This is a genomic window from Arthrobacter terricola (genome assembly GCF_004354015.1).
GTDB lineage: Bacteria > Actinomycetota > Actinomycetes > Actinomycetales > Micrococcaceae > Arthrobacter > Arthrobacter terricola.
In genome coordinates this window covers 1-55900 of the sequence record NZ_SMRU01000007.1, presented here as the reverse complement: position 1 = coordinate 55900, position 55900 = coordinate 1, and the positions used below count along the sequence as shown (strand labels likewise).

The 55900-nt window shown below is 64.4% G+C and carries 52 protein-coding genes, 1 pseudogene and 3 riboswitches; of the genes and pseudogenes, 24 read left to right on the top strand and 29 right to left on the bottom strand.

Translation table 11 applies throughout. The features are described from left to right. Window positions 1–135: 135 nt before the first annotated feature. Window positions 136–831 (top strand): septum formation family protein, encoded by a 696-nt coding sequence (locus tag E1809_RS07345; RefSeq protein WP_133203575.1) that lies wholly within the window; start codon window positions 136–138, stop codon window positions 829–831. A gap of 41 nt (window positions 832–872) precedes the next feature. On the opposite strand, the gene clpB is transcribed toward E1809_RS07345, so the two are convergent. Beyond that, window positions 873–3542 carry an ATP-dependent chaperone ClpB gene (gene clpB, locus E1809_RS07340; RefSeq protein WP_133203574.1) on the bottom strand — a complete coding sequence of 890 codons (2670 nt, stop codon included), beginning with the start codon at window positions 3540–3542 and terminating at the stop codon, window positions 873–875. Window positions 3543–3789: 247 nt separating this feature from the next. On the opposite strand from clpB, the gene E1809_RS07335 reads away from it, so the two are divergent. The 5 genes from E1809_RS07335 to E1809_RS07315 all read left to right on the top strand — a co-directional run bounded on the left by E1809_RS07335 (window position 3790) and on the right by E1809_RS07315 (window position 8061). After that, window positions 3790–4128: a YciI family protein gene (locus tag E1809_RS07335; protein WP_133203573.1), complete on the top strand. Its 339-nt coding sequence runs from the start codon at window positions 3790–3792 to the stop codon at window positions 4126–4128. Window positions 4129–4235: 107 nt separating this feature from the next. After that, window positions 4236–4703: an SRPBCC family protein gene (locus tag E1809_RS07330; protein WP_133203572.1), complete on the top strand. Its 468-nt coding sequence runs from the start codon at window positions 4236–4238 to the stop codon at window positions 4701–4703. An 18-nt stretch (window positions 4704–4721) separates the two neighbouring features. Further along, on the top strand, window positions 4722–5591 hold the full coding sequence (locus E1809_RS07325) for a DUF4031 domain-containing protein (RefSeq protein WP_133203571.1): 870 nt from the start codon (window positions 4722–4724) through the stop codon (window positions 5589–5591). Further along, entirely contained in the window at window positions 5588–6340 is a 753-nt protein-coding gene (locus E1809_RS07320) for a 2-phosphosulfolactate phosphatase (protein WP_133203570.1), read from the top strand. Before E1809_RS07325 ends, E1809_RS07320 begins: the two co-directional genes overlap by 4 nt. Before the next feature lie 20 nt (window positions 6341–6360). Further along, the gene (locus E1809_RS07315; protein ID WP_133203569.1) at window positions 6361–8061 is read left to right on the top strand and encodes a sialidase family protein; all 1701 of its coding nucleotides are present in this window, start codon (window positions 6361–6363) and stop codon (window positions 8059–8061) included. On the opposite strand, the gene poxB is transcribed toward E1809_RS07315, so the two are convergent. The 6 genes from poxB to E1809_RS07285 all read right to left on the bottom strand — a co-directional run bounded on the left by poxB (window position 8058) and on the right by E1809_RS07285 (window position 12473). Then, on the bottom strand, window positions 8058–9794 hold the full coding sequence (gene poxB / locus E1809_RS07310; protein ID WP_133203568.1) for a ubiquinone-dependent pyruvate dehydrogenase: 1737 nt from the start codon (window positions 9792–9794) through the stop codon (window positions 8058–8060). The two genes, E1809_RS07315 and poxB, sit on opposite strands and share 4 nt — an antisense overlap. A gap of 92 nt (window positions 9795–9886) precedes the next feature. Further along, window positions 9887–10288, bottom strand: coding sequence for a YccF domain-containing protein (locus tag E1809_RS07305; protein WP_133203567.1), 402 nt, complete (start codon window positions 10286–10288; stop codon window positions 9887–9889). A gap of 85 nt (window positions 10289–10373) precedes the next feature. Continuing rightward, complete coding sequence (locus E1809_RS07300) at window positions 10374–10841, bottom strand: hypothetical protein (RefSeq protein WP_235835495.1); 468 nt, start codon at window positions 10839–10841, stop codon at window positions 10374–10376. Window positions 10842–10981: 140 nt separating this feature from the next. Further along, entirely contained in the window at window positions 10982–11440 is a 459-nt protein-coding gene (locus E1809_RS07295; RefSeq protein ID WP_133203565.1) for an SRPBCC family protein, read from the bottom strand. Beyond that, the gene (locus E1809_RS07290) at window positions 11437–11787 is read right to left on the bottom strand and encodes an ArsR/SmtB family transcription factor (RefSeq protein ID WP_133203564.1); all 351 of its coding nucleotides are present in this window, start codon (window positions 11785–11787) and stop codon (window positions 11437–11439) included. The genes E1809_RS07295 and E1809_RS07290 overlap by 4 nt, the downstream gene beginning before the upstream one ends. An 89-nt stretch (window positions 11788–11876) precedes the next feature. Beyond that, window positions 11877–12473, bottom strand: a complete 597-nt coding sequence (locus tag E1809_RS07285; protein WP_133203563.1) for a phosphoribosylanthranilate isomerase — start codon at window positions 12471–12473, stop codon at window positions 11877–11879. Between the two features lie 132 nt (window positions 12474–12605). Between E1809_RS07285 and E1809_RS07280 the strand changes: the two genes are divergently transcribed. From E1809_RS07280 to E1809_RS07255, 6 genes are all read left to right on the top strand, one after another. Further along, window positions 12606–13262 (top strand): HutD/Ves family protein, encoded by a 657-nt coding sequence (locus E1809_RS07280; RefSeq protein WP_133203562.1) that lies wholly within the window; start codon window positions 12606–12608, stop codon window positions 13260–13262. Window positions 13263–13554: 292 nt separating this feature from the next. After that, window positions 13555–13618, top strand: a riboswitch (guanidine-III (ykkC-III) riboswitch). A gap of 10 nt (window positions 13619–13628) precedes the next feature. Then, window positions 13629–13943 carry a DMT family transporter gene (locus E1809_RS07275; protein ID WP_133203561.1) on the top strand — a complete coding sequence of 105 codons (315 nt, stop codon included), beginning with the start codon at window positions 13629–13631 and terminating at the stop codon, window positions 13941–13943. Window positions 13944–13945: 2 nt separating this feature from the next. After that, window positions 13946–14311: a DMT family transporter gene (locus E1809_RS07270; protein WP_133203560.1), complete on the top strand. Its 366-nt coding sequence runs from the start codon at window positions 13946–13948 to the stop codon at window positions 14309–14311. 64 nt (window positions 14312–14375) lie between these two features. Then, a complete protein-coding gene (locus E1809_RS07265; protein ID WP_205754124.1) occupies window positions 14376–14744 on the top strand; it encodes a hypothetical protein in 369 nt (122 codons plus the stop codon). A gap of 87 nt (window positions 14745–14831) precedes the next feature. Next, on the top strand, window positions 14832–15851 hold the full coding sequence (locus tag E1809_RS07260; protein ID WP_133203559.1) for an aldo/keto reductase: 1020 nt from the start codon (window positions 14832–14834) through the stop codon (window positions 15849–15851). Between the two features lie 36 nt (window positions 15852–15887). Then, on the top strand, window positions 15888–16538 hold the full coding sequence (locus E1809_RS07255; RefSeq protein WP_133203558.1) for an MBL fold metallo-hydrolase: 651 nt from the start codon (window positions 15888–15890) through the stop codon (window positions 16536–16538). A 262-nt stretch (window positions 16539–16800) separates the two neighbouring features. Here the strand turns inward: E1809_RS07255 and E1809_RS07250 are convergent, their stop codons facing one another. Next, window positions 16801–18528: a DEAD/DEAH box helicase gene (locus tag E1809_RS07250; protein WP_133203557.1), complete on the bottom strand. Its 1728-nt coding sequence runs from the start codon at window positions 18526–18528 to the stop codon at window positions 16801–16803. A 326-nt stretch (window positions 18529–18854) separates the two neighbouring features. On the opposite strand from E1809_RS07250, the gene E1809_RS07245 reads away from it, so the two are divergent. Next, complete coding sequence (locus tag E1809_RS07245) at window positions 18855–19595, top strand: class I SAM-dependent methyltransferase (protein WP_133203556.1); 741 nt, start codon at window positions 18855–18857, stop codon at window positions 19593–19595. Window position 19596: 1 nt separating this feature from the next. Here E1809_RS07245 and E1809_RS07240 read toward each other — a convergent pair whose 3' ends face one another. After that, window positions 19597–21009, bottom strand: coding sequence for an MFS transporter (locus E1809_RS07240; RefSeq protein ID WP_133203555.1), 1413 nt, complete (start codon window positions 21007–21009; stop codon window positions 19597–19599). A 32-nt stretch (window positions 21010–21041) separates the two neighbouring features. Beyond that, on the bottom strand, window positions 21042–21917 hold the full coding sequence (locus E1809_RS07235) for a phosphotransferase (RefSeq protein WP_133203554.1): 876 nt from the start codon (window positions 21915–21917) through the stop codon (window positions 21042–21044). Between the two features lie 628 nt (window positions 21918–22545). On the opposite strand from E1809_RS07235, the gene E1809_RS27365 reads away from it, so the two are divergent. Continuing rightward, window positions 22546–24591, top strand: coding sequence for a DUF222 domain-containing protein (locus tag E1809_RS27365; RefSeq protein WP_235835494.1), 2046 nt, complete (start codon window positions 22546–22548; stop codon window positions 24589–24591). 257 nt (window positions 24592–24848) lie between these two features. On the opposite strand, the gene E1809_RS07220 is transcribed toward E1809_RS27365, so the two are convergent. Both E1809_RS07220 and E1809_RS07215 read right to left on the bottom strand, forming a co-directional pair. After that, window positions 24849–25487 carry a hypothetical protein gene (locus tag E1809_RS07220; protein WP_133203553.1) on the bottom strand — a complete coding sequence of 213 codons (639 nt, stop codon included), beginning with the start codon at window positions 25485–25487 and terminating at the stop codon, window positions 24849–24851. A 138-nt stretch (window positions 25488–25625) separates the two neighbouring features. After that, a complete protein-coding gene (locus E1809_RS07215) occupies window positions 25626–26681 on the bottom strand; it encodes an Lrp/AsnC family transcriptional regulator (protein ID WP_133203552.1) in 1056 nt (351 codons plus the stop codon). 143 nt (window positions 26682–26824) lie between these two features. On the opposite strand from E1809_RS07215, the gene E1809_RS07210 reads away from it, so the two are divergent. Continuing rightward, window positions 26825–28048, top strand: a complete 1224-nt coding sequence (locus E1809_RS07210; RefSeq protein ID WP_133203551.1) for a M20 metallopeptidase family protein — start codon at window positions 26825–26827, stop codon at window positions 28046–28048. A gap of 28 nt (window positions 28049–28076) precedes the next feature. Further along, window positions 28077–29369, top strand: coding sequence for an MFS transporter (locus tag E1809_RS07205; RefSeq protein WP_133203550.1), 1293 nt, complete (start codon window positions 28077–28079; stop codon window positions 29367–29369). 279 nt (window positions 29370–29648) lie between these two features. Here E1809_RS07205 and E1809_RS07200 read toward each other — a convergent pair whose 3' ends face one another. The 6 genes from E1809_RS07200 to E1809_RS07175 all read right to left on the bottom strand — a co-directional run bounded on the left by E1809_RS07200 (window position 29649) and on the right by E1809_RS07175 (window position 34982). Further along, complete coding sequence (locus tag E1809_RS07200; RefSeq protein WP_133203689.1) at window positions 29649–30332, bottom strand: TetR/AcrR family transcriptional regulator C-terminal domain-containing protein; 684 nt, start codon at window positions 30330–30332, stop codon at window positions 29649–29651. Between the two features lie 230 nt (window positions 30333–30562). Continuing rightward, on the bottom strand, window positions 30563–30955 hold the full coding sequence (locus tag E1809_RS07195) for a RidA family protein (protein ID WP_235835493.1): 393 nt from the start codon (window positions 30953–30955) through the stop codon (window positions 30563–30565). Between the two features lie 52 nt (window positions 30956–31007). Next, window positions 31008–31772, bottom strand: coding sequence for an amino acid ABC transporter ATP-binding protein (locus E1809_RS07190; protein ID WP_285895664.1), 765 nt, complete (start codon window positions 31770–31772; stop codon window positions 31008–31010). Beyond that, window positions 31772–32716 carry an amino acid ABC transporter permease gene (locus E1809_RS07185; protein ID WP_133203548.1) on the bottom strand — a complete coding sequence of 315 codons (945 nt, stop codon included), beginning with the start codon at window positions 32714–32716 and terminating at the stop codon, window positions 31772–31774. The genes E1809_RS07190 and E1809_RS07185 overlap by 1 nt, the downstream gene beginning before the upstream one ends. A 29-nt stretch (window positions 32717–32745) precedes the next feature. Further along, window positions 32746–33684, bottom strand: a complete 939-nt coding sequence (locus E1809_RS07180) for an ABC transporter substrate-binding protein (RefSeq protein ID WP_133203547.1) — start codon at window positions 33682–33684, stop codon at window positions 32746–32748. Beyond that, complete coding sequence (locus E1809_RS07175; protein ID WP_133203546.1) at window positions 33684–34982, bottom strand: alpha-hydroxy acid oxidase; 1299 nt, start codon at window positions 34980–34982, stop codon at window positions 33684–33686. Before E1809_RS07175 ends, E1809_RS07180 begins: the two co-directional genes overlap by 1 nt. A gap of 128 nt (window positions 34983–35110) precedes the next feature. Between E1809_RS07175 and E1809_RS07170 the strand changes: the two genes are divergently transcribed. Continuing rightward, window positions 35111–36796: a PucR family transcriptional regulator gene (locus E1809_RS07170; protein ID WP_235835492.1), complete on the top strand. Its 1686-nt coding sequence runs from the start codon at window positions 35111–35113 to the stop codon at window positions 36794–36796. Window positions 36797–36824: 28 nt separating this feature from the next. Here the strand turns inward: E1809_RS07170 and E1809_RS26600 are convergent, their stop codons facing one another. From E1809_RS26600 to E1809_RS07145, 6 genes are read right to left on the bottom strand one after another with little or no spacing between them, the layout of a single operon-like run. After that, a complete protein-coding gene (locus tag E1809_RS26600) occupies window positions 36825–37076 on the bottom strand; it encodes a hypothetical protein (RefSeq protein WP_165962241.1) in 252 nt (83 codons plus the stop codon). Window position 37077: 1 nt separating this feature from the next. Then, the gene (locus E1809_RS07165) at window positions 37078–38601 is read right to left on the bottom strand and encodes a carboxyl transferase domain-containing protein (protein WP_133203545.1); all 1524 of its coding nucleotides are present in this window, start codon (window positions 38599–38601) and stop codon (window positions 37078–37080) included. Beyond that, window positions 38598–39827 (bottom strand): CaiB/BaiF CoA transferase family protein, encoded by a 1230-nt coding sequence (locus tag E1809_RS07160; protein ID WP_133203544.1) that lies wholly within the window; start codon window positions 39825–39827, stop codon window positions 38598–38600. Before E1809_RS07160 ends, E1809_RS07165 begins: the two co-directional genes overlap by 4 nt. Next, window positions 39824–41284: a sodium:solute symporter family transporter gene (locus tag E1809_RS07155; RefSeq protein WP_133203543.1), complete on the bottom strand. Its 1461-nt coding sequence runs from the start codon at window positions 41282–41284 to the stop codon at window positions 39824–39826. The genes E1809_RS07160 and E1809_RS07155 overlap by 4 nt, the downstream gene beginning before the upstream one ends. After that, window positions 41284–41565 carry a hypothetical protein gene (locus E1809_RS07150; RefSeq protein ID WP_133203542.1) on the bottom strand — a complete coding sequence of 94 codons (282 nt, stop codon included), beginning with the start codon at window positions 41563–41565 and terminating at the stop codon, window positions 41284–41286. The genes E1809_RS07155 and E1809_RS07150 overlap by 1 nt, the downstream gene beginning before the upstream one ends. After that, window positions 41562–42986: an amidase gene (locus E1809_RS07145; protein WP_133203541.1), complete on the bottom strand. Its 1425-nt coding sequence runs from the start codon at window positions 42984–42986 to the stop codon at window positions 41562–41564. The genes E1809_RS07150 and E1809_RS07145 overlap by 4 nt, the downstream gene beginning before the upstream one ends. Before the next feature lie 282 nt (window positions 42987–43268). Here E1809_RS07145 and E1809_RS07140 point away from each other — a divergent pair, with 282 nt between their 5' ends. Further along, entirely contained in the window at window positions 43269–44042 is a 774-nt protein-coding gene (locus E1809_RS07140; protein ID WP_133203540.1) for a FadR/GntR family transcriptional regulator, read from the top strand. Next, window positions 44039–44743, top strand: coding sequence for a cache domain-containing protein (locus E1809_RS07135; RefSeq protein WP_133203539.1), 705 nt, complete (start codon window positions 44039–44041; stop codon window positions 44741–44743). The genes E1809_RS07140 and E1809_RS07135 overlap by 4 nt, the downstream gene beginning before the upstream one ends. 123 nt (window positions 44744–44866) lie before the next feature. Here E1809_RS07135 and E1809_RS07130 read toward each other — a convergent pair whose 3' ends face one another. From E1809_RS07130 to E1809_RS07115, 4 genes are all read right to left on the bottom strand, one after another. After that, complete coding sequence (locus tag E1809_RS07130; protein WP_133203538.1) at window positions 44867–46516, bottom strand: amino acid permease; 1650 nt, start codon at window positions 46514–46516, stop codon at window positions 44867–44869. A 47-nt stretch (window positions 46517–46563) separates the two neighbouring features. Next, window positions 46564–47331: an SDR family NAD(P)-dependent oxidoreductase gene (locus E1809_RS07125; RefSeq protein WP_165962239.1), complete on the bottom strand. Its 768-nt coding sequence runs from the start codon at window positions 47329–47331 to the stop codon at window positions 46564–46566. A 187-nt stretch (window positions 47332–47518) separates the two neighbouring features. After that, window positions 47519–48490: an Lrp/AsnC family transcriptional regulator gene (locus E1809_RS07120; RefSeq protein ID WP_133203536.1), complete on the bottom strand. Its 972-nt coding sequence runs from the start codon at window positions 48488–48490 to the stop codon at window positions 47519–47521. Window positions 48491–48543: 53 nt separating this feature from the next. Next, window positions 48544–49725, bottom strand: coding sequence for an MFS transporter (locus E1809_RS07115; protein WP_235835506.1), 1182 nt, complete (start codon window positions 49723–49725; stop codon window positions 48544–48546). 276 nt (window positions 49726–50001) lie between these two features. On the opposite strand from E1809_RS07115, the gene E1809_RS07110 reads away from it, so the two are divergent. Next, entirely contained in the window at window positions 50002–50841 is an 840-nt protein-coding gene (locus tag E1809_RS07110; RefSeq protein ID WP_133203534.1) for a hypothetical protein, read from the top strand. Between the two features lie 90 nt (window positions 50842–50931). Then, a complete protein-coding gene (gene trmB / locus E1809_RS07105; RefSeq protein WP_133203533.1) occupies window positions 50932–51867 on the top strand; it encodes a tRNA (guanosine(46)-N7)-methyltransferase TrmB in 936 nt (311 codons plus the stop codon). Window positions 51868–51892: 25 nt separating this feature from the next. Here the strand turns inward: trmB and E1809_RS07100 are convergent, their stop codons facing one another. Next, the gene (locus E1809_RS07100; RefSeq protein WP_133203532.1) at window positions 51893–52780 is read right to left on the bottom strand and encodes a helix-turn-helix transcriptional regulator; all 888 of its coding nucleotides are present in this window, start codon (window positions 52778–52780) and stop codon (window positions 51893–51895) included. Between the two features lie 143 nt (window positions 52781–52923). On the opposite strand from E1809_RS07100, the gene E1809_RS07095 reads away from it, so the two are divergent. The 3 genes and pseudogenes from E1809_RS07095 to E1809_RS07085 form a co-directional block, all read left to right on the top strand. Beyond that, window positions 52924–53907 carry an aldo/keto reductase gene (locus E1809_RS07095; RefSeq protein ID WP_133203531.1) on the top strand — a complete coding sequence of 328 codons (984 nt, stop codon included), beginning with the start codon at window positions 52924–52926 and terminating at the stop codon, window positions 53905–53907. 195 nt (window positions 53908–54102) lie between these two features. Further along, entirely contained in the window at window positions 54103–55269 is a 1167-nt protein-coding gene (locus E1809_RS07090) for an MFS transporter (protein ID WP_235835491.1), read from the top strand. Window positions 55270–55347: 78 nt separating this feature from the next. Then, window positions 55348–55445: riboswitch (glycine riboswitch) on the top strand. Window position 55446: 1 nt separating this feature from the next. Further along, window positions 55447–55552: riboswitch (glycine riboswitch) on the top strand. Between the two features lie 49 nt (window positions 55553–55601). Beyond that, window positions 55602–55900, top strand: a pseudogene (locus E1809_RS07085) (lipoyl synthase); the annotation flags it as partial.

Sequence of the window (55900 nt, the reverse complement as noted above, 5' to 3'; positions counted from 1 at the left end):
GCTTTCTCGAGCATCTGCGTGCCACATGACTCATCGAAAGCAGCGTCACGAGTCGCGGATGGCGGCATCCTCATGAAAATCTTGGGTAGAGTCGCCTAATATTTGGGCAAAACGCACGAAAGGGCACATTCAGACATGGGCCAGGACAACACCCTTCCGGGCAACCACGGTGCCGGTGGCGATCAGTCGTCGCTTGGACCCGCAGCAGGGATCGGGGATTCCCGGACGCCGGTCACCTACCCGGACGATGTTGCGCCCGACGAATCCCTTGCGGACGGTGGCAGGTCCCGCCGCAGGGCCTTGCCTGTGCGCAGCACGTTGGACCTGATTACCCGGCAGAGGCTCATCATCGGCGGCATCGTATTCGGCGTGCTGGTCCTGATTGGCATCCTGATCTGGATCCTCCTGGGCATCCTCGCCAACTACCCCGCCGCCGAGTCCACCCCTGCGCCCCTGGCCTCGGCCAGCCGCGGCCCCCTTCCGGCGGACATACAGGCGAGGGACTACCAACAAGGTGACTGTTTCTCCGACTTCGACTCCAACGCCAGCCAGGGCCGGGTAGTTGAATGCAACACACCCCATTCCGCCCAACTGGGCGCCGTTTACCGGTACAACGCCGACGACTCCTTCCCCGGATCCGACGCCTTGAAGGAAAAGGGCCGCGAGGTCTGCCGCAACCTCGTGCTTAACGAAGCATCCACGAATTACAAACTTCTCCAGCAGAATGTGTACCCGAGTTCCACCAGTTGGGATAAGGGCGATCGCCGGGTGGACTGCTTCATCGTCGTGGACTCAGGTAACACGCTCAAGGAGTCGGTACTGCAGCAGTAGCGGCCTCCCGGCGACCGCCGCTGGGGCTTAGCTTCCTGGGCTTACTCCTTCCGGCGTACGACCAGCCCCGCTCCGGCAGGGGCTCCGCCGTCGGGACCCACCAGGGCTTCCAGGCCTTCAATGGTGAGTTCATCGACGTCGGCGGCTGTGTCCACCAGCACGGTGTCCCCATCGCTGATGTGCCCGGCGAGGATTTCCTTGGCCAAGCGGTCGCCGATTTCGCGCTGGACCAGCCTGCGCAGCGGGCGGGCACCATATGCGGGATCGTAGCCGGACATCGCGAGCCAGGCACGGGCGCCGTCGCTGACTTCGAGGCTAAGCCTGCGGTCGTGCAAGCGCTTGGTCAGCTCGGCCACATGCAGCTCGACGATCCTGGCGAGTTCATCCACGCTGAGCGGGTCGAACAGGACAATCTCGTCGAGCCTGTTGAGGAACTCCGGCTTGAAGGAAGAATTGACCACCGCCATGACGGCATTTCGTTTCGCGGCGGCATCCAGCGTCGGATCAACCAGGAATTGGCTGCCGTGGTTCGAGGTCAGGACCAGGATGGTGTTCCGGAAGTCCACGGTGCGGCCCTGGCCGTCGGTGAGGCGGCCGTCGTCGAGCACCTGCAGGAGGATGTCGAACACCTCAGGGTGCGCCTTCTCCACTTCGTCCAGAAGTACCACCGAGTACGGACGGCGACGCACCGCTTCCGTAAGCTGCCCTCCTTCCTCGTAGCCGACGTATCCGGGAGGAGCCCCGACAAGCCTCGCCACGGAGTGCTTCTCCCCGTATTCGGACATGTCAATCCGCACCATGGCGCGTTCGTCGTCGAAGAGGAAATCGGCGAGGGCTTTCGCCAGTTCCGTCTTTCCGACGCCGGTTGGGCCAAGAAACAGGAACGATCCCGTGGGTCGGTTGGGGTCGCTGATCCCGGCACGGGCACGGCGGACGGCATCGGAAACTGCCGACACCGCCTTGGATTGGCCGATGAGCCGCTTGCCGAGCTCTTCTTCCATATGCAGCAGCTTCTGGGATTCACCCTGCAGCATGCGGCCGGCCGGAATGCCGGTCCAGGCCGAGATGACTTCAGCGATATCGTCCGCCGTGACTTCTTCCGCGACCATGGGGGCCGGTTTGGCTTCACCGCGCGCTTCCCGCGCGGATTCTTCCTCGGCTGCCGCGCTGAGCTCGCGTTCCAAGGCGGGCAGCTCGCCGTAGAGGATGCGCGAAGCGGCTTCGAGATCGCCTTCGCGCTGGTACTTTTCGGCGGCCGAGCGCAACTCGTCAATCTTCGCTTTGAGGTCGCCGACCCGGTTGAGCCCGGCCTTTTCGGCTTCCCAACGGGCGTTCAGCGCAGCGAGGGTTTCCTTTTTGTCCGCTTTGTCTGCCCGGAGAGCCGCGAGGCGCTCTACCGAGGCGGCGTCGGTCTCGCGGGCAAGGGCCAACTCCTCCATGGTGAGCCGGTCCACCGCGCGCCGGAGCTGGTCGATTTCCTCGGGAGCGGAATCGATTTCCATGCGCAGCCTGGATGCGGCCTCGTCGACGAGGTCGATCGCCTTGTCCGGCAACTGGCGGCCGGAGATGTAGCGGTTGGAGAGGGTGGCGGCAGCCACCAAGGCGGAGTCCGCGATGGCTACCTTGTGATGGGCCTCGTAACGCTCCTTGAGCCCGCGGAGGATGCCGATGGTGTCCTCGACGCTCGGTTCGCCCACATAGACCTGCTGGAAACGGCGTTCCAGGGCGGGGTCCTTCTCAATGTTCTCGCGGTACTCGTCCAGCGTGGTGGCACCGATGAGGCGCAGTTCGCCACGGGCCAACATCGGCTTCAGCATGTTGCCGGCGTCCATGGCGCTCTCACCGGTGGCACCGGCGCCAACCACGGTGTGCAGCTCGTCGATGAAGGTGACGATCTGGCCGTTGGAGTTCTTGATCTCCTCCAGCACGGCTTTGAGGCGTTCCTCGAATTCACCGCGGTATTTGGCGCCGGCCACCATGGAGGCGAGGTCCAGGGCGATCAGGGTCTTGCCCCGAAGACTCTCCGGAACGTCACCGGCCACCATGCGCTGGGCGAGGCCCTCGACGACGGCAGTCTTGCCGACTCCCGGCTCACCAATCAGCACGGGATTGTTCTTGGTCCGGCGGCTCAAGACCTGGACCACGCGCCGGATTTCACTGTCCCGGCCAATCACGGGGTCAAGCTTGCCGGAACGTGCCACGGCGGTGAGGTCGGTACCGAACTTCTCCAAGGCCTGGAAAGTGTTCTCCGGGTCCTGCGAGGTGACTTTCCGATCACCGCGGACACCCGGCAAGGCGGCGAGGAGTGCCTCATGGGAGGCGCCGGCGTCGCGCAGGAGTTTTCCCACAGCGTCGCTTCCGGCCGACAAGCCCAAGAGGAGGTGCTCGGTGGAAACGAAGGAGTCGCCGAGTTTCTCGGCCTCGTTCTGCGCGGCCTGGATAGCCTGCATGGAGGGGCGGGAAAGCTGTGCTTGCTGGACCGAACTGCCTGACGACGACGGCAAGGCCTTGATTGCCGAACTGGCTTGGACGCTCACGGCATCCGGGTCCGCGCCCGTAGCGCGCAAAAGCGCGACGGCGACCCCTTCGCGCTGGTCCATGAGCGCCTTGAGGAGGTGGGCGGGTTCGAGCTGGGGGTTTCCCGCGGTGGAGGCGTTCATGGCCGCCGCGGAAAGTGCCTCCTGGCTCTTGGTGGTGAATTTGACGTCCATGGAAGAGCTCCCTTCGGGAAGAAAACCGCATTTTCAAAGTTGAGTCTACTACGCTCAACTTTGACTCATAGCCTCTCCCGCTCAATGTTTGCCGACGGCGAAACTGCTGTCCATAGCATGGGCTGCGTATGTGGAAAACGCTATGTGGACAACCCGCTCGCCCTTTGCGGACATTGATCCTAGGATCGGTTCTGACCGGGCGGAGATCCGTTCGGCAACAAGGGAGTATGAGGGAAAAGGACGCGCAATGAAGAAGTTCGTTATTCTCTACAAGGCACCGCAATCGGCCGAATCGATGATGGACAGCAATTCACCCGAGGCCGCAGCGGAAGGAATGAAGCTTTGGATGGACTGGGCGGCGAAGGCCGGCGACGGGCTTGTCGACCTCGGCACACCCTTGGGCGGCGGTAAGGTCGTCGGGAACTCCGGGGTCTCCGATGCCGAAACGGGCGTCGGCGGATACTCGGTCCTCCAAGCCGAAGACATGGACGGCGCGTTGAAGCTCCTCGAGGGCCACCCGCACTTCCTCATGTCGCCTGAAGCAACCATCCACGTGTACGAAGCCTTCGATATCCCCGGCATGTAGCGCCGTCGAACACGGGTCCGGGCGGCGTGAAGCAACCCGGCAAAGCCGACGGGATGCGCCACGCAACCCGGGCCCACGATCGCCACAAACCGCCGTACCATATCCCCATGGCACCCTTCACAGTCACTCGCAACGCCCTGATCCCGGCCGCCCCTTCGGACATCTTCCCGCTCGTCAACGACTTCCACGAGTGGACCAAATGGTCGCCTTGGGAGGCGGTCGACCCCACGATGAACCGGAGCTACTCAGGAAACCAGTCCGGCGTCGGGGCAAAGTACGCCTGGCACGGAAACAACAAAGCCGGTAGCGGCAACATGGAAATCGTCGGTTCGGACCAGCCCGGCAAGATCAACATCCGCCTTGAATTCACCAAACCGATGAAGGCGGTCAACCCCACCGAATTCACGTTCGTCCCCGAAGGCTCCGGGACCCGCGTCACGTGGACCATGACGGGCGAGAACAAGGGCATCGGCAAGCTCTTCGCGCTCTTCATGAACATGGACAAGATGGTGGGCGGCGACTTCGAAAAGGGCTTGAACTCACTCTCCACCGCCGCGACGCAAAAGAACTCCTAGCCCCGGAGGGCGCAGGCCATGGCAATATTCGTCGATCCGCCGCTGTGGCCCGCGCACGGGACAGTGTTCTCGCATCTGGTCTCGGACACCTCGCTCGAGGAACTGCACGCCTTTGCCAGAACGGCGGAGGTTCCCGAGCGCGCATTCGACGGCGACCATTACGACGTGCCGGAACGCCGCTACCAGGATCTGGTGGCGGCGGGAGCGATTCCCGTGGAAGCCCGAGTTTTGGTCCGAAAGTTGATTGCGAGCGGCCTGCGGATCCCCGCGCGCGAGCGCAGCAAGGCCCTCACGGTACCGCTCCTGGAGCGCTGGAATTCGACGCTCCCGGGTCAGGAGGAACTCGGGCTGGAGCTGCTTGAACGGTGGGGCGAAGAACACCGGAAGTATCACAGCAGGACGCATTTGCTGGCGGTCCTCGAGGCTTTGGACAGTCTCACGCACCCCGCGTTGCCTGCCCGTTCCGTCGTCCTGGCAGCGTGGTTCCATGATGCTGTCTATGAGGGAATTGCCGGCCAGGATGAAGAGGCGTCCGCGAGGTTGGCCGAGGATCGGCTCGCCCTTGCGGGGCTTCCGGCGCCGGTTATTGATGAAGTGGCCCGGCTGGTCAGGCTGACGGCCACGCACCGGCCCGGGCCAGGCGACCACGCGGGCGCTCTCTTGTGCGACGCGGACCTTTCCGTCCTCGGCACCGATTCCGTGTCCTACGCGAGGTACCTCGCTGCTGTCCGTGAAGACTACGCCCACGTCAGCGACGCCGACTTCGCGGCCGGCCGGGCCGCCGTCGTACACCAATTGCTCTCCTTGGATCCGCTCTTCCATAGCGACAGGGCCCAAACCATGTGGCTGGAAGCCGCGCGTCGGAACCTGGCGGCCGAGTTGACATGACCACGGCGGGCACGGTCTACCGGCAGCTTCCCTTCACCGTCAGGTTCGAGTGGGGGCTCGACGGTGCCCGGGCGATCACGTCCGGCGCGGACCTTGCAGTGGTGGTCGACGTTTTCTCCTTCACAACGTGCGTGAGTGTCGCGGTCGATCGCGGCGCCGTGGTGTTGCCCTATCAGTGGAAGGACGCGGGCGCGGAGGATTTCGCGATCCGGCATGGCGCCCGGCTCGCCCGGCCGCGCGGAACAGGCGGGTTGAGCCTTTCGCCGTCGAGCCTGCGGGCGGCGGCAACCTTGACCCGCGTGGTCCTGCCCTCACCAAACGGCTCCGAAATTGCGGCCGAACTCGCCCAGGACGTGCCGCTCGTTGCCGCGGTTTCGCTCCGAAACGCGGCGGCCACTGTTGACTGGGTCCTCGCTGCGCTGCCCGCGGACGCGGTGATCGCAATAGTCGCGGCTGGGGAAAAATGGCTGGACGGCTCGTTGCGGCCGGCTGTGGAGGACCAGATTGGCGCTGGAGCGTTCATTGCCGGACTTTCGGCGGCCGGGAGGGATATTTTCTCGCCCGAAGCACTCATGGCGGCAGCAGCTTTCAATGCCGCCGAACCTCACCTTGCGGAGGTGTTGCGGGAGTGTTCAAGCGGCCGGGAGTTGATCAGCGCCGGTTACGCCGACGACGTCGAGATCGCCGCGGACCTCGACGCCGGCTCCGCTGTCGCCCTGTTGCGGGACGGTGCGTTCCGGGAACCGTAGCGCACCCTACTATAGGAGGTGTGACCTCCTATCTCCATGCTGCGGATGCCGCTGCCCTCGCCACACTCCCCCACGCCCGACCCGCCGTCGAGCACGTCCTCGCGGTCCGGGGGCGCGGCGGCTACCGGCAATACCGGATCCCGGCGCTGACCGTCACTACAGCGGGAACCGTCCTCGCCGCCTATGACGGCCGCCCGAACCTGGACGACCTTCCCAACACAATCGACCTCCTGCTCCGTCGCAGCACCGACAGCGGGCACACATGGGAAGAACAGCGCGTAGTGCGCACCGGAACCGGGCTCGACGGGTACGGTGATCCCAGCCTCCTGGTGGACACCGTGACCGGTCGGATTTTCATGTTTCACGCGGCGGGGACGCATGCCGGCTTCTTCGAAGCGGTCCCGGGGCTGGAGCCGGAAGACGACGTGCAGCATTGCGACCTCAGCTTTTCCGACAACGACGGCGTCACTTGGCAGCACCGTCGGCTCACCGGTCAGCTCAAGCAGGGTCCGGAAACCGGCATCACCGGGATTTTCGCCGCCGCGGGCCAGGGCATCCAGATCCACGCGGGCCCGTTCACTGGGCGCCTGGTGCAACAATTCGTAGTTCTCGTGGACGGGGAAATCAAGGCGGCCTCAGCCTTCAGCGATGACCACGGCGAATCTTGGCGGCTCGGTTCGTTGATCGGCAAAGGCCCGGATGGCGTCGGGCCTAACGAAAACAAGGTGGTCTGCCTTCAAGACGGGCGCCTCCTGCTGCATTCACGCGCGACGCCCCGACGCCTGGCCGCGATATCAGCGGACGGAGGAGGGACGTGGAGTCCGTTGGAGCGTGTGGAGGACCTTCCCGACCCCAGCGACAATGGATCGCTTACGCGGTTCGACGGACTTCCGAACGTGACATCATTCACGAGCAGCGCTACCGATGCTTGGCTGCTCGCGAGCAACAATCACGACACTTCCTTGCGCCGCAACACGGTCCTCAGCCTGTCCGCGGACAACGGAGCAACCTGGCCAGCCAAGCTCGTCCTGTGCGAAGGAAGCTCGGCTTACTCGACGGCGACCCGCCTCCCCGACGGCAACATCGGGGTGCTCTATGAACGTCAGGCGTACCGCGAGATCGTCTTCGCCTCCGTGCCGACGGAGCAATTGACGGAGCAACTTCGATTGCCCCGGGGCACTGCCGCAAGTGCCGCCGTCAGCTCCGACGCCCTTGAGTTTCACATGGAATTGCGCTCGATCACACCCGGCCGGCCGTCCGAATGGCGGAACGCCGGCGAATTCCATGTCCTTTCTCCGGACAACGACGGCGAATGGGATGTCCAAACCTGGAAGGAAGTCGGCCAAGGCTACTCCGTCGAGCAAGTACAGGTCCTCGGCACCCGCGAGGCCCAGGACCTCAACTACGGACCCATCATTCCGGGATACAAGGCCGGGGACATCCTCGCCTTCACCGGCCGGGCCCGCAACGTCGGCACCCGGCCGATTGCCGCCGTCGTACTCCTTGGACCGCACGCCAACGCGGACAGCTTTCCGCCGACGGATCTCGCGCCGGGCGCGGAAGCCCTCTACTTCACGCCGGTGTACACGTTGACGGAAGAAGATCTCGGCCGGGACGCGCTCGAACTCGCGTTCGTGGTGGAGTACGACGGCGGCAGCCGGACCGCCGAACGCCGGTTCCGTTTCGATCTGCGCACCGGCGCTGTGGATACTACCGCTTAGAAAATCTGCCGGATGTTGGTCTTGGCGAGGTCGATCAGTTGGTCGCCGCGGCCGGAAAGGACCGTTCGGATCGCGTAGAGCGTGAAGCCCTTCACTTGCTCGGCGCTGATTGCCGGCGGAATGGACAATTCCTGGCGCGCCGTCCGGACGTCGATGAGCACAGGTCCGTCAAAGGCGAACGCCTCTGCCAATCCCTCCTTCAATCCCGAGGAATTGTCCACACGAATTCCTCGGATCCCCATGGATTCGGCAACTCTGGCGAAATCCGGATTCTCCAATTCGGTGCCGAAATTGACGAATCCCGCCGCCTTCATTTCGAGCTCCACGAAATTCAAGGAGGAATTGTTGAAGACCACCACTTTGACGGGAAGCTTGTTCTGCACCAGCGTGATCAACTCGCCGAGGAGCATGGCCAATCCACCGTCGCCGGCGAGGGCGACCACCTGGCGCCCCGGGTACGCGGCCGCGGCGCCAATGCTGTGCGACAACGCGTTCGCCATGGTTCCGTGGTTGAACGAGCCGAGAAGCCGACGCCTGCCATTTATTGTGAGATAGCGGGCGGCCCAGACTGTAGGGGACCCGACGTCGCACGTGAAAACAGCGTCCGGAGCGGCCAATTCGTCCACGAGCCTGGCCACGAATTGCGGGTGGATCGGCTGGCCATCCTTCGCCGGGGAGGCCAAATCATCGAGTTTCGCGCGCGACTTCGCGTAATGCTTGAGCGACGACGACAAGTGCGAACGCTTCGTCTTCCGCGAAATCAAAGGCAAGAGCGCCGCAGCAGTGTCCTTGACCGTCCCGACGAGCCCAAGATCGACCCGGGCTCGCCTGCCCAATTGCTCGCCCCGGATGTCCACCTGGATGATTTTCGCGTTCTCCGGATAAAACTGCTGATACGGAAAATCAGTGCCCAACATGAGCAAGGCGTCACAACTCTCCATTGCCCGGTATCCGGAGCTGAAACCCAAAAGGCCGGTCATGCCGACGTCGAACGGGTTATCGTACTCCATGAATTCCTTGCCGCGCATCGCATGGACGATCGGCGCCCCGAGCGCTTCGGCGAGGGCCATGACTTCCGAATGCGCCCCCGCGGTGCCGGCGCCCGCCAGGATGGTGACCTTTTCGGCGTCGTTGAGGATTCCGGCAGCTTCAGCGAGTTCGCGGGGATTGGGGCGGATCTCCGGCTTGGCGGCCCGGATCACCGCGGTGCGGTTGCTCTCCGCCTCTGCGAGGGCAACATCACCAGGAATGACGACGACGGCGACGCCCCGCTTTTCGACGGCGGTCCGCATGGCGATTTCCAAGACCCGCGGCATCTGGGAAGGGTGCGCCACGTGCTCCACGTAGACGCTGCACTCCCGGAACAGTTCCTGCGGGTGGGTCTCCTGGAAATACTGGCTGCCGATTTCCGCGCTGGGGATATGGGCGGCGATGGCCAGGACCGGAACCCTGGACTTGTTGGCATCGTAGAGCCCGTTGATGAGGTGCAGGTTTCCGGGGCCACACGATCCCGCGCAAACGGCCAGCTCATCCGTGAGGCCTGCCTCGGCCGCTGCCGCCAAAGCCGCGGCTTCCTCGTGCCGGACTTGGACCCATCGGATGCTTTGGTCCTCCCTCAGCGCATCCGTGAATCCGTTCAGGGAGTCCCCGGGTATCCCGTAAACGCGTTGGACGTTGTTGGCTTTGAGCGTGGCGACGATGTTCTTGGCGACGGTATTCCTGGCGGCGGACATGAACTGATCCTTTCGAGGGAGGCAGTGCAGACACGGCCTACGCTACTCCGGTCTCGCCGCCCTCCGCGCACTCGCCGCCCGCCGCCGCCCGCCTAACGGTACGTGCTGACGAACGGACGGTTGCTTGGCACGATCTGCTTGCCCAGCGGCATAAGCGATACCGGGATCAGCTTGAGGTTCGCAATCGCCAGCGGGATTCCGACAATCGTGACCGCCATGGCAAAGGCCGTGGCCACATGGCCCACCGCGATCCAGATACCGGCAACCACCAGCCAAATGACATTGCCCACGAGCGGGAAGAGGCCCGCGCCACCGGGCTTCTCGATGATGGTGCGACCGAACGGCCACAGCGTGTAGGAGGCGATCCGGAACGACGCGATACCCCAGGGAATGGTGACGATCAGCAAGCAGCAAACAATGCCGGCCATGAAATAGCCCAGGGCCAGGACGAAGCCACCAAAGACGAGCCAGATAATGTTGAGCAGCGTTTTCATGTCTTCAATTCTGCCCTGCAAGGCCCCGTCAAGGTCTAGGGGTTCGCCCTGAGCGGCCCCTGATCTTGGCCTCCCATGCCGCACCTTACTTGCAGTTGATGCTCAACCAAGCCGTGATAGGCGCCATCGCTTTTTCGAACTTTCCGCTCGAATAAATCGTTTGGTCGCTCAAACCGGCAATCGCAGTGTCTTTGAATGCGGTGAAGTCAGCCTTCAGGGAGTCGGGGACCTTGTCTGCCGTGGCAGCGAGCTCGGCCTTGTCCTGCTCCAGCTCGCTGGTCTTGCCCTGCGCTGCGGACATCGGCAAGAGGGAAGCCCCGGTCGCTTCCTGGGAAATGGTGGAGCACATTTCCGCGGCGGTCGCGAAGCCGCCGAATGGGCCCGACGACGGGCTGGGGCTTGAGTCCGCCGATGCCGACGCGCTCGAGGCGGATGGCGACGGCGTGCCGGCCGACGCCGCGCCGGCCTGGCTGGAGCAGCCGGCTAGCGTCGCAACGGCGAGGAGGGCAACTGTCAGGTTTCGGATATGGCCGCTAAGAGCAAAGGTTTTCACAGGTCGCATTCTGCTTGGTCGATTGCCACCGGGACCGTTCAGTGTCCGGAGGCTCTGGCATTCTGTCCCCGGCGTGGGAGTCTAGCCCGAATGGCAGCCGACCTTCCAAGTTGACTTCCGGCGATACTTCGGCGTTGCCCTTATTCCTGAACCAGGATGCCGTCCAGTTTGGTGAAGGAGGTACCCCATCCTTCACGGGTCATTTCCACCCATTCCTCGGAGTCGAAGGGACCCTGGGTGATGTGGAGTCGGGTCCGGCCGCCCAAGTCCTCGAATTCGAGGCGCATTTCAAGCAAAAGGATTACGCCGTCGTCGGGCTCTGCTTTTTGGGTTGCGACCAACAGCGCAGGCGGATCGTAGGCCGTGATAACGGCATCTATTGGCGATTCTTTTGTCACGCCATCTTCGTCCCAGGTCATGACGAGCTGCCACGCGCCACCAACCCTCGGGTCAACGACAATCCGGTCGCGCGGCGAATCGACGCCGACCGGGCCGAACCAGGCGGCAAGTTGATCGGGGTCCGTGAAAGCCTTGAAGACGAGCTCGCGAGGGGCGTCGAAGTCCCGGGTCATGCTGAGGATGTGCTGTTCGGTATTCATTGCTTGGCTCCTGGATCTTCTGGATCGTTCTGGATCTTGCGCAGGTGGGCATCGAGGCGGATGAAGCTTGCATCCCAAAAGCGCTTGTATTTTTCCATCCACTCCGTGGCTTCACGCAGTGGGCCCGCCTCCAATTTCGAGGACCTCCATTGCGCGTTCCGGCTTCGGCTGATCAGCCCTGCGTTTTCCAGGACTTTGAGGTGCCGTGAGATGGCGGGGAGGCTGATGTCGAACGGTTCGGCCAGCTCGTTGACGGTGGCTTCGCCCTCCGAAAGCCGGGCCAGGATGGCCCTTCTGGTGGGGTCGGCAAGCGCCGAAAATATGAGGCTGAGTCGGTCCGCGGGCATCGTTGATACTTTCGTATTTAACAGTTCAGCTAATTAACTGATGTGTTAAATATGCAGCGCCCGACGGCGACTGTCAAGTGTTCGGGGAGTCAGGCCTTTGCGGCTTCGACGAAGGACCGGACGAGGTTGAGGTCCTTCACTCCACGGGACGACTCCACGCCGCTGGACACATCGACACCCCAGGCTTGAGCCTCGGCAGTGGCCGTTCCGACGTTCGACGGGGTCAATCCGCCCGCGAGCAGCCAGCGGCGCGCGCCGAGCCCAAGGTTCCGGACCGAAGAATAGTCCCACGACTCTCCGGAACCGGGTACGGCGGCGTCGATGAGGAGCAGTTCCTCACCCCAGTCCTCGAACTCTTCGGGAGCCGAGCCCATGGTGACGGCCCTGATCAGCCGCATCCCGGCGTCGTGCACGGTTTTTACGTCCTCACGTGTACGGCGACCGTGAAGTTGAATCCACTCGAGACCGGCGTCGCGGGCGGTGGCGATCGCCTCGGCGGCAGGTTCGTGACGGAAGACCCCGACGGCGGAAACGCCTTCCGGGACACCCTTCAGCAGGTGCGTGGCTTGCTCGGCGGACACCTCGCGCGGGCTCTTGGTCAGCACGAAACCCACGGCGTCGGCACCGGACTCGACGGCGGCCTGCACGGATTCGGGCGTGCTCAAGCCACACACTTTGACGAACATTCCGCGCCTCCAATTTTCTACCTCTTATGACGTTAGCAAGGCCCTCGGGGATTGTTGAACCGGGCCAAGTTTGCGCTGTTGTTACGTGGCCGCTTCGCGGACCGACGGCGGGCTCGGGCTAGGCTGGAGCGCATGGAGATCATCCGCTTTGCCCAGATCAGACCTGAACCGTGGCGCAACGGCGGCGGTGTGACGCGCGAGCTTGCCAGCCACCCGAAAGCTGCCTCATCCCAAGATGGCGCGTGGGATTGGCGGGTCAGCATCGCGGATGTAGCCAAGGCCGGCGATTTCTCGACATTTCCGGGCATGGAGCGCGTCCTGACCGTGATCGACGGCGAGTTGATGCTGCTCACCGTGGATGGCGAAGAGCACCCGCTTGAAAAGTACCGTCCGTTCCGGTTTTCGGGTGAGGCCGACTCCGCGAGCACCCTCCCGACCGGGGACATCCGGGACCTCAACGTGATCGCCCGCACGGGAGCATTCAAGGGATACACGTCCATCGTCGAACTCTCCAAGAAGCGCGCGCATCCGGTGTTCGAGGGACAGTTGGCAGTACTTTTGGAAGGCAAGGCATCGGTCGCTCCTGGCGCCGCGGCCGAAGAAGAGCCTTCTGATTCGGTTGATCCGGCTGACTCGGTTGATCCGGCTGCTTCGTCGACGCCCGAGGTGCCAGTGGAGCTCGACCGGTATGACGCCGTCGTAGGCTCCGATACCCGCAGCCCCGAAATCCTGGGCCGCGGGTTCCTCGCCGTCATCTCCATCGATCGCGTGGAGCATGCGCATTCTTAAGTCCGCTCACTGAGCATGTCCCCTGGTCCCAACACTGGGCATGCTCACTCCTTGATCCCAACACTGAGCATGCTCACTCCTTGGTCCCAACACTGAGCATGCTCAGCTCACGGCGCGAGGGATGGACATAACGCCAATATGCGCGTTCGCTGACCTCAGGACTGGACATGTGCCCCTCCGAGGCCAACCCCGCCACCGGACATGCGCACCCCGCGTGTCGACCACTGAGCATGTCCATTGGTGAGTTTCGGCACCAAGCTGGCCTCCCGGCGTCGGGCTTGCTAACCTCGAAACAAGGCCCGAAACGGGCCTCCGGACGACGGATCAGTACCCGGCACGCGACAAGACTGGCCAAAGGATCTTGTCATGTCGTGGTTAGTCCTCATCTTTTCCGGCGCGCTTGAGGCCGTGTGGGCCGCAGCGCTCCACCGCTCCAAAGGCTTCCGCAAGCCGATTCCCTCAGTCGTATTTGTCGTCAGTTTGCTCGCGAGCACCGGAGGATTGGCCTTCGCGATGCGATCGATCCCCACAGGCACGGCGTACGCAGTGTGGGTCGGCGTCGGAGTCGTACTGACGGCTGCTTACGCGATGATCACCAAGGTCGAGCGCCCGACGGCGGCCCGTCTCCTGCTGCTCGCTGGCATCGGCGCGTGCGTGGTCGGCTTGAAGGTGGTGGCGTAGCGATGGCCGGCAAGTTTGCATGGGTCATTTTGTTGGCATCGGCCGTACTTGAGGCCGTGTGGGCCACCGCCCTTGGCCTGTCTGCCGGATTCAGCCAACTCATCCCCACCATAGTATTCGCCGTCGCTGCGAGCCTCAGCATGGTCGGCCTCGGAATGGCCGTGAAGCGCATCCCCCTCGGCACGGCCTACGCCGTCTGGGTGGGGATCGGAGCGGCCCTGACCGTGGGCTGGGCAATGGCCACCGGCGTCGAACCTGCCAGCCCCCTCAAGCTGCTGTTCATTGCCGGGATCGTCGGCTGCGCGGCAGGTTTGAAGGCGCTTCCGGCGGAGGCGCGGGATGAAGTGGCCGAACCGGCTGAGCGCTAAGGCCAAGGGAAGCACATGACATCCGCCGGGAATTCGCTGACGGTGGCGGGTGTAGGGTGGCCTCGTGCGCGCTGCCAAGCGGATGATGCGGATCAGCTGGGTCTGCCTTGCGATCGTCAGCCTGGCCATCCTTGTTTTTGGTGTCGTGGTCGCTGCCGTTCCTAGTGGCGGGGACATGGGGCTGTATCGTGCGGATGGCCTGGCTTCGATCGGGCTTGGCTTCTTCGGCGCCATGATCGTCTTGGTTCCGTATCAGCGGAGGGAACTATGGGCATGGTTCGCGCTCTGGTTCTACCCCGTGTTCTGGGCGGTCCACCTCTTAGGAAACCTACCGCCGGGCACCGACCACATCCACCAGGTCATATTCATCGCACTTTCGTTGATCGGCCTCTTGCTGCCCGCGCGCATGTTCTTCCCTGCCGAACCGCACTAGCGGAGCCCGGCCAGAGAAACGCACGGAATACTCCCCCAACCCACACAGTTGCCAGCAAGTAACCACCATTCGGCGAAGGAGTATCCCATGGCCCCGGAATCCACCAAGGTGCAGCTCGGCGACAACTTCCAAGTGAGTCCCCTGGGTTTTGGCGGAATGGCGTTGACCGCCGTCTATGGCGAGGCGGATCCCGCGGAGTCCCTCAAAACGCTCCATCACGCCGTCGACGCGGGCGTCAGTTTCATTGACACCGCGGACGTCTACGGGGCCGGCGGGAACGAAGAGCTGGTCGGGAAGCTACTGAAGGAACGCCGCGACGAGGTTCAGCTGGCCACAAAGTTCGGAATCGTTGGCAATCCGCGGGACGGCTACACGGATGTCCGGGGAGACGCCGCATATGTGGCCCAGGCGGCGGAAGCGAGCCTCCGCCGCCTGGGTACCGACGTCATCGACCTCTATTACATGCACCGCCGTGACCTCCGCGTTCCGATTGTGGAAACCGTGGAGGCCATGGCGGAGCTTGTCCGTGCCGGGAAGGTCCGGCATCTCGGGCTGTCCGAGGTGACAGCCGAAGAGTTGAGGGAAGCCAACGCGGTCCACCCGATCTCCGCCGTGCAGAGCGAGTGGTCCATTTGGAGCCGGGACGTTGAGCGCAACGTCGTCCCTGCCGCGGCTGAACTCGGCGTTGGCTTCGTGCCATACTCGCCGCTGGGCCGCGGGTTCCTGACCGGCACCGTCAGCGCCGAGCAACTCGGCGATCACGACTTCCGGCACCGGATTCCCCGATTCGCCGACGGAGCCCTCGACGCGAACCAGGCAGTTGTTGCCGCGGTGCGCTCCGTCGCCGCGGAGCTGTCCGAAAACACCGGGCAGCTTGCAACTCCTGCCCAGGTGGCCTTGGCGTGGCTTTTCGCCCAGGGCCGCAGGCTCCAGCTCAGCGTCGTCCCCATTCCCGGCACCCGCAAAGCGCACCGGATCGACGAGAACCTGGGCGCGCTATCGCTCGAGTTGAGTGCCGCCCAACTGGACGTGCTCGACGGCGCTGCGGACGCCGTCGTCGGCTCACGGTCCGCGGACCCCACCTGGGTTTCGCAGGGCCGAGAGTAGCCGCAATGCCGCCTGCGGCTTCCGTAGAGTGGACCAATGGACTCACTCATTCATTCACTGCGCGACGTCACCATCCGGCGCATCTCGGTCAGCGAGATGAACAACAACGTGTATCTGCTGACCGCGAAAGCAAGCGGCGCACAGCTCCTGATCGACGCGGCGGACGACCTTCCAGCCATCCAGGCGATGCTGGCAGAGTCGGCCTCTGATGCCTCGGCTACCCCGAAGCTAGCCTTGATCGCCACGACGCATCAGCATTGGGACCACGTGCGAGCGCTTCCCGGCTTGGTGGAAGCGACGAGGGTGAAGACTGCCGCCGGTGTGGACGACGCCGAAGAGCTGCCCGTTCCGGTCGACGTCCCACTGAGTCATGGCGACGTGGGAACCTTTGACGGTTTCGACATCACAGCAGTTCACCTGCGCGGGCACACACCGGGGTCAATCGCATACGTGTACCAAGACCCGGAAGGCCCCGCGCACATCTTCAGCGGTGACTCTCTGTTTCCCGGAGGCGTCGGCAACACCCAGGGCGATCCCGCGCGATTCACCTCGTTGTTGAACGACGTGACCGAGCGACTGTTCAATGTCTACCCGGACGAGACCTTAGTACACCCCGGCCACGGCGATCCGACAACCCTCGGCGCAGAGCGGCCACACCTTGCGGAATGGCGCGAACGCGGCTGGTAATTACGTACCCGCTGTACGGAGCATGCTCATTCTTTGACTCTACGAATGGACATGCTCCGTAAAGGCGATACGTTCACCACCGAGCATGTTCCTCGCGCAAGCCAAGGAATGGACATATACGGAATATGTCCACTCCACACGGCCTACGCTGAGCATGCTCCTTGGGATCGGGAAAAACGCTGGGTCGGGGAAGAAGGCGCATGCTCACCGAAGCGAGCGATATCGCCCGGAATCCCCGAAACCCCGCTCCCCCGGGAAACCCCTAGCGACCTCGGCGTTCGTTCGATGCCGGAGCCGACGCACGGCGTGAACCGCTGCGTACCGGACGGCCAGAGCCCGAGCCGTACGAACCGCCAGAAGTGCCGCCGGTGTTGGAGGACCATACGGCTTTGTTTCCACCGCGGGTCGAGGTCACGGAATCCGTCCTGGGCGCCGACGTCGAGCGGTTGCCCGCGGAAGCCCGCTGGCCCGTGGCCGGACGTCCGCCTTGCCCCTGCGCCGCTTGGCCACGGCCACCCTGGCCGCGCGAGCCGGGAACGTCGTTCCGGTGCGCGGAACCCGAGGTGCCGCGACCACGCGAGTTGCGGGCGACGTCGTCGTTCGCTGCGGCGCGGCGCTCGGCACGGTTGATGTCGGTCCGGACCGGCTCGGCCGAAACCTTGCCCCGCCCGCCGCGACCACCACGGCCACCTGCGGTCGGCGATGCCTGGCCGGAACGACGCGTCCGCTTACGCTGCGCATTCGCGCCAGTGGACGTGCCGCCGCCCTGCTGCGGAGCCTTCGCCGCAAGCAGCGCTGCCCGGGTGCGGGGGTCGACCTTGTCGGCAACTTCGCCTACCAATTCGGCAACCAGCGGCGAATTTGCGGTGACGCGCTCGAACGTGACGTCGACGCCGGCGGCCTTCATGAGCTTCTTGACGTCGGACTGCTGGTCCGGAAGCGTCAACGTCACTACGGTGCCGTCGGACCCTGCTCGCGCAGTACGGCCCGATCGGTGCAGGTACGCCTTGTGCTCCGTGGGCGGGTCGACGTGGATGACGAGTTCGACGTCGTCGACGTGCACACCGCGGGCGGCGACGTCGGTAGCCACCAGGACGCGGACCTCACCGCTGGAGAACTCGGCGAGGTTGCGGTCTCGGGCGTTCTGCGACAGGTTGCCGTGCAGGTCGACGGCGGGGATCCCGCAATCCGTGAGGGTTTTGGCCAGCTTGCGGGCGTGGTGCTTGGTCCGCATGAAGAGGACGCGGCGGCCGGCGCCGGAAGCCAATTCGACGATCAGTTGCTTCTTGACGGTTTGGTCGTTGACCACCAGGACGTGGTGTTCCATGGTGGTGACAGCGGCCTGGGGGTCGTCCACGGAGTGCGTCAGCGGGTTGGAGAGGTAACGGTTGACCAGCTTGTCAACACCGTTGTCCAACGTCGCAGAGAAGAGCAGACGCTGGCCCTTCGCGGGGGTCATGTCCATGAGCTTCTTGACGACGGGCAGGAAGCCAAGATCCGCCATATGGTCGGCCTCGTCCAGCACCGTCACTTCAACGGCTTCAAGAGTCAGGATGCGCTGGCGGATCAGGTCTTCGAGGCGCCCCGGGCAAGCGATGACGATGTCGACGCCGGCACGCAGCGCCTTTTCCTGGCGTGCCTGGGAGATGCCGCCGTAGATGACGGTGGTGTTCAAGCCCATGGCCTTGGCGAGCGGCTCAACCGTGGCGTTGATCTGCGTTGCGAGTTCGCGGGTGGGAGCGAGGACCAGGCCCATCGGACGGCCGGGCTTGCGGAAGTATTCGGCCTCGCGTTCTGCGAGGCGCGCGACCAACGGGATCGCGAAGGCGATGGTCTTGCCCGAGCCCGTGCGGCCGCGGCCCAGGACGTCGCGGCCCGCGAGCGTATCCGGCAGGGTCTTGACCTGGATGGGAAAGGCTTCTTCGATGCCGGAAGCGGCAAGGGATTCGACAATGGCTTTGGGCGTGCCAAGGGCAGCAAAAGTAGTCATGTACTTCAAGGGTCTTTCTGGCGGTGTCCAGCGGACATCTTCCCTCGACGCCGGTTGGGCCAAGGGTTTCGCCGAGGAAAAGTCAGTGATCGACCGGGTAGGCAGCGAGCCTTGGCCGGGACCATAAAAACGCGTTCATCGACGCAGGATGTGCCTCTCACATGAAAAAAGCCCACTTACCTAAAACTAAGCGGGCATCACTGCACATCAAGTAACTCGATTCTAGCATCCTCCCGCAGCCCACCCGGACGGGCAGGGCGCTGACCTGTCCCCCACATGTCAACTCCCACGTTGCCTGCCCCGGTTCGGCAAGGCACTCTGGAGGCATGACGCATCATCACGACGGCGACCCATCCCTTTCGCACGGCGCTCACCTTTCGTACGGCTCCCGCCACGAGCACGGCGCCCACCATGTGACGGGCGGCGCTGATACGGACGAAGCCAGCGACCCCGCGCAGTTCTGGGACGGGGTGTATCAGGAAAAGGAGAAGAGGTGGAGCGGGAATCCCAACGCACAACTGATCGCGGAAGCCACCGAATTGGCGCCTGGCACAGCCCTCGACCTCGGCTGCGGTGAAGGCGCGGATGCCATCTGGCTCGCACAGCATGGCTGGACGGTCACCGCGGTGGACGTATCCGCCGTCGCGCTTGAACGGGCCGCCGTGCACGGCACGGAGGCAGGAACTTCGAATATCTCGTGGCAACAGCGCGATCTTGCCTTGTGGCGCCCGGAGGAGCAGTTCGACCTCGTCTCGTCCCACTTCCTTCACTCGCCGATGTTCTCGTGGCGCGATGCCCTCTCGTCGGCCGCCGGTGCTGTCGCCGAACATGGCACCCTGTTGGTGGTCGGGCATCATCCGGCTGGACTGGCTCCGTGGAACGCCCACAAGGACATGCAGGACAAGTTCTTCACCCCTGAGGACGCCGTTGATGCACTTACCGCCGGTCCGGGCAGATGGAGAATCAACGTTGCCGATTCGCGGGAGCGGCTGGTGACCGGGCCGGAAGGCCAGCAGGCCGCCGTCGTCGACAGCGTGCTGCGCGCCACGCGGACTTCAGCCGACTAACTCAAGCCCGGACGTCGTCGGCTTCGTCAGCGGGACGCGCACCGGCGATCCGGACGACTTCGGTCCGCTTGCGGCCGGCGACCCGCGGAGCGACCAGTAGCCCGACGACGGCGATCCCCGCGGTCAGCGCGAATACGCCCGCGAAGGAGGCTCCCGCCGTCGTGAGGGCGCTGAAGACGAGTCCCGTCAGGGCGAGCGAAAGCGCGCCTCCCAGGGAATCCGTGATGGACATGGCCGAGCTGTTGAAGCCTTGGTCCTCGGGGCCCGAAAGTGCCAGCGTCATGACGCTGAGCCTCGGATACATCACTCCCATGCCGGCGCCTGCGAACAGCCAGCCCAGGATCGCGACCCCGACCGGCCACGAGAAAACGGTCGTCACGAGAACCAGCGCAATAGCGCCGAGCACCGAGAGGGCTCCGATCCGAACAGCTCCGGCGTGACCTAGCCTGGACCCCAGCCTCCCTTGGACGGCCGACGCTCCGGCCCACGCAAGCGCGGATCCCGTCAATGCGAGTCCGGCAAACGCGGGCGTGAAGGCGTAGTGGTCAGTGAGCAGGTACGGCACGTAGACTTCGGCGCCGAAGAACGACGCCGACGCGAACCCGCGCATGAGAATGACGCTCGGGAGGCCGCGGCGTGCACGGAGAGTCCCTCGCGGAACCAAGGGGCGGACGGCCACCAACGCGAGGACAAGTGCGACGGCGGCAGTCGCCCAACCGACCCCCGGCACCTGGCCGGAGAGGTTCAGTCCGAGGACAGCGAAAGCCGCGAGGGCGGCCCAGGCGAGGCGGCCGAACGCCCAGGGAACATCGGCGTCGGACGCGGTTGCCGGCAGGGACCGCATCGCGGGCAGGATCATCGCCAAGGCCGGAATGACAAGGCCTACGACGCCGAGGAACACCCAGTGCCAGCTGAGGACCTGGGCGACGACGCCCGCTGCAAAGGGGCCGATCATCGACGGAACCACCCAAGCCGCTGAAAACGCGGCGAATACCTGCGCGTGGAGCCTGCCCGGATAGACGCGGGCGATGACCACGTAGAGCGCAACGGTCATGGCTCCCCCGCCGAGCCCCTGCACGAGCCGGCCGGAAACCAGGACGGGCATGGAAACCGCTGTGCCGGCGATGATCAGCCCCGCCGCGAACAGGGCGACGGAAGCATACAACGGCGCCGACGGACCACGTCGGTCCGCCCAGTTTCCGGCACCGACCATTCCGATCACGCCCGTAGCCAGCGGCCCGGCGAACGCAAGTGCGTAGAGACCGGCTCCGTTCAACTCACGGCTGACGAGCGGCATGATGGTGGTGACCGCCATCGACTCGAAGGCGGCCAGGAAGACCAGCGCGCAGGAACCGACCGTCGCCAAAAGGTAGGGGCGATGGAAGATGCCTGCTGATGGATCGTCGCTCGTCATCATCCCAGCCTAGAAGGCCAAACGAGTTTGGGTCAGTGGTTAGGGTCGGGCTTCTGGTCGCGCGTGCGGTCCGGGTCCAATAGCGCCCGTTCCAGCGCCGCGCTGTTTTCCCGCAGCCACTCTTGCCGACGCATGATTTTGTCGCCGACTCCTTCGGCCCACATGCGGGCCCAGCCGCCCCCGTCCTGCTCGGCGCGGGCCTTCATTCGTGCCCAACTCCGGCCCGCGGCGCCGACCGCGAAGGCCGGGAGACGCCGTCGTCGTTCGTCATCCAGTCCGTAGCTGTCTGCGAGCAACCTGAGGCGGCGGAAGCGGTCGGTTGTTTCCCAGCCGGGCCACAAGTCGGCGTCGGCCATGAGCGGGCACCAATGCATCGCCGTGTTCGCGAACTCCGCAAGCACCGTGGTTGGCCTGGCGAGGTCGAAATCAACGAGCCCAACGGCGAGCCCATCGCGGACCACCACGTTTTGCGGGGTGACATCCATGTGCGAAACGAGCTCGGGAGGATCGGGGTCCGGAGCAACACGTGACTCGGGAAAGGGGAACTCGGCAGCCCAGTAACTTAGCGAGGCATCGGTCAGGCGCCGCAACAGGCGCCCCAGAGAAGTGAGCAGGACCTCTGAACGGACCCAGGACTCCGGGATTTGGGCTGCGCATGTGCCGTCGATGAACGTCAGGACATCGCGCCCTTGCGAGTCACGGCCCAGGAACCGAGGCGAACCGTCAAATCCTTGGCTATCGAGATGGTCGAGGTAGGCGGCGACGGCGAAAGACCGCGGGTGGGCAGGCCGCCGGACCGTTGAGCCAATGCGGACCATGCCTTCAGTGACATCCCCAGTAGGAAGTTCAATCACGACGGCGTTGCTGTCCTCCGCGTCGAAGTGGCGGCAATCGGGCCGGGTCACCATGGTTACAATGCTAGCTGAGCGTCGGGTTGGTGGAGGCGGCGGTTTAGCGGACGCAGCTTCTGGCGGGCGCGGTTTCTGGCGGGCCCGCCCTCGGGGGCTCGCGCGGCGCACGTCGACGACGCCGGCCGCGATCCCGTCGCTTGAAGCGCCGGGATGTCTGACGAGAACTGCCGCGGGTGGGGACTGTCCTTTAATGCCGGGGTCTTCCAGGAGGTTTGGTTATGAATTGGACCGAGAGGGAACAGCCTTGCGAACGCGGCAGCTTCGGACCTGTGCGTTATCTGGTGGTTCCAGTGACTCAGGTCGGCGACGCCGGGCGCGATTCCGTCGCTTGATGCGCCGGAATGTAAAACAGGAACTGCCGCGGTGGTGCGGGTCCTCTTATTGTCGGGGTCTTCTGAATTGCTTTGAGCGCGGACGCGGACTGGGAGGGAACGGGTTTGCGGACACGGCAGCTTGCGGCCGGCGCGTATCCGGGTGGTGGCTCGAACAGCTCAGGTCGACGATGCTGGCCGTGATCCCGTCGCTTGATGGGCCGGAATGTAAAACAAGAGCCGGTTTTTCAAACAAGAACCGCCGAGGACTGGGCGGGGCTTATTTTGTCGGGGGTCCGTGGAAGGCTTTGGGTATGGACGGGATTGGGGGATCGGTTTTGCGGACGCGGCAGCTTCGGGCGGACATGCCTTCGGGCGATGGTCCGCGTGATGCTGCCGTTCGTGGCGCCGGGTCGCCAATCGCCGCTCTTCCCGGGACTGATCCCCGTCCTGCTCCTGGTGCAGATCCGTTCGCCTTGATCGAGGAAGCGATCGCGGCGGTGGTTGCGTTCCGTCCCGGCACCCACGCCGATTTGACCGATACCACCACAATCCCCGCCACCACCGCCGGTGCCCCCGAAATCACCGCCGCCACCGACTCAAGCGCGGGGGCGGGTGGGGAGTTGATTGCTCAGTTGCGCCTGTTGGAGGATTTGAAATCCGCGATCGCCGGGGCGCAGGCCAGGATCACTGTCGCGTTCGACACCGCCCGGCGCCGCGCCCACGCGAACCTGGGTGTTCCTGCCGCGGAACAGGGCAAAGGCGTCGCCGCGCAGGTCGCGCTGGCGAGGCGGGAATCCCCGGCCAAAGGCGCCCGCCTCCTGGGTCTCGCCAGGGCGTTGGTGGTGGAGATGCCCCGGACCCTGGCCGCCCTGGAGACCGGACAACTCAACGAATGGCGCGCGACGCTGCTGGTGAAGGAAACCGCCTGCCTCACTGCCGTGGACCGGGCCGGTGTCGACGCCGAACTGGCCCCCGACACCGGAACCCTCAACGGTGCCGGAGACAAAGCGGTCATCGCCGCGGCCCGGGCGGCCGCATACCGACGTGACCCGGGCTCGGTCACCCGCCGCGCCGCCCGCGCCGTGACCGAGAGGCACGTCAGCCTGCGCCCGGCCCCGGACACCATGACGTATTTGACAGCGCTGCTGCCCGTCGCCCAGGGCGTGGCCGTGCACGCCGCCCTGTCCCGCCACGCAGACACCCTCCGCTCGTCCGCGGGCGGGGAGGCCCGTTCCCGCGGACAGGTCATGGCCGACACCCTGGTCGAACGCACCACCGGGACCCGGGCGGGGATCACCGGCATCGACCTCCAACTCGTCATGACCGACCGCACCCTCCTGCAAGGCCACAGCGAACCGGCAAGGATCCCCGGCTACGGCATCGTCCCCGCCACTTGGGCCAGAACCCTCCTCACCACCAACCCCGGACCCACCGAACACCACCCCGAAACCGGACACAACGGCGGCGACAGGCAAGAATCCGGAGACGGAACGCACCGGGACGGGCAGAAACCTGGGCCCGAAGCCGAGCAGGCCGGGCCGGGTGGTCGATCCAGACGGGCGGGTCGAACCGGGACCCGAAAAGACGGACCGAAGCATGGATCCGGGCAAGACGGCCAGCAACCCGGGATCGAAGTCGGCCAGGCCGGGCCGGGCGGTCGATCCAGACGGGACGGGCAGAAACCCGGTGCCGGACGAAGAAGTCGGACCGGAACCGGGAAAGACGGTCAGGACCGAGGGAGCAGACGCAGCCACCGGGCAGGTCAAGAACACAGAACCGGTCAGCAACGCGACCAGGGGGCCGTGCACTCCGCGGTCGTCGGTGCGCGGCGCCCCGGGCCGGAGGATTCCCCATCAGACGAGACGGCTTTCAAAGTCTGGTTGCGGCGGCTGTTCACCGCGCCCGGCAGCGGGGAACTCGCCGCCGCCGATTCGAAGGCCAGGCTCTTCCCGCCCGGGCTGAGGCGCCTCATCCAGGTCCGGGACAACACCTGCCGCACCCCCTACTGCGACGCGCCCATCAGGCACCTGGACCACATCCTCGCCTGGCACCTGGGCGGAACCACCAACCAAAACAACGGGGCAGGACTGTGCGAAGCCTGCAACCACACCAAAGAACTCCCCGGCTGGTCAACCCGCACCCACAAACCACAACCCGGCCGCCGGCATGCCTTCGAACTCGTTACCCCCACTGGGCACAGCTACGAATCAACAGCCCCGCCCCTGCCCGGCACGCCCCCCACCCCGGACCCGGACGTCCAAATCTCACCCTTCGAAACCGCCGCCCCCTACAACTGGGACGACTGGAACCACCAACACAACCCAAACCACCAACCACAACTACGCAAACCCGCCTAAAAAGAACAAGCCCCTAGCCAACGGCCCGGCGAGCGCAAGTGCGCAGAAACCGGCTCCGTTCAACTCGCGGCTGACGAGAGGCATGATGGTCAGCGAGCAGGAACCGGCCGTGGCCAGGGGCTAACAGCTAAGGGCTATGGAAGACTCCTGCTGCTGTGTCGTCGCCCGTCGTCATCCCAACCTTGGAAGGCCGGACGAGTTCGGACTACACCCGGGAGCAGATTCGCCCGACCCATCGGACGCGACGTGACCGCTTGCTACTGCCAGGCCGTGGCGAACCAGGCGATGGCTGCGACGTACCCAACGAGGGTCAGGGAGGCGAAGCGGGCCGGAGTCCCGAGCGGGTTACGGCGGGTAAATCCGAAGGCGGAGTTCGCGTTAAACAGATGCAGGAGGAGTCCCCCGCCGAGGAGTCCGGCGTACATGCCCGGACTGGCGATCAGGAGGACACGGGCAGCGAAAAACAGGTACTCGAGGACGAACGCCGTCTTCGGCAGATCCCACAACCCGGCACCGAGCTTGCGGTCGTGCCCGCCCGGCCCAAGTAGTGGCAGGTCCGCGCGATGCACCACGAGGTCGAGAATCCAGTGCGAGACCGCGCCAAGCCAGAACACAAGCCCGGCGATCCAGCTCTGATAAACGATGGCGAAGATGGCGGCCGGGACCAACGCGAGCAGGTTCGACAGCACGAGCGAGTGCGAGACCGGGTAGGAATCAAAGCGCACGGCTCGTTGAAGAGGATCATCACGGTCCACCGTGACCTGTTCGCGGCCGGCCATCACCAGGATTGGCCAGGCGAGGTCCGGCCACGCAACTCCGACGGCTGCCGCTGGAATCGGAGCGCCCGGGATCGCGCCAACGAGCACGGCCGCGGCGGCGTAATGACCGATATACATGGCCCCAACTCTGTCGTCATCGCAGTAGCGGACATTTGTGGCAGCAGTGAACGGAGGGGGAACATCCTGCGCACAAATGATGTGCACCGGACGTCTCCCGGGCCGCACGGATTACGTACCGATAAAGCGGCAGGCGGGTCACGCCGTCGTCGGCACCTCTATCGCGGGGAACAACTCACCGGCGGCGGTGGGCACGACGGCGCCGGTCGCCGTCGAGTCCTGGTTCAGCATCCAGCCGACCCGCTTGGCCGTGTTCAGCATGACGACGCTTTCGACGAGTTCGATCCTTGGGATGCGCTGTTGGATGGCGAGCTCCATTTCCATGACTTCGGCCAGCGTGCGCAACCACATGATGATGACGAAGTTGGTGCTCCCGGTGGTGGACGCGGTGAACCGGACGTTCCGGACGGCCCGTAGCTCGGCAGCAGCGGCCTCGTGCTGCCCTGCCGGAACGTTCGCGAACCACTGACAGGTAATTGGATAGCCGGAGAATTGCTGGGCTATCTCGCAGCGGAAGGACAGCATTCGACTGGCGAGGACTCGTCCAAGCTGCCGCTGCACCGTGGCGGGATGCCGGCCGAGGGCCCGGGCGATCTCCGCGGCGGAAGCCCTTCCGTCCCGGGCGAGGAACGGAAACAACGCCATGTGGCTCTCCGGCAGGGGCGTGACAATCGCGTCGGGCGAAGACGGATTCGCTGCTTCGGGCCCCGCGAGCGCGCGCAATGCCTGCTGCTCCGCACGGCTCAGGACGTTCAGCCGCCAGGCGTAGCCGCTCGTATGGATGCGGGTGCACAGCGAAGTCCGGTACTTCGTCAGCCCGCGGATTTCCTTGAGCCTCGGGAGGAGCCGGTTGCTGAACTCGCCGAGGTCCTGCGTAATGACCGTCAACATGAGGTCCCGGTTGCTGGCGGCCTCCTCAACCGTGATGACTTCCGGGATGGCAGCAAGCGCGGCCGTGACTTCGGGCCTGAGGTGCATTTCGCAGTCGACATCGATAAGGGCGAGGCACGCGTTCTTTGGGTCGCCCATGAGGTGCGCAGTGGTCCAAGCCGCCCCCGATTCGCGCAGCCTGTCCCAGCGGGACGCCAAGGTGGTGGGGTGGACGTCCAGGACGTCAGCGGCGTCCGACCAGCTGATCCGGGGTGAGATCTGCAGGGCGTTGATGAGCCGGAGATCCTCTTCACTGAGTTCCATCAGCAGACTCCCTTCAAAGCGTGCACGAATCCTGTTAATCATGGCATCTTTGAGAATTTTTCGAGGGCTTTCAAGAACTGTGAGGCCAGTCACTCCACAATAGCTATAGCTACTTACCAACCGTTCGGGAAACAGGAGAACACATGTCGATCGCCGCAGACGCCAAAGAAATGCAGGGGGAAATCGCCCGGTTCCGCCACGAGCTCCACCAGGAGCCTGAAATCGGCCTGGACCTCCCGCGCACCCAGGAAAAGGTGCTCAAGGCGCTCGACGGCCTCCCGTACGAAATCACCCTCGGTGAGAGCACGACGTCGGTCACTGCGGTCCTGCGGGGCGGCGCGGCTCACGCTTCGGCTGAGAAACCGGTGGTCCTGTTGCGTGCCGACATGGATGGCCTCCCCGTCCAGGAGCGCACCGGCGTCGAGTTCTCGTCAAAGATCGACGGCGCCATGCACGCTTGCGGCCACGACCTCCACACGTCGATGCTCGCCGGGGCAGCGACCCTCCTGGCTGAGCGCCGCCACCTACTGGCCGGTGACGTGGTGCTGATGTTCCAGCCGGGCGAAGAAGGATTCGACGGAGCGGGCCACATGATCCGCGAAGGCGTGCTCGACGCCGCGGGCCGCCGCGTGGACGCCGCCTACGGAATGCACGTGTTTTCCTCCCTGGAACCGCATGGCCAGTTCTGCACAAAGTCGGGCGTCATGATGAGCGCGTCGGACGGCCTGTTTGTTACCGTCCTGGGCGCCGGTGGACACGGCTCGGCTCCCCACGCGGCAAAGGATCCGGTCACGGCGGCAGCCGAAATGGTGACGGCCCTGCAGGTCATGGTCACGCGGCAGTTCAACATGTTCGATCCCGTAGTCCTGACGGTGGGCCTGCTTCAGGCCGGGACGAAGCGCAACGTCATTCCCGAATCCGCCCGCTTCGAGGCCACCATCCGCACGTTCTCTGAATCTTCCCGCGAGAAGATGATGACTGCCATCCCGCAACTCCTCAAAGGCATCGCCTCGGCCCACGGCGTCGAAGTGGACGTCGACTACCGCGGCGAATACCCGCTGACGATCACCGACGTAGACGAGACGAACACCGCCGAAAACGTCATCGCAGGCATGTTCGGCGATTCCCGGCTCTCGCGCTGGGCCACGCCGATGAGCGGCTCGGAGGATTTCTCCCGGGTCCTGGCCGAAGTACCCGGAACCTTCGTAGGCCTTAGCGCCGTCCCGAAGGGCGTGGACCACGCCACCTCGCCGTTCAACCACTCCCCTTACGCAACTTTCGACGACGGCGTACTGTCCGACGGCGCGGCGCTCTACGCCGAGCTCGCGACCTCCCGCATCGCAGCCCTCGCCGGCGCAAGCAACTAACCACCACCCCAGCCATTTGGAGCACGACATGACCGCTACCGTAGGCACCGCAGCCACCGCCCGGGTCCACAAGTCCCATCTCAGGACCCTCATTGGCACGGGCATCGGCAACGCCGTCGAATGGTACGACTGGGCGATCTACGCCACCTTCGCGCCGTTCATCGCGAGCGCCCTGTTCAGCACCGCGGACCCCACATCGGCGGTCCTCTCCACCTTGGCGATCTTCGCCGTCGGATTCGTCGCCCGGCCGTTCGGCGGATTCGTCTTCGGCTGGATCGGAGACAGGATCGGCCGGAAGACGTCCATGACGTTCGCCGTCGGCCTCGGCGCCTTCGGCAGCCTGTTGATCGGCATCGCGCCGACATTCCAGGCCGTCGGCGCCTTGGCTTCCGTGACGCTCCTGGTTGCGCGCCTCATCCAGGGCCTCGCCCACGGTGGCGAGCTGCCGTCGTCGCAAACGTACTTGTCCGAAATGGCACCGAAGGAAAAGCGCGGATTCTGGGCCACGCTCATCTACACCTCGGGTACCGCCGGCATCCTCGTCGGAACCCTGCTCGGCGCAATCCTGACGGGTGTTTTGAGCAAGGCGGACATGAATGCCTGGGGTTGGCGGATTCCCTTCCTGATCGGTGGCGCGCTCGGCGTGTATGCCCTGATCATGCGGGCCAAGATGAAGGAAACGGAGGCGTTCGAGTCCGAAGCTCCGAAGGAAAAGCGGACCCCGATGTGGCCGCAAATCGTCAAATACCGCAAGCAGGCGTTGCAAGTGGTCGGCCTGACGGTGGGCCTCACGGTTGTCTATTATATTTGGGGCGTCGTAGCCCCGAGCTACGCTGCGACCGCGCTCAAGATGGACCGTGGAGCCGCGCTGTGGGCCGGAGTCATCGGCAACGTCGCGTTCATCGCTTCGCTGCCGTTCTGGGGAAAGCTCTCGGACCGCATCGGCCGCAAGCCCGTGCTGATCGTCAGCTCGGCCGGAGCCGCTTTGCTGCACTTCCCCATGACGTGGCTCCTCAAGGATTCCCCGTGGCAGTTGGCCGTCAGCATGTCGGTCATGTTGTTCTTCATCGCCGGCAGCGCCTCGATTGTCCCTGCCGTGTACGCCGAGTTGTTCCCCACCAAGATCCGGACTGTGGGCGTCGGCGTCCCCTACTCTATCTGCGTCGCCGTCTTCGGCGGTACGGCCCCGTACCTGCAGACGTGGCTCGGCAGCATCAACCAGGCGAACATGTTCAATGTCTACGCCATCGTGCTTCTTGTGATCGGTATAGCGTTCGCCGTCACGATCCCGGAGACCAAAGGCAAGGACCTTACCCAGTAACCAGCTTTCCGGCCGCGGGAGTGCCGTCATGAGGTGGTCATGACGGCACTCCCGCGGCTTTCCTTGCCCGGCGCCGGCGGGTAGGCCTGGTCTATTTCGCGACGATCAAGGCTTTGGGTGGCGGCTTTGTTCCACACAAACGTCACCCAACATTTAGACAGTAACCTTACTATTTCGGGGAGTAAACCCCTTGCCTATGCGGTGCGGCGCGGGGTGAGTGGTGAGGGCCGAGTTCGACGGCGGTGCGGAACGCGGCCAACGTGATTGGTCCTGCCGGCCTCAGGTGTACGCCTCCGAAGTGGTCTCGAGTTGTTGGCCGAGCCCGGCGAGGAGGATGGTGATTCCCTGATCGAGTTCGTGTTCGCCGTCGTACTCCAGAAGCTCGGGAGCGAGCCGGCGCAAGTGCGGGAATTCGCGCAAGGGCAAGCGCTGGAGCCCGAGCTGGAGCAATGCCTCGTTTTCCTCCGGATCCACGATCAGTTCCTGGAGTTCATTAAGGATGTGTCCGTAGAGGAAGCCGTAAAAAGCCCGATAGACGTGCAAGGCATCCCCGGGAGCAAACCCTGCGCGGATCAAGATTCCAAGGATTTGCTCGAGCGGCCGGAGCGTTCCCGCCGGACGCAAGCCCAAGGGGGTGGAGAGCGGTCCGGTGACGAGCAGTGGAACGACGTTCGGGTGCCGCAAGCACACACGGCGCATTTCGTGGGCCATCCGGCGCAATTGAATCTGCCAATGGGCATCGTCCGTAAAGATCTCCACCTCGTCCAAGACCAGTTCGGCAACTCCCGCCAGCAGCTCCTTCCGGTTTGCCGCGTGCCGGTACACCGCCATTGGATCGCGCCCCAAGGCTTGCCCGAGCCGACGCATACTCAGGGCATCCAATCCATGTTCGTCCACCAACTCGAGCGCCGCGCCCAGGACTGTCCGGCGATTGAGCCGCCCGCTCCCCTCCTGCGCTTGCATTCCCGCATTCACGATGACTGCCTCCTGCTTGACCGTCCCATGCTTTGTGACCCCTGTAGGTCTACAATGTAGACAAGAACAGAAATCTACGAGTTACGTCTACAGTGCAGTCCTCTCTGGGACGCACCGCACCAAACGCCAGAACAGCTCTTCGGCTTGTATCTCAGCTGGTGCAGACTAAACCACCAGGCGCCGGCCTCCGAAGCCGAGTTCCGGGAGGCCATGAAGCATCACCGAATCAACCCCTCCGGGATAACAGCGACCACGTCGATCTCGACGAGGAAGTCTCCCAGGAAAGATCCCACAGTAGTGCGTGCCGGAAACGGCGCAACAACGAATTCTTCGTAGATGGCATTGAAACCCGGGAAATCCCGGCCGGGGTGGTGAAGGTGCACAGTCGCCTTCACCACGTGCCCGAAGTCCAGCTGATGCGCGGCAAGGACTTCGCTGACGTTTCGCATTGCCTGGACGGTTTGTTCTTCGATGGTGGTTCCGACCCTTTCTCCCGTGATCGGATCATGGGGCGTCTGGCCTGCCGTGTACAGGAATCCGTTGGCGGCGATGGCCTGGGAGTAGGGACCGGCCGGACCCGGAGCGAGGCTGGTGGTGATTTGACGGCGCAAGTGCGTGCCTTTCTTTGAGTTCGGGTTCTTCGAGTTCGTGTGTTGGGTGCGGCTAGAGAACTTTTGAGAGGAATGCCTTCGTACGTTCGTGTTGCGGGTTATCCAGCACTTCCTCCGACGGACCGCATTCCACCACGACGCCGCCATCCATGAACACCACCTGGTCAGCCACCTGCCGGGCGAAACCGAGTTCGTGCGTGACAACAACCATGGTCATGCCTGCCTGGGCCAGCGATTTCATGACATCCAGGACCTCCCCCACCAACTCGGGATCAAGCGCGGATGTTGGTTCATCGAAGAGCATCAGCTTGGGCTTCATTGCCAATGCCCTGGCGATCGCGATCCTTTGCTGCTGCCCGCCGGACAGTTCCTGCGGGTAGGAGCCGCCGCGATTACCCAGGCCCACCCGGTCCAGCAGGACTTGGGCTTCGGCCACCACTTCCTTGCGCGGCCGGCCCAGGACATGCACAGGAGCCTCTATGACGTTCTCAAGGACGGTCATGTGGGGAAAGAGGTTGAATCGCTGAAACACCATGCCCGCATTGAGCCGTGAGCGTGCTGTCTGGCGTTCCTTCATTTCATGCAGCCTGCCGTTGCGCTCCGTGTAGCCCACCATGTGTTCGTCTACGTAGAGCCGGCCTGCGTCGACCTTCTCAAGATGATTGATGCAGCGCAGGAATGTGGTCTTGCCGGAACCGGACGGACCGATCAAGCAGGTCACCGATCCTTGCTCCACCCTGAGGTCGATGCCTTTCAGTATCTCGGTTGCGCCGAAGTTCTTCCGTACTCCCCGGGCTTCCACCATGGCATTGGTCATCATGCACTCCTTGTCTTAGCTGGGCGGCGCCCCTGCGTCTTTGCTGGGCGGCGCAGTCGTGGCGCCGAGTCAAAGCCGCGGCCGTAACGGCGTTCAAGTTTGTTTTGGAAGAAGCTCAGGACGGTGGTCATGAGCAGGTACCAGAGGCTGGCGACGATGAGCAGCGGGATGGTCTGGTAATTGTTCGAATAGATGATCTGTGCCGAATACAACAGGTCCGAAATCGCCAGGACGCTCACCAAGGACGTGCCTTTCAGCATGGAAATGACCTGGTTTCCAGTAGGGGGCAGAACCACGCGCATTGCCTGGGGCAGGATCACCCGGTTCATGAGCTTGCCACCGCTCATCCCAAGGGCGCGGGCGGCGTCGTATTGGCCCTTGTCCACGGAACCGATGCCTCCGCGGATGATTTCGGCCATATAGGCAGCTTCATTCAGGGACAGCCCCAACAACGCTGCCCCCAGCGGAGTGATCAGGACATTCGCGGACCCCAGGACCAAGGACGGACCGCCGAACGGAAGCCCCAACGCGACCACCGGGTACAGGGCGGCAATGTTGTACCAAAAAATCAACTGGACCAGCAGCGGTGTTCCCCGGAAGAACCAGATGTAGCTGCGACTGATCGTACTCAGGATCGGGTTCGCCGAAAGCCGCATGATCGCAAGCACGGTACCCAATGCAATGCCCACCGTCATGGAAACCACCGTGAGCACGATGGTCAGCCCCATCCCGGCAAGGATCTGCGGGGCAAACACGTAGGACACCACAACGTCCCAGCGGTAGCGTTCATTGACGGCCACGTCCCAGGCAGCACTGGCCGCGGCCGCTATCAGGATCACGGCAAGGGCCAACCGGACGGGGTGCTTGAGTGGCACCACTGGTATGGAGTCTTCGGCCGTCGCCGCACGCTCCTGGACGTGCGGAATGGAGTATTGCTTTTGCATGGTTGTCACCTTCTGAGTCGGCGCATTCATTACTGTGCGAAATCGACGCGCGCGTCAGTGATAGCGCTGGATTCAAGGCCGTATTTGGCGAGAACTTTGGTGTAGGAATCGCTCTTGATCACTGCATCCAGCGCAGCAGAGACGGACTTCACCAGGCCGGATTCCTTCGGCACGCCGACGCTGACCGGCGCGAACTCATACGTTCTGGCGACCTCGATCTGCGGGTTTTGCGTGGCGGCGTAATTCAGGATGGGCGAATCGGCCAGTACGGTGTCCAGGCGTCCGCTGGTAAGTGCCGAGATAGCCTGGCGCGTGTCCTGAAATTCGCTCCGCTGAATGGATTCCTTCCCGGCCGCCGCACATTCCTTGTCGTACGCCGGCACATTCACGGTCAACTGGTATGAACCGGTGAGCAGTCCCACTTTCTTGCCGCACAAAGCATGCTCGTCCTTGATTCCACCGGGATTTCCCTTGGGGACGGCAATCGCATTGCCTATTTGCATGTAGTCGACGAAATCCAGGACTTCCATGCGTTTGGTGGTCGGCGTCATGGACGAGACCGTCATGTCGTAACGGTTGGCCGCGAGCCCGGGAATGATGGAGTCGAAATTGGCCACATGGATCTCCACCTTGAGACCCAGCGCCTCACCGATGAGGCGGGCCACGTCCGGATTCGTCCCGGTCATATCCTGCGTGCCTTCGCGGTAGAACTGCGTTGGCGGTTCGTTGGTGGGGATGGCCACGCGCAGCACCTTGGAAGCCTTGACGGACGCCGGCAAAAGTTCGACGGCGGCAGGATCGACTTGCAGCGCGGGAACCCCGGTTATTGCGCCTGTAGTGTCGGCGGCACCTTGCGTTGCCACTCCGTCGGTGGGGCTGCAAGCAGTGACGGTCAGCAACAGCGCCGCTGCAGCCACGACCGCAGGCACACCAATCCTGGAATGGCGGTTCAATGGTGGGTTCTTCATCAGAAAGTCCTCATTTCTGCAAGGCTCGGGTAGGTTTCCGGGTTCCCGGCAAAGCGGAAGCCGGCGAACGCTTCGCTCCGATGCCGGACCAGGTGGCGGCCTACGCTCCGAAGTTCCTCGACGGTGCTCACGCCGAGCAGCATCATGGTGCGGGTCATTTCGGCTTCGAACATCTTCAGGACGTGCGCTACGCCTGCCTCTCCGGCGGCAGCGAGTCCGTAGAGGTAGGGGCGGCCGATCGAGCATGCATTGGCGCCCAGCGCCAACGCCTTGACGACGTCGGAACCGCGGCGGATGCCGCCGTCGACGATGATTTCCATGCGGCCGGCCACCCGCTCAACGACGTCCTGCAGGACATCCAGAGGAGCAGCCATATGGTCAAGCTGGCGGCCGCCGTGGTTGCTGACCTGAATGGCGTCAATCTCCAGGGAGGCTGCCATCGCCGCGTCGTTCGGATTGACCACCCCTTTCAGGACGATCGGACCGGCCCATCGTTCCCGCAACTCCCGGATGTCGTCCCAATCGGTGGGTTCGTAGGAGCCGGCGAGCAGGGTGCGCCACATATCGGGGGAGCTGGCAAGGGGGCCTTCGGGAATTTCGGCGTCCAAGTTGGGGAAGGCAATGGCGTCGTTGGCCAGGAAGCCCAAGGCCCAGGCCGGGTGGAGCATCCCTTCCACCACCGTTTTCGGCTTGATGGACGGTGGCGCCGTGAATCCGTTCCTGTAGTCACGTTCGCGGTGGCCGATGGCGCGGCAGTCAACGTTGACCAGCAAAGCCTCGTAGCCTGCGTTGGAAACCCGGTCCAGGACCGCCTGAAGCAGCCCTTTGTCCGGCGTCGGCTCGAGGTTGAACCAGCGGCGAAGTGCCGGAGCGGCCGCGCTGACGTCTTCCATAGTGGTGGTGCTGAGGTGCGCCAAACCATAAGGGACACCTGCGGCAAGGGCCGCATGGGCAACGGCGCGTTCACCCTTCGGGTGGAACAGCCTGGTGCCTCCGGTAGGCGAGAGTGTCAGTGGCATCGATACCGGGCCGCCCAGCAACGTGGACCGTAGATTCAGGTTGTCCACCGATCCCCATTTGGGCAGGAACGACCAATCCTCGAAGGAGGAACGGTTCCGACGCAGCGAAACTTCGTCCTCTCCCCCACCTTCGATGTATTCGAAAATGCTCTTCGGAAGTCGCTTGGCCGCGAGTTTCCGCATGTCTTCTACGCTGTAGCAGCTCCGCCCCAGCCGCTCCGCCACCGATCGGGCCGGGCCCTGCACGGAGGCGAGCGCCCGGATGTCCTTGAATTTCATATGCTGTCCTCTTCGTTCCTTCGGGAGAGCCCCGTTCAACTTCGCTCCCAATCGTGACGCAGATCTCTCCTGTGCTACATGTAGGAACTTCCATAACTTCGAGGAATGCACTGTGATAAATTCCAAACGTGGAAGCCCAGCAGGATACCCAACCCGGCCCTAAGGCGGCCGTCAGCCTGTCCGATTGCATCCAGCTCATGCAGGCCGGACTCGTGCACGCCAATCCGACGCCGGAGAACCTAGGCCATCCCGTTTCAGACGTGCTCATGTACGATCCCTTGGACAGTTGGTCCAACGTGGATGACCGCATCATCCTGGCGGTGGCGTGCGCCTATGGCTCACCGGATTTCGACCAGCTCCTGCATCGGGCGGCAAACAGCAACGCGGCCGCCGTGGTCCTGAAGGCCCGCGGTACCCGCATGGAGCAACTGCGGATTGAAGCCGCACGCCACAGCCTCTCGATCCTGGTGGCGCCGGAAGATGCCGACTGGACCCGCTTGGCGACGCTGGCACGCGCCTCGGTGATGGGCGCCGCCGTCGACTCCGTCTCAGGGGTACGCCTGGGCGACCTCTACGCCTTTGCGAACGCTGCGGCTTCCATCACCGACGGGGCAGCCAGCATCGTAGATCCGCTTGGCCGCATTGTCGGCTATTCCACCTTGCCGGGCCAGCCCATCGACGAGCTTCGCCGCGTTACCACCCTCACCTTGCAGGAAATCATCCAGCCGGCATTCGACGAGGACTTCAAGCGCGTCTACTCAGCGCCGGGATCGGTGCTGGTGGCCGCGGAGGGCGAAGGAATGGGCCGACTGGCGCTTGCGGTGAGGGCCGGTGGCGAGCTTTTGGGATCTATCTGGATCATCGACCCCGGAGAGGGAAAGCGCGAAGCAGCCTTGGAGGCGCTGGACCGGATGGCTCCCCTGGCCGGCCTGCACATGCTCCATGCCCGCTCAGCTTCCGACTTCGGGGAACGGCGCAACGCAGACTTGGTCCGTACCCTCCTGGACGACGCGGAGCACGCGGCTTTCGCAGCCGCGCAGTTAGGGCTCGACGCCGCGAACGGACTCGCTGTGGCCGCGTTTTCGATCATCCAGCCTGAGGCCACAAGCGTTGAGTCCGTCCGGGAAATCCATAGGCTCCTGCAATTGGTGACGACCGTCTGCAACGTGCAGTACACCACGAGCCGCAGCGCCCTGATCGGTTCCATCGTCTACGCCTTGCTGCCCAGCCAAGGACCGGCGGCGCGCACGGTCCACGGAAGGATCATCCACGAGATCCAGGCATACTCCCACACGATTACCCCCTACCCGCTCATCGCAGCCGCAGGGGGAATCGCACCCCGCATCGAGGACCTTTCCCGCTCCCGGTCGGAGGCAATCCAAACGCTCCATCACCTCGCAGGCCTTCAGGCCAGTGGAAGGGATGCCCCCAAAGCCGCCCTCTTCGAGGAATACCGGATTCCCCTGAACCTGTTGAAGGTGGGGGAATTCATCGAGGACAGCGAGCTCGCGGGAACCGATGACATCTCCCGCATCGCAGCTCACGACGCCATGCACCAGACCGACTATTTGGATACCCTCCGCGCCTACCTGGCTTCCAACGGAACCATCTCAGCCATGGCCACCCAACTCCATGTTCACAACAACACCGTTCGCTACCGGGTTTCGCGCCTCATGGAGGAATTCAAGCTCGACCTGACAGACCCCCACAAACGGCTTTGGCTCTGGCTGCGGCTAACCACCATGGACCTTGGCGCTACTAAACCCGCAGAGCCCGGTCCCGCCCTGATTGGAAGAATTCACGATGTAAACTAAGCTACCAAGTAAGTAGGCTTACCGTTTTTCATATATCGGCAATTTCGCGCTCCATCCGGGAATTCGTTCGGGTGAACGCAAAGAAAAGGTGGTCGTTGTGATCGGGTTTATTGTCCTCCTTCTTATTGTTTGGGCCGTTTTGGCGATACTTGGATTCGTCATCAAAGGTCTTGTCTGGCTCGCGGTTCTCGGCATAATCCTTTTCATCGTCACCGGCATTCTTGGATGGATCCGACGCGGAGCCGCCAGCAGGTAGCCCACCCCGGCCAAACTCAGCCAACCTAGGCGAGTTGCTCGACGATCCGTTTCGCGACGGCTTCCGCGATCCTCGGCCCGAGGCCGGGACCTTCAGCAACCACGTCGTCCACGGCACCGTCGTCGAACAGGGCGGACGCCACAATCCGTTGGCGTCCGCCCAACTCGGCTGCCAAAGACGTATCGCCATTCACGATCAGGCTGGCGCCCTCCGGCGGCAATGGTGCGAGCCACGCGTGCTCGGCAGCTACTGTACGGCGGGCCGCGGCGAGCGCGAGCGCACCGCCGCCGGTGCCTTCGCCGAGGAGGACGGCAACGCTCGGCACAGTAAGGCCAAGCATCGCCGCGATGCAGTCCGCGATCCCGCCAGCAATCGCCGACTCCTCTGCCTCAACAGACAGCTCTGCCCCTGGAGTATCAACCACCGTCACGAGCGGCAATCGCAGTTCCTCCGCTAGCCGCATTCCGCGACGGGCCTGTGCGAGCGCCGCAGCGTCGAGGACACTCCCGGCGCGTTGCGCCGCGCGGTCCTGGCCGACAACGACCACCGGCCTGCCCTCTAGTTGAGCGAGTACGACGGCGGTACTCGCCGAAAGTGCCCCGCGTCCCGTGCCGTTCAGGCGCACCAAACGTCCGAACCCGCCGTCGAGCAGTTCCCGCAAGCCCGGCCGCCCGGCGTCGCGCGTCCGCTGGACCGAATCCCACGCCGAATCCCAAGGGGGCATGCGCGCTGTTGCTGCCCCACCACTGGACATGTGCCTTACTGCTGTCCCACCACTGGACATGTCCCCTGAAACCGGCTCGGAAGGCGCATGCTCCATCGACGCGGGGAGGGAGGAACATGCGCCCTCCCACGAACCGGAAAGAATCCCAAGCACCTCAGCCGCAAGCTGCCTAAATCCAACAATGTCCAGCACGGCGTCGACCGTTCCGTGGGCCAGCAGGTTCTCACTACGCTGCACGCCTTCCGGAAACTCCTGCCCGGTCAGCCCCGCGTAGACCTTGGGGCCGAGGAAGCCGATGAGGCCGCTTGGCTCGGCGGCGGTCACGTGCCCCAATGACCCCCAGGAGGCGAAGACGCCGCCCGTCGTCGGGTGCCGCAAGTACACAAGGTACGGCAGGCCGAGCCGCTTGTAGGCCGTCAGCGCCTCGGTGATCCGCACCATCTGGAGGAAGGCCAGGGTGCCTTCCTGCATGCGTGTACCGCCTGAGGCCGGAGCCGCGATGAGTGGAATCCGGCGCCGGCCCGCTTCCTCGATGGCCGCGACGATCCTGTTCGCTGCGGCACGGCCAATCGAGCCGCCCATGAAAGAGAATTCACTCACGATGACGGCTACGGGATGCCGGTTCAGCCGCCCTTCGCCCGTGAGGACTGACTCGTCGGCACCGCTGCGTTGCCGGGCCTTGGCCAGGTCGGCGAGGTAGGAAGCATCGGCACCCAGCGGATCCGGAACAGGACGGTCCCACGAGCGGAAACTGCCGGGATCGAGGAGCTGCTCGAAAAGTTCGACTCCCCTAAGCCGCCTGGCCGACTCGACGAGCGCGGTCATGAGGCAGCCCCGGACGAGCCGGCATCAAACGAACCCGATCCCGCTGGCACGAGCGCGTCGTCGAGCCATGCCCGGACGGCGTCATCGTGCTCTCCGAGGCGTGGCGGAGCGGAATGCTCGAGCTTCGTGGTTTCGGTGCCGCCGGCTTCGAAGAAGCGCAACGGGGATCCCGGGACTTCGATCGGCCCCAGCGTCGGGTGCTGGATTTCGACGGCGAGATGCTGGCTGCGGGTCTGTTCCCACGCGAAGACCTCGTCGAGCGAGCGGACCCGGCCCGCCGGCACGCGAGCCGATTCGAGCCGCGCAAGGAGTTCTTCCGAACCCGAATCGGAAAAAGCTGCCTCGATGACTCCGATCAGTTCGGCCCGGTGCGCCACCCTGGACTGGTTGTCTTGCCAACGTTCGTCGTCGAGGGGCAGTCCGAATTCGGCGGCGAAGCGGCGCCACAGCCCTTCGGACCCCACGGCGATCTGCACTGCCCCGCCCGCACACCGGAACAATCCGTACGGCGCGATCGAAGGATGATGGTTGCCCTGGGCTTGCGGGACCTCCCCGCCCACGGTCCACCGCGTCCCTTGGAATGCCATCACGCTGACAATCGAGGACAACAAGGACGTGCGGACCACTTGGCCGCGGCCCGTCCGTTCCCTTTCGAGCAGCGCGGCCAGCACGCCGTAAGCTCCGTGGATTCCTGCCAGGACATCACCGATCGGCACGCCGACGCGTTGGGGATCGTCGGGTCCCGAGCCAGTGAGAGACATCAGTCCGGCCTCCCCTTGCGCGATCTGGTCATACCCCGCGCGGTGTCCTTCCGGGCCATCGTGGCCGAATCCGCTGATGGAGAGGACCACCAGGCGCGGATTCAATTCCGCGAGGCTGACGGGGTCGAAACCCAGCCGGTCCAAGGTTCCGGGGCGGAAATTCTCCACGAGCACATCGGCCCGGCGCAGGAGTTCCCGGAGGACGGCTTTGCCTTCGGGATCCTTGAGATCCAGCCGGATGGATTCCTTGTTGCGGTTGCACGAGAGGAAATAGGTCGATTCACGCCCTTCAGGGGTGTCGATGAACGGTGGCCCCCAACCGCGGGTGTCGTCGCCGCCGTCGGGATTTTCCACCTTGATGACCCGGGCGCCGAGGTCGCCAAGCATCATGCCGGCGTGCGGGCCCGCGAGTGCCCTCGAGAGGTCGATGACCAGTTTGCCGCTGAGCGGTCCTTCGTTTTTCATGCGCCGGCACCTACTGCCGCTTGTCCCGCAAGGGGCGCGTCGACGTCGTCCGCTTGCGTCCCTGCCCCGGCCGGATGGCGACGACGGCGGACAAGTTCCGCGATTGCGAGTACCGCGAGGTTCGGGGCGAGGGAGATCAGGCCCGAATCCACGCCGCCCGTGGGGATGTTGCCGAAGGTAATCACGGCGACGCAGAGGGTTCCGACGACGATGCCCAGGTTCACGGGCACGGCACCGATGCGCACTTTGCGTCCGATCGCGATGGCCACCGCGGGAGCCATTTGGGTGAGGCCGCCGTAGGTGAGCAGGAGCAACGCACCGATATCGGACTTCGCGAGTCCGAAGGCCAAGGCCAGTCCGACGGCGACAGCCACCACTACATGGTTGATCCGGAAGCGGAGCTTGGGGTTCTTGACGGAAAGGAGGTTGTTGGAGACGAGGGAGGAGATGCCCATGGCGATCGCGCCGGCCGGAACCATTGCGGCAGCGGCGCCACCGATGGCGATGACCGCGATCAACGGTTCAGGCAGGGTGTGCTGCGCGACCCCCAGCAGGACGAAGTTTCCCTTGGTCTTGGGGTCAAGGACCAGGGTGCCCGCGATTCCGGCGGTGATCGGGATGAGGAGCAGGAACTGGTAGACGGACAGCCATTTGACGTTGTCGCGCAATACCGCTCCGCTCTTCGCGGCAAGGACCGGCGGCCACAAGTGCGGGAAGGTATTGAGTCCCGCGCCGATGCTGGTCACGATGACGGAGGTCACCCAGAACGTCGCGTCGAAGCCGGGGCGGCTGATGGTGAGGTAGCTTGGCGCTGTATCCATGATCTTGGCGAAGATGTCCGGAATGCCGCCGATGCCTGCAATGACGCCGGCCAACACGATGACGAGGGCTGCCAGCATGGCGAAGTCCTTGAAGACAGCCACCTTGGCGAGCCCGCGGATGCCGGCCCAGATGACGAAGACCACCACGAGCACGCTGGCCACTGCCATGCTGTAGCCACGGGCCGATTCGCTGCCGGTGGCAAGCTGGACGATCATGCCAAGCCCAGTGATCTGCAACTGCAGGTAAGGGATGAGGAAGACGGCACCGACGAGCGCCACGGTCTTGCCGAGGGCTTTGCTCTTGAACCGGTCCTTGAAGAAATCGGCCATGGTCAGGTAGCCGCGGTTCGCGCCGAGTTCGCGCTGGCGGGGAATGACGAAGTACTGGATGACGCAGTTGATGGTCAGGTAGGCCACCGCGAAAAGCGCGGCAACCCCGCCGCCGAACGCGATGCCTGCGAGGCCCAGGAAGCTGAACGTGGTCAGGGACTCGCCTGCCTGCAGGAACCAGCTGGTCCAGCGAGGCAGGTCACGCTTGCCTACCGTCCAGCTGGAAAGTTCGGTCTGGCGACGGCGACCGGCGACGCCGAGGGCGCCGATGCCAAGGATTCCGATGATGATGGCGACAGTGAGCACTAGTGGGCCTCCGTCACGGTTCCAGCGGCTGCTGCCGCAGCGCTTTGCTCGGCTTCGAGGCGGTCGAGTTCGGCGCCGCCTTCGCGGAGGTAAGTGCGTTCAATGATCTGCAACGCTGCAACGGTAGCGACGATCATGAGCGCCATCCAGACGACGGCGGACGGGAGTCCCAGCCACAGGGTTGGCGTGGAAACAAAGGGGAGGAACGGGGTGATGATCATGCCCACGACGGGCACGGAAGCAATGGTCAATCTTTTGGGGGAAGCCAGGGTGGTGCTCATAGGACTGCAGCTCCTTGGGGGCGAACGGCTGAGCAGGATGAGATCTTCTCGAAGGCTGAGGCCAACCGGAGGAGCCGGGCGTCGGTGCCGCGTGCTCCGACCATTTGGAGGCCGACAGGAAGTCCGGACGGAGTGAATCCCGCCGGAACGGACAAGGCCGGAAGGCCCAACGGGGTAAAGAGGTACGGGGCGCGCATCCAGTCGAGGTAGTTGTCCAGGTGGTGCCCCTCGATCTCCGTGGGGTATTCGAGATCGACGTCGAACGGGACGACTTGCGAGGCTGGTGCGATCACGAGGTCGTACCGTTCGAAGAATTCGGCTGCCTTGCGGATCAGGCGTGTCATGGCCTCTTCGGCCCGGATCACGTCGCGACCGCTGAGCAGCCCGCCTTCGCGGATGTTTCCCGCGAGGAAGTGGTTGAAGGCATCGGGTTCCGCGGCCAGCTGATCGCCCCACATCGCGTCGAAAGCGGCAGCGCGGAGAACACGGAAGGCCTTGTCGGATCCTTCGAGGTCCGGGCAGTCCAGCTCGACGCGGGCACCGAGCGCTGACAGTGCGGCGGCTTGCGGTTCGATCGCGTCAAGGACTTCGCGGCTCACGGGAACGCGCCCGCCAAGGGTTGGTGCGAAGGCGACCCGCAGGCCGGCGAAGTCCCCCGGTTCCGACGGAACATGCGCCGTGTTCTGAGCGAACGCCGAATGCGGGTCCTCCGGCGAAGCACCGGCCATGACCGAGAACAGCAGGGCGGTGTCCTCCGCCGTACGGCCCATGGGTCCGGAGACGGCCAATGGGAAGAACACATTGCTGCCGTCCGTGTTGGGGACCATGCCGGGGGTGGGCCGCAAGCCCACCACGTTGCAGAACGATGCCGGATTCCGGAGTGAGCCGCCCATGTCGCTTCCATCGGCGATCGGCTGAAAACCGGCGGCCAAGGCAGCTGCCGCACCTCCGCTGCTGCCGCCGGCTGATTTGCCGGGGTCATAGGGGTTGCGGGTGGCGCCGAAGACACGGTTGAAGGTGTGGGACCCCGCCGCGAATTCCGGAACGTTCGTTTTTCCGACGCGGATCGCACCGGCGTCGAGGATGCGCTGGACATGCAGGTCGTTGCTTGCCGGCACATGGTCCCGGAACTGCGGATGGCCGTAGGTGGTACGCATGCCCGCAGTGTCCGCGGTGTCCTTGAAGCTGATCGGCAAACCGTGCAATGGACCGAGCTGTTCTCCCCGGGCAGCCTTTCGATCGGCTTCGGCCGCCGACTTCCGCGCCCCCTCTTCGTCGAGGGTGACCACGGCATTGATCAACGGGTTGAGCTTGTCGATCTGTTCCAGGTGGGCCTCGAGGACTTCCGTGGCGGACACCTCCCGGGAACGCAGGAGCGCTGCGAGCTCCACTGCGCCTCGGTATATCAAATCGTTTGTCATGATTCACTTGGCTTTCATCTAGTTTCCTTTTGAGCCGTTTGTTTGACTCAATTGGAGATAATGAACCACCATAGTGGCATGAATCACGTTTGACTAGGGGTGTGGGTGAGGTTTTTGCTTCGGGGCACCCTGGCCCGGACTGGCCCATGGCGACCCGAACAGGCAGGGAAAACGCCGGGGTGAAAGTTTTAGAACTAACTTTCAGAACTCTAGAATTCAGGTATCAAGCAGCAAGCCAAGCGGGAGCGACCCGAACAGGTGGGAGGGTCAACGGTGACGGACATGGGCGGAACGGTTTCCCTCCGTGCCCTCGACATGGCGGCGCAGGTCCGGGCCCAGGGGCAAGTGATGTCCGGCCGGGCCGAACAAGTGACCCAACAGCTTGAAACCGCCATAGGGCTGGGCCTGCTGAACCCCGGCGAACGACTTCCCCCGGAATTGGTCATGGCCGATCGCCTGGGCGTATCCCCCTTGACGCTCCGGCAGTCGCTGGCCGTCCTTCGGAGCAAGGGACTCCTTGAAACCCGCCGTGGCCGGGGTGGAGGAAGCTATGTCACGGGGATGCTTGCCGTGCGGGAGACGGACATTGCCCGCGAATTGCGCAACTACAAGAGCAGCGACCTTCGCGACCTCATAGACCTCGCCGCTTCAACTGCGGGATCCGCGGCCCGGCTCGCATCGAGGCGCTCGGACGAACTGGACGTCCGGCGGCTTCGAAGCCTCGCCCAACGGTTCGCTTCAAGTTCGGAGCCCCACATGCTGCGGCAGACCGATGCCCGCCTCCACATCGGAGTCGGCGTGGCAGCACAATCGCGTCGCCTGACCTCGCTCCTGATCCAGGTGCACGCCGAATTGTCCCCGTTGACCTGGGGTGAAGCGTGGCGCCTTGAGCACGCGAACGCCGTGCAGGGCCACGAGGACATGCTCGCCATGATCGAGCAGGGAAACGCGGCCGGTGCCGAGGACTCTGCGATCGCCCACTTCGAACGGGAAGGTGCACTGATCATCGACCAACACCTGGATTTGCTCACCTCGGACCTGGCAGACCCGCAATGAGCGCACCGGAATCCGCCATGAAGTCCACGGCAGCGTCCCTCGGCCAGCGGCTGGACAGGGTATTCGCCGACCTCACGGTACTGGCGGAGAAAGCCACGGGGATCATCGCGCCGTCCGGAACGTCGCGGAACATGCTTGAGGCGCTCAAACCTGAGGTGGCGCGCATCGTTGAGGACCAAGCCGGCCTCGTGGAGAGCGCAGGGGTCTCCGTAATTCCCGGCCTGCTCGACGACGCCGACACCTGGCATCAGTGGTGGAGCCTGATCGACGGGCAGTTGGTCTTCGTGCCGCACAACCTCAACCCCGCCTCCGTCAATTACTACGACTACACGGAAATGACGTGGTTCGAGCGCCCTTTGGCCTCCGGACGCCCCGAACTGATCGGGCCGTACCTGGACTTCGGCGGCGCCAACACGAAGATCGTCACGGCATCGAGGCCGGTAGTCATCGAATCCCGGACAGTCGCTATCGCTGGAGCGGACTTGACGATGGACTTCATTGAGCGGATCTTTCTCCGGAACCTTGGGCGGAGGGACGAGCCGATCGCTCTCATTACCGAAACCGGCAAAGTAGTAGCCTCCAACAGCGCCCGGTTCGCGCCGGGCACGCGCTTCGAGCGGCCCGAGGAACACCCGGGTTCGGTGCCTGTCCCGGTCACGGAACTTGCCGCCTCCCCCTGGCGCCTCATCGTCGCCGGCTGAGTCACCAGCGGACGTGTCCGCTTGCGCGCGGTCCCGCCCGCCGCCGTCGTACGTCCGTCCCGAAAAGCGAGCCAGCCCGGAGCTGCCGTGTGGCTGCTCCGGGCTGGCGCCGGACTTGAAGAGCTAGGAAATATCGATCCGGTCCTTGTGCCCGTGCCCTTGGTGGTGATCGTGGCCGGGGTGGTGCTGTTCGAACTCGATCTCCAGTTCCTCGGCGGTGGTGAGTCCGTCGGGCAGGTCCACGTTGGAGCGCGGCCCGGTGTAGGTGTTCTTGACCCGGAGCTGCCAGGCCAGCCACAGGACCACCAGTGTGCCGCCGACAACCAGCGGGGTGTAGTTGAAGTACTTCCAGTCGAAGTCGGGGGTGAACGGGATCCCGCCGAGCGAGGTCGGCATGATCGCAATGACCGTAGTCACGCCGATCTCGATGACCGCGACAAGGCTCAGCCATTTGTAGTGCCGGCCGAGGTTCCAGGTGCCGCGTTTGAAGGCCGAACCGGCGCGCAGGCGCTGGTAGATCGGGATGGCGAAGGCCAGGTACAAGCCAACTACGCCGATGGACACGACGGCGTTGAACGCCACCGGGACGGGGGCTCCGTTGATGTCGACCTCCACGAGCGCCGGGAGGGTCAGGACGATGGCGAGCACGGCGACGAGCGCGACACTGTAGAGGGGTACACCCTTTTTGTTGAGGCGGGTCCAGAACCGTGCACCGGGAACGGCGCCGTCGCGGCTGAAGGCGAAGAGCATGCGGGTGGTGGAGGTCATGCAGGCCATGGCGCAGAAGCCCTGCCCGACGGTGGAGATCACCAGGACCGCGCTGACCCACGGGCCGCTGAGGGCCTGGTTCAAGACGGTGACCACGTTGCCGCCGCTCGCGGTCACGGCTGCCGGGTCCTGCACGGCGAACAGGATGGCCAGCAGCAGGATCCAGCCGCCGATCGCGGAGTAGAGGATGGCTTGCCAGATGCCCTTGGCTGCCGAGTTCGCGGCTCCCTTGGTTTCTTCGGACATGTGGCACGAGGCGTCGTAGCCGGTCACGGTGAACTGGGGAAGGATCACGGCCAGGGGCAGGATGACGAAGATGAAGCCCAGGCCGTCGGTGCTGCCGCTGAACATGCCTGTGTTGTTCACGCGCTGGGTAAAGACGTCCGCGATGCTCGCGTGGTGCTGCGGCAGGAAGGCGATGATCGCGATGATCGCGACCGTTCCGATGACGTGCCACCACACGGAGATGTTGTTGAAGATGGCCAGCAGGTGGCTGGAGAAGATCGACAGGATGGTGACAACCACCAGCACGCCGACGAAGATCAGGAACACCCGGGTCAGCGAGTACCCGGCTGCCCAGTCACCGTTGAACGAGGACAGGGTCAGGTCGATGAACGTGGCGCAACCGTAGGCGACGGCGGCGACGATGGCGAGCAGGCCGAGGAAGTCCAGCCAGCCGGTGAAGTAGCTCGAGCGCAGGCTGCCGAGCTTGGCCGCCCAGTAGTACATGCCGCCGGACGTGGGCATGGCCGAGACCAGTTCGCCCATGCACAGGCCCACCACGAGGATGAGCGCGGACACCACGGGCCAGCCCCAGCTGATGGCCATCGGACCGCCGTTGTTCCATCCGATGAAGAAGCTGATGAACGGTCCGCTGAGGATCGAGATGACGGAGAAGGAGATAGCGAAATTCGAAAAACCGGACCAAGACCGCTTCAGTTCGGGTTTGTACCCGAGATGGGCGAGGACTTCGTCGTCGGAACTTTGGGTTTGCGTGACAGACATGGCAATTGTCCTTGGGGTGAGCCGGGAGTTGGGGGAAGGCCGGACGGCTACATTGACGTCAGGCCGCCGTCGATCGGAAGCAACTGACCGGTGATGTACCGTGCTCCGTCCGAGGCGAGGAATACGACTGCGGGTGCGATGTCCTCGGCCGTGCCTTGGCGGCCCAAGGGAACCTGGCGGTCGACCAGTTGGTCCAGTTCGGCAGTGTCCAAGTGGCCCAGGACGGGATCGTTGAATCCCGTTTCGATCCAGCCCGGGCACACGCCGTTGACCCGGATTCCGTGCTCGGCATACTCCACGGCCAGCTGGCGGGTGAGGTTCACCAAGGCGCCCTTGGAGGTGTTGTAGGCGACGAGGTCCGGCTCACCGATGAGGCCGGAGACGGATGCGGTGATGACGATCGCCCCGGATTTCTGCTTGATCATCTGCGGAAGGACGGCGCGGACGGTGAGGAACGTGCCGCGGACGTTGACGGTGAACGTCTTGTCCCACTCGTCGAGGGTCTGGGTGAGGGCCGTTCCGGCCATGAGCACGCCTGCGTTGGCGTGGACGACGTCGAGCCGGCCGAACTTGCGGACAACGTCGTCGACGACGGCGATCATCGCCTTTTCGTCGGTCACATCGGCGGTTGCGGCCACGCCTTCGTAGCCTGCGTCCTTGATGAGCTGTTCGGTCTCGGTGGCGCGTGCGAAGTCGACGTCGGACGCGACCACGAGTGCGCCGGCCTCGGCGAGGGCGAGGGCGCTGGCACGGCCGATTCCATGGCCGGCGCCGGTGACAAGGGCCACTTGGCCAGTGAGCGACAAGGTATTCACTATCAACCTCCGGAGGGCTTGAACGCTGGGAAAACGCCATTGGAGTGATCCTGATCACTCGCTAGCGGCTTCATCAACTGTAAGCGCCATCACCACTTGAGACAATAGAATTTAGTTTTAAATCTTTTTTTCGTAGACCTCACAACGGCGCCACGCATCAAACGAAGGAGTAGAGGCCGGGAGGAACTCAGTCGCGGACGGGCATGCGGACGCCGCCGCGCTTGTACGCCCGGACCACGAGCGAACTGCGGACTGCTTGGGCACGGGCTGCCCAAGGCGAGGACGTGAGGAAATCACGGAGCTCATTCAGGCTCGCGAGCGTCACGTTGGCCATGAGCTGGAATTCACCCATCGCCATCACGGCATAGCGGACCCCCGGGGCTTCGGCGAGCAAGCGACCCACCTCTGCAGCCTCGCTCGGCGCGGTGCGGACCCAGACCACGGCTTCGACCGGCAACCCGATGTCCACGGGGTCCACGATCGCGCGGACGCTCAAGCTGCCCTCCTCAAGGAGGGCGTTAAGCCGCCTGCGCACGGCCGGCGCGGAAAGCCCTACCGCGTCCCCCAGCTCGGCGACCGGAACGCGGCCGTCAGCCACGAGGAGCCGCACGAGGTGGGAATCGACGTCGTCGAGCATTGCGCTTGCAACTGGTCGCGAAAGCGGCGGCGGAACTTCCTGGAGCGCAGCTGTCTCAGCGGCGGTAACGGGACCGGGGTGCCACTCGGCCACAGTGCGGAAGTACTCCATCACGGGCGAGGCACTCACTTGCACCACGCCGTCGAGCGCTGGAACCTCCTCGAGCACCAGGCTGGAAAGGCGGCCCGGGCGGGCCTGGACTTCGAACAACAGGCGCGTGGGGCCGGTCAGGGCGTAGACGAAGGAAGCGTCCGCATCTTCGGCGAGCTGCTCGGCGATGCCCGCCAGGCGCGAAGGCTCGCACTGCACCTCGACGAGGTGGGTGGGACCGAGGGAGACGAGGCCGGCCACGCGGACGATGTTCGACTCCAACAACGCCAGGCCACGCCGGGTCACGGTGCTGAACGGCTCCCCCAAAACCTCGGCGATCCGGCGCCACGAGGCACGGCCGTTGACCTGGAGGGCGCCGACGATCCGCCGATCGAGCGCGTCCAGCTCGCGCGTGGGTGCCAGCATGACCATGTACCCGATTATGCCGCCTCATGCGCCGAAACCCGCGCCACGCCTCCGGCGCGCTAACCCACGTAGCGGTCCCGGCCAGCCCGGAAACCGAAGAACGCGGCCAAGGATCCAACCACCAGGAACAACAGGCCCGCGGCAGCGAAACCACCTGTTGCTTGGTGCAACTGGCCCACCATCAAGGTGCCGGTGGACCCCAGGCTGTAGCCCACGCCCTGCATCATTCCGGAAAGGTGCGCTGCCGTGTGGGAATCCCGGGTGCGCAACATGATCATGGTCAGCGCGACGGCGGTGAGGCTCCCCTGGCCGAGGCCCAACAGCCCGGTCCAGATCCAGACGAGCTGCGTGGGACCGAAGATGCTGAGGGCGAAGCCGCCTCCCGTCATGAGCGCCACCACAGTGTTGATCGCGCGCTGGTCCTTGAAACGGGCGGCCAGCCCCGGAGCCAGGAACGAGCCAAGCATCTGGAGCACGATCGACACCGAGACGATCAGCCCGGCCGTACCGCCGTCGATCCCCCGCTCGCGCAGGATCGGCGCCAACCAGGCGAAAACGCTGAAGGACATCATGGCTTGGAGCACCATGAAAATGGTCACTTGCCACGCGACGGCGGACCGCCAGACGTTCGCGCCCCCGGTGTCGGCGTGGCGGCGGACGGGGTGCTGGCGCACCGCGAGCGGCAGGAACAGCAAAAGCACGACGACTGCCGGCACCGCCCAGAACCACAGCGCCGAGGTCCACTGCCGGGTCGCCGTGAAAATGGGGTACGTGAAGCCGGCGCCAAGGGCGGCGGAGGCGCAGATCGCCGTCGTGTACAGGCCGCCCATGAGGCCGAGGCGATGCGGGAAATCGCGCTTGACCACTCCCGGCAGCAGCACATTGCACAAGGCGATAGCCGCCCCGCAAGCCGCCGTTCCGATCAGGAGCGCCGGCAAGTGCCCGGCCGCGCCGAGCTCCGCGGGACGCAACAGAAGGCCCGCGGCCAGCACCGCCATGGCACCCAGCAACACCCGCTCAGCCCCGAAACGGCGGGCAAGCACCGGCGCGAGCGGGGCGAAAACGCCGAGCAAAGTGACCGGCACGGTAGTGAGGACCACCACCGCCCAGCCCGGGAGTCCGACGTCGGCGGTTACCTCCGGAAGGACCGCCGAAAAGCTCGAGAACACCGTGCGCAAGTTGAGGCCGATGAGCACCAGGCAGATCCCCAGGAAGACGAGCCCCGCACGTGTTGTGGGAATTTCGTGCTGCGTACGCGCGCCGGACGGGAGGTCGCGAGTTTGCGGCTTGCTGTTTCTGGGGGCGCTTGAACCGGGGGTCACCCCTTCATTCTGGCAGCAGGGGCAGACAGTTCCACGAACGCTCCACGCTTTATGGTTTCCTCTTTCCATCCCGCGTGCCGGGGCGCACCATGATGCTAGGAAATGGCGGCAGGCTGTTCATTCGCAGGAGGTGCGATGAAAGCCAGCAGGAAATCGGCGGGGCGGGTCAAGGTTGGGTCGAGGTCGGCCAAGGCCATGTCCGACACAACATCGGGCGCCACCGAAAAGCCCAAGCCACTCTGGGCCAGGCCCTTGGTGTGGATAGGCGGCGTGGTGGTCGCTGCCTTGGGTATCGCCATCACCAACATGCTGGTACCGCTTTTCGGAACTGTCTTGAACAACCTCACGGAGACAGGCGATCCAGTCCGGGTGGACCTGGTGAAGATCTCGGACCTGGGCGGCCGCTCCTATGCCTTCCCGGGGACTGCAATGTTCACGAGCCAAGACTTGGACCAGCTGAACGCCATGACTCCCGATGCGCAGCATGCATGGTTGGAATCGAAGGGCGGCGTGAGCCCCGGCATCATGTACGTGCAACTGACCCTGTCCGGCAACCGAAGTGAAGCGGTCCGGATCCTCGACCTCAAACCGGTATCCAAATGTACGCAGCCGCCTTACTCCGGCACCTTGTTCGAGTCGCCTCCTGCTTTCCTTGAGGCGTCGTTGCTGGTCTCCCTCCACATCGATGATCCTGACCCTTCGGCCATGTACTCTCCGGCCGGCGCTTCCCAGGAAAGGCCCTATTTCCTTGACAACACCATTCTCCTGGCGAAGGACGAGCAACAGGTGATGGTGGTCCAGATCGATACCAGGAAGTCCCTTTGTTCCGTCGACCTTGAGCTGTCCGTCCTGGCATCAGGCAAGACCGTGGTTCAGAAGATCGATGACCACGGTGCGCCCTTCCAGGTCACGGCCGAGCTGGCCAGGACTTCTTGGCAGCATGTCTACTTGGGCGGGTCGATCTGCCCACGCTACGTTCCCGCGAGCGCCTCTTGGCTCAGCGGCAGCACGAAAGACCCATGTGGTGTTCCATGACGCTCTTCGCCCGCAAGTTGATTCACGGTTTATCCACATACGGCAAGACTCCCGCCGGGCCATGGGCGCTCCGACGGTATTCTGGAAGGGATGAGTGAAACCCCAGAATCCCCTGAGACTCCCCCTGGAACACCGCAGCCTTCGCGCCCCATAACTCCCGGCACCCAGGCCTCCTTCGGCACCTATGGCGGCAGGCCGGTCAGTTTCGTGCGCCGCGGGACGCGCCTCCAGGGACGCCGCCAAGCCGCGTGGGATGAGCACTCGGACCGTTGGGCGATCCAGGTACCGCGGCATGTCGCCAACACCTCCGTGCACCCGGATTACGTGTTCGACGCCGGAGCCGAGTTCGGGCGCGAGGCTCCCCTGATCGTCGAAATCGGCTCGGGACTGGGTGAGGCCGTATGCCACGCCGCGGAGCAGAATCCGGACAAGGATTTCCTCGCCGTGGAGGTTTACACCCCCGGGCTGGCCAACACCATGATCAAGATCCATAGCCGCGGATTGACGAATGTCCGCGTCGTGGAAGCCAACGCACCCGAGGTCCTCGCCACCATGCTGCCGGAAGGAGCGGTAAGCGAACTGTGGGTCTTCTTCCCCGACCCCTGGCACAAATCCCGGCACCACAAGCGCCGCCTCATCCAGCCCGCATTCGCTGAGCTCGCGGCGCGCTCGCTCAAGAAGGGCGGGCTGTGGCGGATCGCTACGGACTGGTCCAACTATGCTGTGCACGTCCGCGAGGTCCTCGCCGGTTCCACAGAGTTTGAAAACCTGCACCAAGGCGAGCGGGCTGGAGAAGAGAGCCCATTGACCCAAGTGTGGCAATCCGGCGTCGAATCCATGGTGGGCGGAGCACCCGTCAAGGAAGGCCGCGCACCCGTCAGCACTGAACACACCGGCCCGAACGAAGGCGTGGACCACGTGGGCGGCTGGGCGCCGCGATTCGATGGCCGCATCCGGACGAGCTTCGAAAACAAGGCCCACGAGGCCGGGCGGATGATCTTCGACCTCAGCTACCGCAGGATCTGAGGTACCCGGCGCCAGCCCGGAAAGCCTACCGCTGGGGCGCGTTGCTCAGCGCTAGTTCCTCGATGCGTTCGGTCGCGGCCCAGCTCGCGAGCAACCGCAAGGATTCCTCGGCGGCTGAACCGGGCTCGGCGGGATACACGGTCAAGGTCAGCCCGGGGTCCTCGGCAAGGGTCATCGCCTCGAACATTAGTTCAATCTCGCCCACCACCGGGTGGTGGAATTGCTTGTTCCCTGAGAAGTGGCGGCGCACATTGTGGGCGGCCCAGCGGACGCGGAACTCCTCGCTGCGCATGGACAGCTCGCCGACGAGGTCGGCCAAGCCTTTGTCGTACGGGTTGCGGCCCGATTCAGTGCGGAGGATCGCCACGTTATTGTTCGCAGCGAGGTTCCAGTCCGTGTAGAACTCGCGCGCCAGGGGATTGAGGAAAATGAACCTCGAGTGGTTGGCCGGGCGAACGGGATCGGTGTACATGGGCGAATAGAGTGCATAGCCGAGCCGGTTCGCGGCCAACAGGTCCATCCGGCCGTTCCTGATGAACGCCGGAATCGTGGTGATGCCATCGAGCATGAACTGAACGCTGGGGCGGATGCGTTGCTTCTGGGGCTTGCCCTGCCTGGCCAAGGTGGAGGCGTTGGCCGCGCGGGCGAGATCGAAAAGGTGGTCCCGTTCGGCGTCGTCGAGTTGAAGCCCCCTGGCGAGCGCCTCAAGCACCCCTTCGGACACTCCCGCGAGGTTCCCGCGCTCGAGCCGCGTGTAGTAATCCACGCTCACTCCGGCCAGCATCGCGGCCTCTTCGCGCCGAAGCCCGGGCACACGCCGGTTTCCGCCAAAAACCGTGAGTCCGGCTTGTTCCGGCGTGATCTTCGCGCGGCGCGACGAAAGGAACTCGCGCACCTCCATCCGATTATCCATGCGCTCAACGCTACACAGGGCCGGAACAGGGTGGGAGGTACTGCCAGAACCAGTAACATCAGGGCACTCGCTGATCGGCGCGAACCGCGGTTGCATGGATACTGACGCCCCAGCTTCACGCAGGAGATCCCGAAAGGAAAACCATGAACTTCAGGACCGTTGGATCCACCGGTATCCAGGTCTCGCCGCTTTGCTTCGGCACGATGTCGTTCGGCTCGGAAGCCGACCAGGAAACCTCAGCCGCGATGTATCGGCGGGTACGGGAACGCGGAATCAACTTCTTCGACTCCGCGAATGTCTACGGCGGCGGGGCGTCCGAGGAAATCCTCGGCGGGCTGATCGCCAAGGAACGGGACGACGTCGTTATTACCTCGAAAGTCTTCTTCCCGACCAGCGGCGACGTGAACGCCCAAGGCCTTTCGCGCCGGCACATCATGCAGGCGGTCGAGGGGAGCCTCACGCGCCTCGACACAGACCGGATCGACTTCTACTTCGTCCACGCATTCGACGAGCACACTCCGATCGAGACGACGCTCCGCGCCCTCGACGACCTCCAGCGCGACGGGAAAATCCTCCACCCCGCCGTGAGCAACTGGGCGGCCTGGCAGATCGCGACGGCGCTCGGCATCTCCGCGCGCGAAAGCCTGGCGCGATTCGAACTCGTCGAGCCCATGTACAACCTCGTCAAGCGGCAGGCCGAAGTGGAGATCCTCCCGCTTGCCCAGGCCGAGAACCTCGGCGTCATCACGTACAGCCCGCTCGGCGGCGGCCTCCTCACCGGCAAATACCGCGGCGGCCAGCAGCCCGGGGGCGGACGGCTCGTGGAGAATGCCCGGTACGCGGATCGCTACGGGCAAGGGAGCGACCACGCCACCGCCGAGCAGTTCGCCTCTTTCGCGGACGACGCCGGCACCTCGCCTGCCGCGCTCGCCGTCGCCTGGGCGATGGCCCACCCGGGCGTCACCGCGCCGATCATCGGAGCACGGAACCTCGAGCAGCTCGAGGGCTCCCTTGCCGCGCTCGACGTCGATATGACGCCGGAACTCCGCGCGGAAATCTCGGCGCTCTCCCCCACTCCTGCGCCTGCAACGGACCGCGCTGAGGTCCTGACCGGGAAGTGGACGTAGGGCTTCGCTCGCTGGCGACGCGGGTTTTGCTTGGCGACGCGGAAAAGGACCGGCGCACCCGGTATTCCCCTGTGTCGTATGTCATTCCGGAATTCTCCGCGTCGCCGGACAAGATGTGCGTCGCTGAACAGATCACCTTCTTGAACGGAACAAGGCATGGCCTCCCCACTCACCACAGTTTCGAAGCATCCGACCATGACCACAGGCCTCACGCTGCTGTTCGCCGTGGCCGGGGGTGCCGCCGTCGGGAATTTGTACTGGGCCCAGCCGCTGCTCGACGCGATCGCGGCCGATCTCCACGCCTCGGGAGCGGCGGCGGCCTGGCTCGTCACCGCTACCCAACTCGGTTATGCCGCGGGGATCCTGCTCATCGTTCCGCTCGGGGATGTGGTTGACCGGCGGAAACTCGTTGTGGGCATGATGCTTGCCTCGGTCGGGGCCCTCGCGTTGTGTGCTGTCGCGCCGTCCATGGCGTTCCTGCTGTTTGCCGTGACGCTCCTGGGAATCTCGACCGTCGCGGGGCAGATCCTCACGCCTCTCGCAGGCGACCTCGCTGACAATGCCCGTCGCGGGCGCGTGGTGGGGACCGTCGTCGCGGGCATCCTCACTGGCATCCTTGCCTCGCGCACCATCAGCGGCCTCATCGCCGCCGTCGGCGGATGGCGGGCGGTGTACGCGACGGCGGCAGTCGGCGTCGTGATCCTGGCCCTCCTGATGTGGCGGGCACTTCCGCCGCTCGCCCCGAAGGCCCGCCTCCGCTACCCGGAACTGTTGAAGTCGGTTGGCGCGGTGGTCCTCAAAGAACGCGCGGTCCGCTGGACGCTGGCGTTGTCCTCGGCCGGGTTCGCAGCGTTCACGCTGTTCTGGACTGCGCTCACGTTCCTGCTGGCCGGGGCGCCGTTCCATTTCCCCGTGGAAGTGATCGGGCTGTTCGGCTTGGCGGGCATCGCCGGTGCCGTGACGGTGCAGCGCGTGGGCCGCCTGCACGACCGCGGCTGGTCGCTGCCCGCCACCGGCATCGCGTGGGCACTGGCAGTCACGTCGTTCGTGCTCGCGGCGTTCGCCGGAACCTCGGTAGTTCTTGTGATTGTGGTGGTGTTCGTCCTTGATGTCGCGATCCAAGGGCAGAGCGTGCTCAACCAGACCCGTCTGCTCTCGATCTCGCACGAGGCACGCAGCCGTATCAACACCGTTTACGTCACGGCCAACTTCATCGGCGGAGCGATCGGATCCGCGGGGGCGGCACTCCTCTGGAACGTGGGCGGCTGGACTGCGGTGGCACTTGCCGGCGTCGGGTTGAGCCTGTTTGCCCTTACTGTCTGGGTGTTTGGGCGTCGCGGACCCCTCGTGGCGGTGGACTAGCGAATGGCCCGTCCTTTGCGGCTATTGCGGGCACCGGATACCATGTGAGATGTGCCACCGAAGGGTGGCACACGCTTATGATCTGCGGCGGGAGAGTCCTGCCGGTACATTCAGCGGGCGCCGTAGGAGCAAATCCTCCCCAGGAATCTCTCAGGCCCCTGTACCGCCGCGGCAAGGCAACTCTGGAAAGCAGCCCGGGAAACCGGACTCACCGACGGTGCAAGCGCCCCGTTGCTTCGGCAACCGACGCGGAAACTCTCAGGTCCAATACAGAGCGGGGAGGAACCGGATCATCGTGGCGCGCCCGCGCCACCTGAATTGTGGAGTTCCTCATGACCCTGGCACCTGAAGGCCGTAAGTTGCTGCGTGTTGAGCAGCGCAACAAGGCCGTCCCGGTTGAACGCAAGCCCGAGTGGATCAAGGCCAAGGTCCAGATGGGCCCGGAATTCGTGGGCCTGAAGAACCTGGTGAAAAAAGAAGGCCTGCACACCGTGTGCGAGGAAGCCGGCTGCCCGAACATCTTCGAATGCTGGGAAGACAAGGAAGCGACCTTCCTGATCGGCGGCTCCGAATGCACCCGCCGCTGCGACTTCTGCCAGATCGACACCGGCAAACCCTCCCCCCTGGACCG

What these genes read in the sequence shown, in the direction of transcription:
- E1809_RS07335 (WP_133203573.1), top strand. Translation starts at nt 3,790, where the DNA reads ATGAAGAAGTTCGTTATTCTCTACAAGGCACCGCAATCGGCCGAATCG.
- E1809_RS07290 (WP_133203564.1), bottom strand. Translation starts at nt 11,787, where the DNA reads ATGCCCGCGGACCGACTCAGCCTCATATTTTCGGCGCTTGCCGACCCC.
- poxB (WP_133203568.1), bottom strand. Translation starts at nt 9,794, where the DNA reads ATGTCCGCCGCCAGGAATACCGTCGCCAAGAACATCGTCGCCACGCTC.
- E1809_RS07250 (WP_133203557.1), bottom strand. Translation starts at nt 18,528, where the DNA reads ATGACTACTTTTGCTGCCCTTGGCACGCCCAAAGCCATTGTCGAATCC.
- E1809_RS07345 (WP_133203575.1), top strand. Translation starts at nt 136, where the DNA reads ATGGGCCAGGACAACACCCTTCCGGGCAACCACGGTGCCGGTGGCGAT.
- E1809_RS07140 (WP_133203540.1), top strand. Translation starts at nt 43,269, where the DNA reads ATGGGCGGAACGGTTTCCCTCCGTGCCCTCGACATGGCGGCGCAGGTC.
- E1809_RS07095 (WP_133203531.1), top strand. Translation starts at nt 52,924, where the DNA reads ATGAACTTCAGGACCGTTGGATCCACCGGTATCCAGGTCTCGCCGCTT.
- E1809_RS07215 (WP_133203552.1), bottom strand. Translation starts at nt 26,681, where the DNA reads ATGGAACTCAGTGAAGAGGATCTCCGGCTCATCAACGCCCTGCAGATC.
- E1809_RS07120 (WP_133203536.1), bottom strand. Translation starts at nt 48,490, where the DNA reads ATGGTCATGCTGGCACCCACGCGCGAGCTGGACGCGCTCGATCGGCGG.
- E1809_RS07220 (WP_133203553.1), bottom strand. Translation starts at nt 25,487, where the DNA reads ATGTATATCGGTCATTACGCCGCCGCGGCCGTGCTCGTTGGCGCGATC.
- E1809_RS07090 (WP_235835491.1), top strand. Translation starts at nt 54,103, where the DNA reads ATGACCACAGGCCTCACGCTGCTGTTCGCCGTGGCCGGGGGTGCCGCC.
- E1809_RS07275 (WP_133203561.1), top strand. Translation starts at nt 13,629, where the DNA reads ATGTCGTGGTTAGTCCTCATCTTTTCCGGCGCGCTTGAGGCCGTGTGG.
- E1809_RS07235 (WP_133203554.1), bottom strand. Translation starts at nt 21,917, where the DNA reads ATGGTGACCCGGCCCGATTGCCGCCACTTCGACGCGGAGGACAGCAAC.
- E1809_RS07295 (WP_133203565.1), bottom strand. Translation starts at nt 11,440, where the DNA reads ATGAATACCGAACAGCACATCCTCAGCATGACCCGGGACTTCGACGCC.
- E1809_RS07210 (WP_133203551.1), top strand. Translation starts at nt 26,825, where the DNA reads ATGTCGATCGCCGCAGACGCCAAAGAAATGCAGGGGGAAATCGCCCGG.
- E1809_RS07205 (WP_133203550.1), top strand. Translation starts at nt 28,077, where the DNA reads ATGACCGCTACCGTAGGCACCGCAGCCACCGCCCGGGTCCACAAGTCC.
- E1809_RS07305 (WP_133203567.1), bottom strand. Translation starts at nt 10,288, where the DNA reads ATGAAAACGCTGCTCAACATTATCTGGCTCGTCTTTGGTGGCTTCGTC.
- E1809_RS07100 (WP_133203532.1), bottom strand. Translation starts at nt 52,780, where the DNA reads ATGGATAATCGGATGGAGGTGCGCGAGTTCCTTTCGTCGCGCCGCGCG.
- E1809_RS07160 (WP_133203544.1), bottom strand. Translation starts at nt 39,827, where the DNA reads ATGAAAAACGAAGGACCGCTCAGCGGCAAACTGGTCATCGACCTCTCG.
- E1809_RS07320 (WP_133203570.1), top strand. Translation starts at nt 5,588, where the DNA reads ATGACCACGGCGGGCACGGTCTACCGGCAGCTTCCCTTCACCGTCAGG.
- E1809_RS07110 (WP_133203534.1), top strand. Translation starts at nt 50,002, where the DNA reads ATGTCCGACACAACATCGGGCGCCACCGAAAAGCCCAAGCCACTCTGG.
- E1809_RS07185 (WP_133203548.1), bottom strand. Translation starts at nt 32,716, where the DNA reads ATGCAAAAGCAATACTCCATTCCGCACGTCCAGGAGCGTGCGGCGACG.
- E1809_RS07255 (WP_133203558.1), top strand. Translation starts at nt 15,888, where the DNA reads ATGGACTCACTCATTCATTCACTGCGCGACGTCACCATCCGGCGCATC.
- E1809_RS07270 (WP_133203560.1), top strand. Translation starts at nt 13,946, where the DNA reads ATGGCCGGCAAGTTTGCATGGGTCATTTTGTTGGCATCGGCCGTACTT.
- E1809_RS07165 (WP_133203545.1), bottom strand. Translation starts at nt 38,601, where the DNA reads ATGACCGCGCTCGTCGAGTCGGCCAGGCGGCTTAGGGGAGTCGAACTT.
- E1809_RS07130 (WP_133203538.1), bottom strand. Translation starts at nt 46,516, where the DNA reads ATGTCTGTCACGCAAACCCAAAGTTCCGACGACGAAGTCCTCGCCCAT.
- E1809_RS07175 (WP_133203546.1), bottom strand. Translation starts at nt 34,982, where the DNA reads ATGAAATTCAAGGACATCCGGGCGCTCGCCTCCGTGCAGGGCCCGGCC.
- E1809_RS07190 (WP_285895664.1), bottom strand. Translation starts at nt 31,772, where the DNA reads ATGACCAATGCCATGGTGGAAGCCCGGGGAGTACGGAAGAACTTCGGC.
- E1809_RS07260 (WP_133203559.1), top strand. Translation starts at nt 14,832, where the DNA reads ATGGCCCCGGAATCCACCAAGGTGCAGCTCGGCGACAACTTCCAAGTG.
- E1809_RS27365 (WP_235835494.1), top strand. Translation starts at nt 22,546, where the DNA reads ATGGACGGGATTGGGGGATCGGTTTTGCGGACGCGGCAGCTTCGGGCG.
- E1809_RS07285 (WP_133203563.1), bottom strand. Translation starts at nt 12,473, where the DNA reads ATGTTCGTCAAAGTGTGTGGCTTGAGCACGCCCGAATCCGTGCAGGCC.
- E1809_RS07330 (WP_133203572.1), top strand. Translation starts at nt 4,236, where the DNA reads ATGGCACCCTTCACAGTCACTCGCAACGCCCTGATCCCGGCCGCCCCT.
- E1809_RS07240 (WP_133203555.1), bottom strand. Translation starts at nt 21,009, where the DNA reads ATGACGAGCGACGATCCATCAGCAGGCATCTTCCATCGCCCCTACCTT.
- E1809_RS07150 (WP_133203542.1), bottom strand. Translation starts at nt 41,565, where the DNA reads ATGAGCACCACCCTGGCTTCCCCCAAAAGATTGACCATTGCTTCCGTG.
- E1809_RS07180 (WP_133203547.1), bottom strand. Translation starts at nt 33,684, where the DNA reads ATGAAGAACCCACCATTGAACCGCCATTCCAGGATTGGTGTGCCTGCG.
- clpB (WP_133203574.1), bottom strand. Translation starts at nt 3,542, where the DNA reads ATGGACGTCAAATTCACCACCAAGAGCCAGGAGGCACTTTCCGCGGCG.
- E1809_RS07200 (WP_133203689.1), bottom strand. Translation starts at nt 30,332, where the DNA reads ATGCAAGCGCAGGAGGGGAGCGGGCGGCTCAATCGCCGGACAGTCCTG.
- E1809_RS07145 (WP_133203541.1), bottom strand. Translation starts at nt 42,986, where the DNA reads ATGACAAACGATTTGATATACCGAGGCGCAGTGGAGCTCGCAGCGCTC.
- E1809_RS07325 (WP_133203571.1), top strand. Translation starts at nt 4,722, where the DNA reads ATGGCAATATTCGTCGATCCGCCGCTGTGGCCCGCGCACGGGACAGTG.
- E1809_RS07280 (WP_133203562.1), top strand. Translation starts at nt 12,606, where the DNA reads ATGGAGATCATCCGCTTTGCCCAGATCAGACCTGAACCGTGGCGCAAC.
- E1809_RS07245 (WP_133203556.1), top strand. Translation starts at nt 18,855, where the DNA reads ATGACGCATCATCACGACGGCGACCCATCCCTTTCGCACGGCGCTCAC.
- E1809_RS07135 (WP_133203539.1), top strand. Translation starts at nt 44,039, where the DNA reads ATGAGCGCACCGGAATCCGCCATGAAGTCCACGGCAGCGTCCCTCGGC.
- trmB (WP_133203533.1), top strand. Translation starts at nt 50,932, where the DNA reads ATGAGTGAAACCCCAGAATCCCCTGAGACTCCCCCTGGAACACCGCAG.